Origin of the sequence: Brachybacterium sp. JB7 (genome assembly GCF_003335205.1) — a bacterium.
Lineage (GTDB): Bacteria > Actinomycetota > Actinomycetes > Actinomycetales > Dermabacteraceae > Brachybacterium > Brachybacterium alimentarium.
Window position 1 is genome coordinate 1 of the sequence record NZ_QPGN01000014.1, and the last position, 57671, is coordinate 57671.

Here is a 57671-nt window from a genome sequence, read left to right on the forward strand (position 1 = left end):
CGTGGTCACGGTCGCGATGGGCATGGCGGCGTCGATGGGGCAGTTCCTGCTGTCCTCGGGCACCAAGGGCAAGCGCTTCGCGACCCCGCACACGCGCGTGCTCATGCACCAGCCGCTGGGCGGCCTCGGCGGCACCGCGACCGACATCAAGATCCAGGCCGATCTCATCCTCTCGATGAAGAAGCAGCTGGCCGAGCTGATCGCCGAGCAGACCGACAAGAGCGTCGAGCAGATCACCGAGGACTCCGACCGCGACCGCTGGTTCACGGCGACCGAGGCCCTCGAGTACGGCTTCATCGACAAGATCGTGACCGGGGCGAGCGACGTCACGGGCGGCGGCGGAACCGACGACTGACCGTCCCTCCCGGCACCCTCAGACACCTCTCACGCAAGGAGACCCCGTGACTTTCGATCCCCGCACCATCGGCGCCATGCCGACCGCCCAGGCCGGCGGGATGCCCACCTCGCGCTACGTGCTGCCGCAGTACGAGGAGCGCACGGCGTACGGCATGAAGCGCCAGGACCCGTACACCAAGCTGTTCGAGGACCGCATCATCTTCCTGGGCGTCCAGGTCGACGACGCCTCGGCGGACGATGTCATGGCCCAGCTGCTCGTCCTGGAATCCCAGGACCCTGACCGCGACATCACCCTCTACATCAACAGCCCCGGCGGCTCGTTCACGGCCCTCACGGCCATCTACGACACGATGCAGTACGTCAAGCCGGACATCACCACGGTGTGCCTCGGCCAGGCGGCGTCCGCCGCCGCGGTGCTGCTGGCCGCGGGCGCCCCGGGCAAGCGCCTCGCGCTGCCCAACGCGCGCATCCTCATCCACCAGCCCGCCATGGGCGGCGAGGGCGGCGGCGGCCAGGCCTCGGACCTCGAGATCCAGGCCAACGAGATCATGCGCATGCGCGAATGGCTCGAGGAGACGCTCGCCGACCACACCGGCCGCACCAAGGAGCAGGTCAGCAAGGACATCGAGCGCGACAAGATCCTCACCGCGAAGTCGGCCCTCGATTACGGGCTGATCGACCAGGTGCTGGAATCCCGCAAGGAGCCCCGCGCGCAGCTCTCCCGCTGACCGGGAAGACGTCGTCGGCCCCGTGGGTGCGCACCGCATTCCGCGGGGCCGACGACGTCGCCTCCAGGGCGGCCCGCCCGGCCGTCCGACGCAGCAGGATCCGAGGCCCAGCCTCCCGCGTCCCCGGCGCACGCCGGGGTACCGTGGTGCGGTCCGCAGATCCGGTTTCGGATCCCGGGCATGGACGGATGACATGGTGAGGGCCTGACGAAAGGACACGGAGCATGGCGCGCACGAGCGACGGGGCCGACGTGTTCAAATGCTCGTTCTGCGGGAAGTCGCAGAAGCAGGTCGAACGGCTGATCTCCGGTCCCGGGGTGTTCATCTGCGAAGAGTGCATCGAACTGTGCAACGAGATCATCGCCGAGGAGATCCAGGCCGCACAGCCCGCCTCCGAGGAGCAGGCCGCGCTGCCCACCCCGCAGGAGATCTTCGCGTTCCTCGAGGACTACGTCGTCGGCCAGGAGCCCGCCAAGCGCGCGCTGGCCGTCGCCGTCTACAACCATTACAAGCGGGTGCGCGCCCAGGAGGCGGACTCCGCCGGCCCCACGGCGAAGAGCGCCGCCGCCGCGCTCGCGGAAGAGGCTGATTCGGGCAGCTCTGGCACCTCGGGCAGTGCGGGCGGCTCCGGCAACTCTGGCGGCGCGAGCGCGTCGGACAGCTCCGCCATCGAGATCGCCAAGTCCAACGTGATGCTGGTGGGTCCCACCGGTTGCGGCAAGACCTATCTGGCCCAGACCCTCGCCCGCATGCTCGACGTGCCCTTCGCGATGGCCGATGCCACAGCGCTCACCGAGGCCGGCTACGTCGGCGAGGACGTCGAGAACATCCTGCTGAAGCTCCTTCAGGCCGCGGACTACGACGTCCAGAAGGCCGAGCGCGGCATCATCTACATCGACGAGATCGACAAGATCGGCCGCAAGTCCGAGAACCCGTCGATCACCCGCGACGTCTCGGGGGAGGGCGTGCAGCAGGCGCTGCTGAAGATCCTCGAAGGCACGGTCGCCGCGGTGCCGCCGCAGGGCGGGCGCAAGCACCCCCATCAGGAGTTCATCCAGATCGACACGACGAACGTGCTGTTCATCGTGGCCGGGGCGTTCGCGGGCATCGAGGACATCATCGGTTCCCGGATCGGCAAGCGCGGCATCGGCTTCGGTGCCGACCTGCACACCCCGCTCGAGCAGGAGGCCCTGTACGCGAAGCTGGTCCCGGAGGACCTGCTCAAGTTCGGTCTGATCCCCGAGTTCATCGGCCGTCTGCCGATCATCACGAGCGTGTCGAACCTGGACCGCGATGCCCTGATCCAGATCCTCACCGAGCCGCGCAACGCCCTGGTCCGCCAGTTCCAGAAGATGTTCGAGCTCGACGGCGTGGAACTCGATTTCGAGCGGAGCGCGCTGGAGGCGGTCGCCGACCGTGCGATCGAGCGCGGGACCGGTGCCCGCGGCCTGCGCGCCATCCTCGAGGACTCCCTCCAGGAGGTCATGTTCGACGTGCCCTCCCGGGAGGACATCGTCAAGGTGGTCATCACGCCGGGTGTGATCACCGACGGGCGGGCGCCGCTGATGGTCACCGGCAAGGACTCCGACCGCGAGGTCCAGGAGCCGCGACAGGAGCGGTCCGCCTGATGAGCCAGCCCCCGCGCAGCGCCACGGTCGGCGAGGATCCCGTCGATCGTGCGCGCGAGATCCTCGTCGAGGAACGTCGCAGCATCGACAACATCGACGCCGCCCTCGTGCACCTGCTCGCCGAGCGCTTCGCGCACACCCAGCGGGTGGGCGTCCTCAAGGCGACCTACGGACTGCCCCCGGCGGATCCATCCCGCGAGCAGGAGCAGATCGCCCGCCTGCGCACCCTCGCCCATGACGCGGGCCTGGATCCGGTCTTCGCCGAGGCGTTCATGCGCTTCATCGTCACCGAGGTGATCCGCCATCACGAGCGGATCCGCGACGAGGGCCCCTCCCATGCCTGACGCCCCCGCCGACTGGTAATGTGAGTCGCGTGACAAGCTTCCAGTTCCTCGAATGGCCGGTGATCCGGCAGCTTCGCGGCGCCGATCGACTCGGCCGGGGAGCTGCGGTCACCTCGAAGGCCACGCGGAGCACTGCGCCCCGCACCAGCGAGGCGGACACCGTGGTGCAGAGCGTGTGCCCGTACTGCGCCGTGGGCTGCGGTCAGAAGGTCTTCGCCAAGGACAACCGGGTCATCCAGATCGAGGGCGACCCTGATTCGCCGATCTCACGCGGTCGGCTGTGCCCCAAGGGCGCCGCGAGCGAGCAGCTGGTCAACTCCACGCGCCGCATCACGACCGTCCGCTACCGCCCCCCGTACGCCACGGACTGGCAGGATCTCGACCTCGACACCGCCATGGACATGATCGCGGACCGCTTCCTCGAGGCGCGCCGCAACCACTGGGAGGACGAGGACGAGAAGGGGCACCCGCTGAGGCGGGCGATGGGCATCGCGTCGCTGGGCGGCGCGACCATCGACAACGAGGAGAACTACCTCGCGAAGAAGCTGTTCACCGCGGCCGGTGCCATCCAGATGGAGAACCAGGCCCGCATTTGACACTCCGCCACGGTCCCCGGTCTGGGGACCTCGTTCGGACGCGGTGGGGCCACGCAGTACCTGCAGGACATGGCCAACGCCGATTGCATCGTCATCCAGGGCTCCAACATGGCCGAGGCCCATCCGGTGGGCTACCAGTGGGTGATGGAGGCGCGCTCGCGCGGTGCTCGGGTGATCCATGTCGATCCGCGGTTCTCGCGCACCAGCGCCAACGCTGACAAGCACCTGCCGATCCGAGCGGGAACGGACATCGTGCTGCTCGGCGCGCTCATCAACCACGTGATCGCGAATGACCTCTGGTTCACGGACTACGTCAAGGCGTTCACCAACGCCTCCTCGATCATCGAGGGCGACTTCGCCGACTCCGAGGACCTCGACGGGCTCTTCTCCGGTTTCGACCCCGCGACGGGCACCTACGACAACGCCTCGTGGCAGTACGCCGATGCCTCTGCCGACGGAGCTGACGGAGCCGACGGAGGGCACGGTGCCTCGACGGCTACCGGCGTGCCCCACGGCGAATCCCACGGAGAGTCCCACGGGTCCGGTGGCCCGCAGCTCGAGCACGGGGAGCCGGCCCGCGACGAGACGCTGCAGGACCCCCGGTGCGTCTTCCAGATCCTGAAGCGCCACTACGCCCGCTACACCGCCGAGATGGTCGAGGAGGCGTGCGGCATCTCCCGCGCGGACTTCGAGTACCTGGCGCGCTCGATGACGGACAACTCCGGACCGGAGCGCACCACCTGCTTCGCCTATGCCGTGGGCTGGACGCAGCACGTCGGCGGTGCGCAGTTCATCCGCGCCGCCGGAGTGCTGCAGCTGCTGCTGGGCAACATGGGCCGCCCCGGCGGCGGCATCATGGCCCTGCGCGGCCACGCCACGATCCAGGGCTCCACGGACATCCCCACCCTGTTCAACCTCCTGCCCGGATACCTGCCCATGCCCAAGGCCGGCGCCCATGATTCGTTCGAGGACTACGTCGACTCGATCGGCTCGAAGTCCCAGAAGGGCTTCTGGGCGGAGTCCGAGGCGTACGCGGTGAACCTGCTGAAGGCTTGGTGGGGCGATGCCGCGACGGCGGAGAACGACTGGGCGTTCGACTACCTGCCGCGCCTGACCGGCGCCCACGGCACGTACCAGACCACGATGCGGATGCTCGAGGACGGGCTCGACGGATTCTTCCTGCTGGGTCAGAACCCGGCGGTGGGCTCCGCCAACGGCCGCATGCAGCGCCTGGGCATGTCGCACCTGAAGTGGATGGTGGTGCGCGACTTCTCCATGATCGAATCTGCCACCTGGTGGAAGGAGGGGCCGGAGATCGAGTCGGGCGAGCTGAAGACCGAGGACATCGCCACCGAGATGTTCTTCCTGCCCGCCGCGAACCACACCGAGAAGGCCGGATCGTTCACCCAGACCCAGCGCCTGGTGCAGTGGCGCCAGCAGGCCGTCACCCCGCCGGGGGACTGCCGCAGCGAGCTGGCGTTCATGTTCGAGCTCGGCCAGCGCCTCCGCGAGCGCCTGCGGGATTCGACCGACCCCCGAGACCGGCCGCTGCTCGACCTCACCTGGGACTACCCGACCGATGAGCACGGTGAGCCCGATCCGGAGTCCGTGCTCAAGGAGATCAACGGCTATCACGTCGGCGGCGAGCAGGACGGCGTGCCCCTGTCGTCCTACACCCAGATGACGGCCGACGGCACCACCGCGGGGGGCTGCTGGATCTATACCGGCGTCTATGCGGACGGGGTCAACCAGGCTGCCCGGCGCAAGCCCGGCAGCGAGCAGGACAGCACCGCGGCCGAGTGGGCGTGGGCCTGGCCCGCGAACCGTCGGATCCTCTACAACCGCGCGTCCGCCGACGCCGACGGCAAGCCCTGGAGCGAGCGCAAGAAGTATGTGTGGTGGGACGAGGACACCCAGCGGTGGACCGGCAAGGACATCCCGGACTTCCCGGCGGACAAGCACCCGCACGACCTCGGGGACGCGGACAAGGGCGGCGCTGCCGCCCTCGCCGGAAACGACGCATTCGTCATGCAGGCCGACGGCCGCGGCTGGCTGTTCGCGCCCTCGGGCATGGTCGACGGTCCTCTCCCCACGCACTACGAGACGGTCGAGTCGGCGATCCCGAACCCGCTGTACGGCCAGCAGGCGAACCCCACCCAGATGACCATCACGGATCGCGACAACATGAACGCCCCGGGCATCACCGGTACGGCGGCCGAGGGCGAGGTCTACCCGTACGTGTTCACCACCTACCGCCTCACCGAGCACCACACCGCCGGCGGGATGAGCCGCTTCCTGCCGTACCTGGCCGAGCTGCAGCCCGAGCTGTTCTGCGAGGTCTCTCCGGAGCTCGCCGAGGAGGTCGGGCTGGAGCAGAACGGCTGGGCGACGGTGGTCACCCCGCGGTCCGCGATCGAGGCCCGGGTGCTGGTCACCCGACGCATGAGGCCGCTCCAGGCGGCCGGCCGCACGGTGCACCAGATCGGGATCCCGTACCACTGGGCGCAGGGCACCGAGGCGGTGGTCTCCGGTGACGCGGTCAACGACCTGATCGGGATGAACCTCGATGCCAACACGCAGATCCAGAACTCCAAGGTGATCGCGTGCGCCCTGCGCCCCGGCCGTCGTCCGCGCGGGCCCGCCCTGCGTGATCTGGTGGCAGACTTCCAGGATCGGGCCGGGATCAGTCCGACGACGGCGGAGAGCACGCTGGACATCGGTCCGACCACGGCTGAGCCGTCCGCTGAGCTCGCGGTCGACGACCCCCGAGGGGCCGACACCGCCTCTGGAGAGGAGCACTGATGGGATCGCTGATCGAATCCGCAGGACGCCCGGGCGCCGATTCCGGCTGGGAGCACGAGCATCCGCGCAAGGGGTTCTTCACCGACACCTCCATCTGCATCGGCTGCAAGGCCTGCGAGGTGGCCTGCAAGGAATGGAACCAGAACCCGACCGACGGGGACCTCGAGCTGCTCGGCTCCTCCTTCGACAACACCGGGGAGCTGGGTGCGAACACGTGGCGCCACGTGGCCTTCGTGGAGCAGGACTCCGAGCGCATCGAAGAGGCCAAGGAGTCGGGCCGACGCCTCGTCAGCCTGGGCATGCCCACGGTGGGCCCCCGCTCCAGCGGACCGCGCCCCGGTGCCCCCTCCACCCCGGGCGGCCGTCCTGGCGATGACCTGACCGATGAGGACACCACCCCGCCGGACACCCCCGAGTTCCGCTGGCTGATGTCCTCGGACGTCTGCAAGCACTGCACCAACGCCGGCTGCCTGGACGTGTGCCCGACCGGCGCGCTGCACCGCACCGAGTTCGGCACCGTCGTGGTGCAGCAGGACGTCTGCAACGGCTGCGGGACCTGCGTGGGCGGCTGCCCGTTCGGCGTGATCGAGCGTCGGGACGACGGCACCATCTCCCCGCGCTCCTCCCGCGACGAGGGGGAGCAGAAGGATCCCGACCACGGGACCGCCAACAAGTGCACGCTCTGCTACGACCGGCTCGTCGTCGGCGAGACCCCCGCGTGCGCGCAGACCTGCCCGACCACCTCGATCAAGTTCGGCGACCGCGAGGACATGGTCGACAGCGCCGAGGAGCGTGTGCAGCAGCTGCACTCCCAGGGCATGACCGAGGCGCGCCTGTACGGCGCTAACCCGCACGACGGCGTGGGCGGGATCGGCTCGGTGTTCCTGCTGCTGGACGAGCCGGAGGTCTACGGCCTGCCGCCGGACCCCCAGGTGCCCACGAAGGAGCTCCCTCAGATGTACCGGACCGCCGGCGTCGCCGCTCTCGGGATGGTCGCCGCGACCGCCCTCGCCTTCCTCGGAGGGCGTCGGTGACGCACGCAGCCCATTCCGAGTACGACTCCTACCGGCCCCCGGAGCCGCCCCGGCGCAGGCGTCGACGCGGCGGGGGTCTCGGCAGCCGCTCCGGACGGCCGGGCCGCCCCGGCCAGGCCGGTGGTGGCGACGGCTCGCGCGAGATGCCGATGGTCGAGGACGTCGAGTTCAGCTCCTACTACGGCCGTCCCGTCGTCAAGGCTCCGCCGTGGGAGTGGCCGATCGGCCTGTACCTCTTCGTCGGCGGGCTGGCGGGCGGTTCCGCGCTGCTCGGCGCCGGCGGATCCCTGACCGGCCGTGCCGGGCTGCGCCGCACGGCACGCCTCACCGCCGTCGGCGCCGTCGGGGTGGGCCTGCCGGCACTGGTCATGGACCTCGGGCGCCCGGAGCGGTTCTTGAACATGCTGCGCGTGTTCAAGCCGACCTCGCCGATGAGCATGGGCACCTGGCTGCTCTCGGCCTTCGGCACCGCTGCCGGTGTCGCCGCCGCAGGTGAGATGGACCGGATGACGGGGGAGCGGCTGCCGCTGGGCCGGCTCCGACCTCTGCTGCGCGTCGCGGAGGGCGCGGGCGGTGCAGGCGCCGCCGTGCTCGGCGCGCCGCTGGCGGCGTACACGGCCGTCCTGTTGGGCGATACTGCGGTGCCGACCTGGGCTGCCTCGCGCAAGGGTCTGGCCTATGTGTTCGTGTCCTCGGCCGGGATGGCCGCAGGCGGCGCAGCCATGATCACGACCCCGACGGCGGAGGCCGGACCTGCCCGAACCCTGGCCGTGCTCGGCGTCGCGGGGGACCTGATCGGGATGCGCTTCACGAAGGAGCAGATGCATCCGCTGGAAGCCGAACCGCTCGAGTCCGGCAGCGCAGGGTGGAAGCTCCGCCTCTCCGAGGGCCTCGCGATCGCGGGCGGTCTCGGCACGCTCCTGGGAGGACGCCACCGGGGGATCGCGGCCCTCAGCGGCCTCGCGCTCGCCTCGGCCTCGGCGCTGACCCGCTTCGGGGTGCTCGAGGCCGGGCTGGAATCGGTCAAGGATCCGCGCCGCGTCATCGAACCGCAGCGCGAGCGCCTCGAGAAGCGCCGTGCCGCCGGCATCACCGACGACTCGATCACCACCGGCCCCCGCCCGGCAGCTCCGGAGCAGGCCGGATCGGACTCCGAGTCGCAGGTGCCGGGGTCGGCAGCACCGATGGAGTAGTACCCGAAGGAGTGGGTCTCGAAGGGGTGGGCACCGATGGGGTGGGCTCCGAGGAATCTCGCGTCGGAGCTCCGGGACCGCTGGCCGCGCCGGTCAGCGCGCGGGGACGGCTCAGCGCACGTCGATCCCCGCACCCTCCACGGTCTCGCCGATGATCGGGTACCCCGGGACCTCGCCGACCACGAGCAGCCCGCCGGACGTCTGGGCATCCGCGAGCAGCAGCAGATCGTCCTCCGTGATGCCCGCTCCGGGGCGCACGCTCTCGCGCACCCAGTCGAGATTGCGACGGGTCCCGCCGGAGACGTAGCCGTCGCGCAGGGCGTCGGCCGCACCGTCGATCAGCGGCACGGAGGCGCGGTCGAGCACGACGCCCACGCCGGAGGCGCGTGCCATCTTGTGCAGGTGCCCGAGCAGACCGAAGCCGGTCACGTCCGTCGCGGCGCGGGCCCCGGTGGCCAGAGCCGCTTTCGAGGCCTCCCGGTTCAGGGAAGTCATGCTCGCGATCGCGGCCTGGGAGACGTCGCCGGTCGCCTTCATCCGGTTGTTCAGCAGGCCCACGCCGATCGGCTTGGTCAGCGTGATCGGCAGCCCGGCCCGGGCGGCGTCGTTGCGCAGCAGACGGTCCGGATCCGCGGTGCCGGTGACAGCCATGCCGTACTTGGGCTCGGGATCATCGACCGAGTGCCCGCCGATCACCGGTACGCCAGCCTCTTTCGCGACCTGCAGACCGCCCGCGAGGACCTCGCGGAGCAGGTCGAAGGACAGCACGCCGCGCGGCCAGCCCACCAGGTTGATCGCCACCACGGGGTCCCCGCCCATGGCGTAGATGTCCGACAGGGCGTTCGCGGCGGCGATGCGGCCCCAGTCGAAGGGGTCATCGACCACCGGCGTGAAGAAATCAGCGGTGGAGAGCACAGCGGTCCCGCCGTCGATGCGCACGGCCGCGGCGTCGTCGCCGTCGTCCAGCCCCACGATCACCGAGTCGTACTGCTGGCCGGACAGGGCCGCGACGACCTCCTCGAGCTCGCCGGGCGGGATCTTCGAGGCGCAGCCACCGCCGTGCGCCATCGTCGTCAGGCGGATCGTCGGAGTCGTGGCGGAGGGCGTGCTGACAGGAGAGATCGGGGAGTCGCTCATGCTCGGAGCCTACCCATCCGCATGCCGTTCTCGACCTGATCCCAGCGGGCTCTCGGCCGGATCTCGGCCGTCCCTCGACGGGTTCTCGGCCGGATTCCGGCGGACAGGCCGGCATTCTCCCGGCACTCTCCCCAGCGCTGGTCCGAGTACCGTCCCCAGCACTCTCCTCAGCACTGTCCTCAGCGCCGTCCTCAGTGCGGAGCACCTGGTGGGGCGGTGATACCTTGACCCGTGGAGGCGTACGTGTCCTGGTGGGCGCCCCGGTCTTCAAAACCGGTGAGACCGAGCATCTCGGTCTGGCGGGTTCGATTCCCGTCCGCCTCCGCCACCCGCCTGATGCCGCCGCGGGAGCGGCGAACCGCCGCCGTCGGCCCGAACGAGGAGGTTCCCGTGCCCGAGTCCGTGGAGCGCCCGGAGGCGGTCGAGGACCCCCGCCGTCGCATCCCGCGCACCGACCTCCTGCTCGCGCATCCGCAGGTCGCCCGTGCGAGCGCGACGATGAGCGACCGGGTGGTGCGGGACATCGTGCGCGCCGCGCAGGCCCGTGCACGAGCCGGTGAGATCGCCCCGGAGCAGGTGCTGGATGATGTGCGTGCCGCGATCGGGGACCGCCCGTCCTCCTCCCTGCGCCCGGTGCTCAACGCCACCGGGGTCATCGTGCACACCAACCTCGGTCGGGCACCGCTGTCGGCCGCGGCGCGGGAGGCCGTCCTGGACGCCGCCGGATACACCGACGTCGAGTTCGACCTCGCCACGGGTGCTCGGGCTCGCCGCGGCGCCGGCGCCCGGGCCGCCCTGCTCGCCGCCTGCCCGGAGGCGGAGGACGCGCTCGTGGTGAACAACGGTGCCGCAGCCCTCGTGCTCGCCACCACCGCGCTGGCGGGGACGGCGGACGTCGTGATCAGCCGCGGCGAGCTGATCGAGATCGGGGCGGGCTTCCGTCTCCCGGACCTGATCGCCTCGGCCGGTGCCCGGATCCACGAGGTCGGCACCACCAACCGCACCCATCTGGCCGATTACACGGAAGCGCTCGGAGAGCGGACCGGCTGCGTGCTGCGCATCCACACCAGCAACTACCGCATCATCGGCTTCACCAGCGAGGTCGGGATCGCTGAGCTCGCCGAGCCGTGCCGCGCGGCCGGAGTGCCGCTGCTCGCGGACCTCGGCAGCGGACTGCTCGCGCCCGACGTGCACCTGCCGGAGGAGCCCGATGCGGCCTCCGCACTCCGGGACGGCGCGGATCTGGTGATCGCCAGCGGGGACAAGCTGCTCGGCGGTCCCCAGGCCGGCATCCTGCTGGGCAGGGCCGACGTGATCGCCCGCCTGGCCCGCCACCCCCTGGCGCGGGCCGTGCGCGCGGACAAGCTCGCCCTGGCCGCTCTCGAGGCCACCCTGACCGGAACCGCCCCGCCGGTGATCGACTCCCTGCATGCGGACCCGGACCAGCTGCACGAGCGGACCGCTCGGCTCGCCGAGCGGCTCGGGGGCCGGCTCATCCCGCATGACGGCCGCGTGGGCGGGGGAGGAGGCGCCGAGGTGCCGTTGCCCGGCTGGGCCGTCGCCCTCGAGGCCGAGCTCGCTGCTCCCTTGCGCACCGGGGACCTCGCCGTCGTGGCCACCGTGCGCGACGGCGACTGCCTGCTGGACCTGCGCACCGTCCCGCCCGAGCAGGACGATCGCCTCGTCGCGGCCGTGGACTCGGCGCGCGCGGTTCTCGCGGCGCCGGGGGAGCCGGACCGCCGATGAGGCAGGTGATCGCCACCGCCGGTCACGTCGACCACGGGAAGTCCACCCTGATCAGAGCGCTGACCGGGAGCGATCCCGACCGGTTCGCGGAGGAGAAGCAGCGCGGGCTGACCATCGATCTCGGCTTCGCCTGGACCGCGCTGCCCTCGGGACGCGAGGTGTCCTTCGTCGACGTCCCGGGCCATGAGCGGTTCCTGGGCAACATGCTCGCCGGGCTGGGCCCTGCCCCGATCGTGTGCTTCGTGATCGCGGCCGACGAGGGCTGGAGCGCGCAGTCCTCCGACCACCGCGACGCGATCGCGGCCCTCGGCATCGACCAGGGGATCCTCGTGATCACCCGCCTGGACCTGGCTCCCGACGGGGTCGGGGAGGTCCTCGCCGAGGCCCGTCGCGAGCTCGCCGGGACCGGCCTCGAGGATGCTCCCGCCGTCGGGGTCGCCAGCACCACCGGGGAGGGTCTGGATGCGCTCCGGGACACGCTGGACGCTCTGGTCGCCACCGCACGCGAACCGTCCGCGCAGGAACGGGTGAGGCTGTGGGTGGACCGGTCCTTCACGATCGGAGGCGCGGGCACCGTGGTGACCGGGACCCTCGCCGCCGGGACCCTCACCCGGGGCCACCGTCTGGAGCTGTGCGGCGAGCAGCGCGGCGGCGAGGTCACCGTGCGCGGGCTGCAGACCCGGGGCGACGCGGTGGAGTCGATCGGCCCCGTGAACAGGGTCGCCGTGAACCTGCGCGGGATCGGCACCGACGAGATCGGCCGCGGGGACGCACTGCTCACACCCGGTTCCTGGGCCACGTCCTCCCTGCTCGACGTGCGCCGGGTGGGCGGCGCGGGGCTCGCCGACGCGCCCGCGGAGCTCACGGTGCACATCGGCACCGCAGCCGTCCCCGCCCGGGTGCGGCCTCTCGGGGAGGGTCACGCCCGCCTCACCCTGTCCCGTGCGCTGCCACTGCGGGTGGGCGATCGGATGGTGCTGCGTGGCAGCGGGAGCGCATCGGTCCGCAGCGGTGTGCAGGTGCTGGACCTGGGCCCTCCGCGCCTGGAACGTCGCGGCGACGGGACACGGCGCATCCGCACCCTCGAGGCGATGCCGGCCACCGGCGACGTCGGCATCGAGGTCTCCCGCCGGGGAGCGCTGCGACGCGAGCATCTCGCGCGCACCGGGATCCACGTGCCCTCGCAGCTGCCGACGAGCGTGCGCGCCGCCGGGGACTGGCTCGTCGACGCCGCGGCGCTGGAGGATTGGGCTGCTGGGCTGCGAGCACAGGTGGAGGCCGACCGTCGAGCCGACGCCCTCTCGCCCGGCGTGCCGAGGAAGGCCGCGATCGACGCGCTCGACCTGCCCGATCCGGTGCTGCTGGACGCCGTGGTGGGCGCCGCCGACCTGCGGTTCTGGGACGGCCGCGTGCAGGACGCGCAGGAGACCTCCGGCCTCGGCGCTGCGGAGACCGGCATCGCCGAGCTGGAACGGCGTCTGGGGGACGGGCCCTTCCGGGCTCCGGAGGCCGACGACCTGGTGCAGCTGCGGCTGGGCGCTCGCGAGCTCGCCGCGGCGGCCCGTCAGGGACGCGTGCTGCGCCTGGACGGGGAGGTGATCCTCCTGCCGAGCGCGCCCGCCCTCGCCATGCGGGAACTCGCTCGCCTGCCCCCGCCGTTCACGGCCTCCCAGGCCCGGCAGGCCCTCGGCACCACGCGCCGGGTCATGATCCCGCTGCTCGAGCATCTCGATGCGCGCGGGTGGACCCGGCGCGTGGACGCCGGGCACCGGGAGATCGTGCGCTGACACCGACGAGCCGTCGGCCCCTGCGCCTCAGCCCTTCGCGCGCGGGGTCTTCACGGGCGGCTCGCCCAGCTCGACGTCCTCGGTGAGGATCTCGTCGGTCTCCGCAGCAACGAGCTCGAGCGACTCGATCCGCCCGAGCGCCGTGAGATCGGCCGAGGCCGCTTCGAGATGCGCGAGCACGGGCGCCGAGGCGACGACCTTGACCCGCAGGATCGGGGTCTTCTGCGAGACCTTCGCGTCGGACTTGATGCGGCGCACGGAGATCGCGGCCTGGGCGACGGAGTCCGCCAACGAGGCGTCCTGCCCGGCGGCCGCGTCGAACAGCGGCTCGGCGACCGGCCAGGGCTGCGTGTGCACGCTGCCCTCGCGCCACCACGACCACACCTCTTCGGTCGCGAACACGATCACCGGGGCGAACAGGCGCAGCAGCACCTCCAGCGAGATGGACAGCGCTGCGCGGGCCGAGGCCGCGCCGGCCTCGCCCGAGGGCGAGTTGCCGTGGGCGCGCTCCTTGACCAGCTCGATGTAGTCATCGCAGAACGCCCAGAAGAAGGGCTCGGTGACCTCGAGCGCACGGGCGTAGTCCATGTCGTCGAAGGCGACCGTGGCCTGCTCGACGACCTTCCCGAGCTGGGCCAGGAGGGCGCGGTCTAAGGGCTCGGTGACCGCGGCCGGATCCGCGGCCAGACGACCGGCGGGATCGGCGGGCGCCTGACCGAAGCCGAAGGCGAACTTCGAGGCGTTGAGGATCTTGATCGCGAGGCGTCGGCCGATCTTCATCTGGCCCTCGTCGAAGGCGGTGTCCACGCCCTGGCGGGCACGGCCCGCCCAGTAGCGCACGCCGTCGGAGCCGTGCTGCTCGAGCAGCCCGATCGGGGTGACCACGTTGCCCTTGGACTTGGACATCTTCTTGCGGTCCGGGTCCAGGATCCAGCCGTTGATCGAGGCGTGCTTCCACGGCAGGGAGTCCTGCTGGAGGTGGGAGCGCACGATGGTGGAGAACAGCCAGGTGCGGATGATGTCGTGGCCCTGCGGCCGCACATCCATCGGGTACACGGTGTCGAAGAGGCCCGGGTCCGAGTTCCAGCCGCCCGCGAGCTGCGGGGTCAGCGAGGAGGTGGCCCAGGTGTCGAGGATGTCGGGGTCGGCGACGAAGCCGCCCGGCCGGTTCCGCTGCTCCTCGGTGAATCCGGCGGGCACGTCGATCGTGGGATCGATCGGGAGCTCCTCCAGGCCCGGGGTGAGCACAGTGCCGTAGTCCGTCTCGCCGCCCTCGCCCACCGCGTACCAGACCGGGAAGGGCACGCCGAAGAAGCGCTGGCGGGAGATCAGCCAGTCGCCGGCCAGGCCCTCGACCCAGTTGCGGTAGCGGGACTCCATGTACGCGGGGTGCCAGGTCAGCTCGCGTCCGCGCTCGATGAGCGCATCGCGCAGACCGCCCTCGGACTGGTCGCGGCCGCCGTTGGTGAGGTACCACTGGCGGGAGGTGACGAACTCGAGCGGCTTGTCGCCGTTCTCGTAGAACTTCACCGGGTGGCTGATCTTCTCGATCTCGCCGGTGAGGTCGCCGGATTCGGTGGCCATCTCCACCACGCGCTTCTGCGCGCTGAACACGGTCAGCCCGGCCAGCTCCGCATAGCGCTCCTGGCCCTCCGGGGTGGAGATCCACGGTGCCTCGGGCAGGAAGCGGCCGTCACGGCCCACCACGGAGCGCGTGGGCAGTTCGAGCTCGCGCCACCAGGTGACGTCGTTCGCATCGCCGAAGGTGCAGATCATGGCGATGCCCGCGCCCTTGTCGGGCTGGGCGAGGGAATGCGCGAGCACCGGCACCTCGACGTCGAACAGGGGCGAGGTGACGGTGGTGCCGAACAGGGCCTGGTACCGCTCGTCGTCCGGGTGGGCGACGAGCGCGACGCACGCCGGCAGCAGCTCGGGACGGGTGGTGGCGATGACGACCTTCTCGCCGGTCCCGTCGGTGCGGGTGAAGCCGAGGCGATGGTAGGCGCCCTCGCGGTCGCGGTCCTCCTGCTCGGCCTGGGCCACCGCAGTGCGGTAGGTGACGTCCCACATGGTGGGGGCCTCGGCCTGGTACGCCTGGCCGGCCTCGAGGTTCTCGAGGAAGGCGCGCTGGCTGGTGGCCCGGGAGTGAGCGTTGATGGTCTGGTAGCTGTGATTCCAGTCCACGGACAGCCCGAGCGTGCGGAAGACGTCCTCGAAGGACTTCTCGTCGATCTCGGTGAGTCGCTCGCACAGCTCGATGAAGTTGCGTCGTGAGACCGGCAGCTGGTTCGCGGCCTTCGAGGACTTGTTGTCGCCGCCCTCCTGCGGGGGCGTGAAGTCGGCGTCGTAGGGGAGCGAGGGATCGCAGCGCACCCCGAAGTAGTTCTGCACCCGGCGCTCGGTGGGCAGGCCATTGTCGTCCCAGCCCAGCGGGTAGAAGACGTTCTTCCCGCGCATGCGCTGGTAGCGGGCGATCATGTCGGCCTGGGAGTAGCCGAACACGTGACCCACGTGCAGGGAGCCGGAGGCCGTCGGCGGCGGGGTGTCGATGCTGAAGACCTGCTCGCGCGTGGTGTCGGACTCGAAGGCGTAGAGCTTCCGCTCGCTCCATACACCGTCCCACTTCTCCTCCAGACCCTCGAGGGAGGGACGGTCGGGGATCGTGGAGTCAGGGCGCGGCGCGATATCGGTCATGGAGCTCATTCTTCCAGGTCTTCGTCTCAGTGCAACGCAGACGTCAGCAGTGTGAGCGCCCTCGCGTGCCGCCGCGGGATCGACGTACCGTGACGGCATGCCTGTCGAACGCATCGCCGTGGTCTCGGATGTGCACGGGAACCTCACCGCCTACGAGGCCGTCCTCGCCGATATCGCGGCTCGCGGTATCCGTCGCGTGATCAACCTGGGCGATGTCGTGGGCAAGGGGCCGCGCGGCTCGGCCTGCACGGCGCTGACCCGCGAGCGCTGCGAGAGCACCGTGCGCGGGAACTGGGAGGCCTTCCTCGCCGGGGACGGAGAGCTGTCCGGCGACGGGCTGCGATGGTGGCGGGCCGAGCTCACGGCGCAGGACCGTGCGTGGCTCCATGCCCTCCCCGGCAGCCTCGACCTGCGGCTCTCGGGCCGACGGGTGCGCCTGGTCCACGCCTCGCCGATCGACGAGTTCACCCGAGTGCACCGCGAGCCCGACGACGAGACGTTCGCGATGATGTTCGAGCCGACACCCTTCACCGGTGAAGCAGGGCGGGCCGACGTCGTCGCCTACGGCGACATCCATGACGCCTTCCTCTCGGCGCAGCCCGGCGCCACGCTCGTGAACGTCGGCAGCGTGGGCAACCCGCTCGACGAGCCGACGCCCTCCTACGTGATCCTGGAAGGGGGCCCCGCGGGGGACGTCCAGGACCCCTTCGGGATCCAGTTCGTCCGGGTGAGCTACGACGCCGAGGCGGAGATCGAGGCAGCGGCCGCCTCCGGGATGCCGGCTCGGGAGATCCAGGCCTACGCGATCGAGCTGCGCACCGGGGTCTACCGCGGCCTCCACGCCCAGGTCGGACTGCGGTGACGGGGCTCGCGCTGCCGCACCGACGCACCAACGCATCTCCGCACCGACGGCCGATGACCGATGACCGACGGCCGACGACTGATGACCGACCACCGATGACCGACGGCCGACCACCGACGGCCGACCACCGATGGCCGGTGGCTGCGGGAGCCGGGTCAGGGCACGCGGTGGGTCCACTCCTCGGTGCTGAACTTGGTCGCCACCAGCTCGCGGGCCTTCGTGAGCTCGTCCTCGGTGTAGCCGGAGTCCACGGTGTCGTAGCGGGAGCGGAAGTAGTCCAGGAACCCCTCGATGATCTGGTCGCGGGGCAGACCGGTCTGTGAACGGATCGGGTCCACGCGCTTGTTCGCGCTGCGAGTGCCCTTGTCGGAGAGCTTCTCTCGACCGATCCGCAGCACCTCGCCCATCTTGTCGGCGTCGATGTCGTAGCTCATCGTGACGTGGTGCAGCAGCACACCGCCGGCGAAGCGGCGCTGGGCGGCGCCTCCGATCTTGCCCTGCTCGGAGGCGATGTCGTTGAGCGGCACGTAGCGGGCCTTCACGCCGATCTCCGCGAGAGCGCCCATCACCCAGTCATCGAGATAGGCGTACGCCTGCTCGAAGCTGAGGCCCTCGACCAGGGAAGTGGGGACCACCAGCGAATAGGTGATGCAGTTGCCGTGCTCCATGAACATCGCGCCACCTCCGGTGATCCGACGCACCACCCCGATGTCGTGCTTCGCCGCCCCCTCGGCATCGATCTCGTTGCGCACCGACTGGTAGGAGCCGATCACCACCAGCGGAGTGTCCCAGTCCCAGATCCGGAAGTGCGGGCGTCGGCGGCCGGCGATCACCTCGAGCGGCAGCACCTCGTCCAGGGCGACATGCATGACCGGCGGCAGCACCTGCGGACCGATCACATCGAAGGTGAGGTCGTCCCAGCTGGAGGCATGACCCAACGCCCGGCGGGTGGCGATCGCGACGGCCTCGGCGTCGAAGCCGATCAGCTGCACGGGATAGGGGAGGGACTCGATCCGTGTGGTGAGCGCGGAGGCGAGCTCCGCGGCGGTGGCCTCTGTCGCCATACCGTTCAGGGCGGCATTGAGCTCCTCGAGAGCGTCATCGGGTTCGAGGAAGAAGTCACCGAACACGTGGGCGGTCGCGATCCGATCGTCCTGGACCGTGACGTCGACCGCGACCAGCTTCCCTCCGCGCACCTTGTACTCGCCGTGCATGACGGTGTTCTCGTTCGGATGCTGGTTCGTGTTCTCGTTCGTCTCCGCCATGGGACCATCTTCCCCCACGACGAGGTGCGTGAGCGATCCGGGAGTGCACGAGCGATCTGGGAGTGCACGAACACTCTGGGCGTGCACGAACGATCTGGGAGTGCACGAACGCTCTGGGAGTGCGTGAACGATCTGGGAGTGCGCGAACGCTCAAGGGCGCTCACCTCATACGATGGTCAGCGACCGCAGCGCGCGGTGGACCTCCCACACGAAGTCCGCTGTCGACTGGCTCTTGCGTGGTGCGACCGCGTAGGTCTCCTCGGAACGGTCCGTGGAGGCTTCGCGGGTGACGCGCGGGATGAGGTTGCTCCAGTCGCGGTCACCGCCCACCCAGATCCGGTACAGCGTGCCGCTGTCGTCCCCGCGGCGCTGCAGGCGCAGGCTCAGAGTGGTCGAGGACAAGGCGGGCTGGCGCCGGGCCGCGGCCAGATCGAAGCCGCAATCCCGCAGCAGCAGGGGGTTGAAGATCGCCCACAGCAGCAGGCGCGCCCCCTCGACCTCGGGGGAGGCCGCCGTGCCGATCAGCTCGCCCAGATCGGGCAGGCCGGAGTTCTCACTGCGCCAGGCGCTGCGGCGATCGAGAACGGCGAGACGCTCGCGGGCGGCGTCGAGCTCCTCCTCGCTCTCGAGCAGACCGATCCCCAGTGGGATCGGTGTCGACCCGGTGCGCACCAGGTGCACGGGGGAGCCGTGCTCGACCTCGCTGAACTCGAGGCCCGTGCGAGTCCGGCTGACCCCGGCCTGGAGATGGGCCTCGGTCTGGCCACGACGGGTGGAGAAGCGGGGGCTCGCGCCGAGCACGGTACGGCTGGCCTGGTGGAGCACGTCGAGGTGGGCGCGGAACTCGCGGGCGGTGCGGGTCTTGGTGAGCAGACGTTTGGGCTCGACGGGGAACTGCACGAGCGGTCGGCCTGCGTTCTCGCCCACCTCGCCGATCGTCGCCCACAGGTGCGCATGTCCCGGATCCGCCTTGGGCATCCGTCGGCCCAGCCGTCTCCAGCTGGTGACCACGACCCCCTCGGGCACCTGCCCATCGAGGTCTGAGTAATCGCTGCGGCGCGAGACCGCGAGGAGGAGGTGGTGCGGGGAGGTGCCGAGGGCGCCGCGCATGGCCCGCAGCTCCTTGGTGCTGAACGGCCCGCCCACTCGCAGGGCGACAGCGAGGCTGGCGCTGTCATCGGATTCGGAGCTGGTGGGCAGCATCTCCGCGAGCAGATCGGGGGAGACCCGGCGCAGCCGCGGCGAGGCCACGATGCTGCCGGTGGTGTGGTCGGTGCGGGCGATGGTGTGCAGGAAGGCATCACGGCTGCGCGGGGACATCAGGACGAATTCGAGCATGTTGCGCAGGATCACCTCGACCCGGGTGTGCTGCTCGGCGGAGGCCTCGAGGTCCGGGGAGCTCATCGATCGGTCCACGGCGTAGGTCAGCATCTGGCCGACGGTGGCGTACGAGCGGGCCATGATCCTCCGTTCCGACCGGTGGGCAAGACACGGTTCCGGGTGCGCGATAGTCGGCCATTATCACTCGCCCAGGTCGGTCATCACCGCAGGTAGGGACTGGCGGGCGTGTCGCACTGCGAGATGCGAGGGGCTATGCCCGTCCCGGGCGTGCCCCGTGCGTGTAGATCTGCCGCACCAGGTCCTCGATCGCGGGCTCGGTGAGGGAGAGGTCCCGCACGTCCGCCTCGGAGCTGATCGCGGACAGCAGCGTCGGGACGGTCAGCTCGGCACCCGCGAAGCGGATCCGGTGACGGATCCCGTCGGCCTCGCTCACCGAGGTGGTCGAGGCGCCGGGCAGGGTCAGCATGTCGACCGGTTCGGCCAGGTCCACGATCAGCTCGCGGGGCGCGCCGAGATGCTGCCGGAACGTCTCCAGGGCGCCGTCGTACGCGACCGTCCCGGAGTTGACCACGACGATCCGCTCGCACAGTCGTTCCACGTCGTTCATGTCGTGCGTCGTGAGGAAGAGCGTCGTCCCCCGCTCGGCGCGATCCTCGCGCAGGAAGCGGCGCAGCCCTTCCTTGGAGACCATGTCGAGCCCGATCGTCGGCTCATCGAGCACGACCAGGCGCGGGGAGTGCAGCAGTGCGGCCGCGACCTCGCCGCGCATGCGCTGGCCGAGCGAGAGCTGGCGCACCGGCCGCCCCAGGAACGGCCCGAGGTCCAGGCCGTCGACGAGGCGTGCCAGCCGCTCGTCGCGCCGGCGATCGGTGAGGCGGTGCATCGAGCCGAGGATCCTGTAGCTGTCGCGCAGTGGGAGGTCCCACCAGAGCTGTGAGCGCTGGCCGAAGACCACCCCGATCTCCCGAGCCAGGTGGCGCCGTTCGGGGACGGGGTCCCTGCCCAGCACACGCAGGCTGCCGGAGCTGGGCCGGAGGATCCCGGTCATCATCTTGATCGTCGTCGACTTCCCGGCACCGTTCGCGCCGACGAAGCCCACCGCCTCACCGGGGGCGATCGCCAACGAGATCTCGTCGACTGCTCGCACTGTCTGCCGGCGTCGACGACGGGCCCCGGGGACGGGAGCGCGCACGACGTAGTCGCGACGCAGGCCGCGGAGCTCGATCACGGGGCCGTCGGCAGGTGCGGGGCCTTCGGTCGGCGCGCGGCCGTCGGCTGATGCGGGGCCGTCGGCTGATGCGCGTCCGCCGGACGTTGCCTCGGCAGGGTTCTCGGGCGTCGTGCTGGGCATGGTCATCCACCTGCTCCTGTATATCTGCGGACCCCCGCGCGCCAGAGCAGGCCGGCCACGATCCAGACGAGGACCGCGGCGGGCAGACCCATCCAGCCGGCCCAGGACGGGACCAGCGCAGGCCCGGGCATCTCCAGCAGCGCGAGGGTGGGGGCGTAGGCGATCAGCGTCGCCGGTACGACGAAGGTGAAGAAGGCGCGCATCGGCAGGGCGAAGACGGCGCCGGGTGTGGTGGCGACGTAGTTGCTGCCGTAGGTGAAGGCATTGGCGAACTCGCGTCCGTCCACGAGCCAGAACTGCAGGGCGCCGGCCATCGTGAAGAGGGCTCCGAACAGCAGCGCGCCGGCGAGGGGAGCGAGCACGGCGAGCGCGAGGGCCGACGGCGTCGGGGAGAAGCCGGCGATCGCGAGGGCGGTCCCGTACATCGCGAGTCCCACCACGATGCGTCCGATCCGGCGCAGCGACAGGTCCAGGCTCGAGATCTGCAGGAGCAGCGGCACCGGGCGGATCATCAGGGTCTCGAGCTTCCCGGATCTGATGTATGAGGACAGGTTGTCGATCTCCCCGAAGAGGAGGTCTCCGATGCCGAAGGCCAGGGCTCCGAGACCGTAGACCACGGCGACCTGGGCGAGGGTCATCCCGCCCAGCGTGCCGACCTGCGAGAGGATCACCCACAGCTCGAGGAACTCGGTGGCCACGATGAGCACCTGCCCCGCGACGTCGGTGACGAAGCTGGTGCGGAACGTGGCCTGGGACCGGATCCGCGACCCGTAGAGGGTCGCCACCATCCTGGCGCTGGACACCTGACGATCCGCCGGATCGGGGCGTCGGGAACGCTCAGCCACCCTGCACCTCCACGCTCCGCACGCCGGCCCGCAGCATCAGGTGAGCCATGAGGGCGAGGACGATCAGCCAGCCCGCCTGGGTCGCCACCAGCGGGAGCGCCTCGAGCGGAGGGACTCTGCCGGAGAGGGTGTCGATCGGGGTCTGGATCATGGAGGGGAACGGCGTGGCGCGGGCGATCGTCAGCAGCCAGTCGGGGAACCACAGGATCGGGATGAGGAAGCCCGAGAGCAGGTTCATCACGGCGTTGTAGACGATGGTGAGACCGCGGGTCTCCAGCAGCCAGAACGCCGCGAGGTTCACCATCATGTCCGCCAGGAACGCCACGGTGATCGCCAGCAGCAGGGAGAAAGCGCCGAGGAGGTAGGACAGCGGGCTCTCGGGCAGGGCGAGACCGGTGACGAGTGCTCCGACGACCAGGGGAGGGATGCCCCGTCCCAGCAGCAGGAATCCGGAGCGACCCAGCTTCTGTGCGTAGTAGAGGCCGAGGAATGACGTGGGACGCAGCAGGTCGATCGCCACATCGCCCTGGTGGACACGCTGGGAGACCTCGCGGGTGCCGAAGGCCTCGATCGGGGCCAGCAGCGCCTGACCGAGCCAGACATAGGTCGCGGCCTGCGCGATCGTGTACCCGTTGAGCTCGCCGCCGGCACTGGTGATCGCCGCGAACATGATCGAGGCCCGGATGAACCCGAAGACGGTGTTGGTGAAGACCCCTGCAGCGGTCGCCATCCGGTAGGTCGAGTACTGGCGGAATGATGCCGAGGCGATCGACCAGTACGTAGGCACTCGCGCGAGCTTAGTGGGCTGAGAAGTGCTTCACAAGGTCTGCGATCGCCGGGATCGAGCGGTTCGGCAAGGGCTGCTGTCTGTCAGAAGGGCGGGTCCCCGAGGTCCTCGGGCGGGGGAGGAGCGTCGTCGAGTGCGGGATCTTCCGGTCCGCCCTCGCGGAGGAACTGGTCGATGAATCCCGATCGGTCCAGGGCATCCAGCTCGAGGAACCATTGATAGCGGTCCCAGGAATCAGCCAGGGCCGTGGAGATGAACGGCGTGAGCAGGTCCCGTCGTGGCGCGGTCGTGATCCGGGCGCGCACCGGCGTGCCGATGGTCCAGCTGGTCGAGCCGTCATCGTTCCGCTCGGGGTCTATCAGTCGACGGGTCTTGTCATCGTGATGGCCCCAGTGGAGTCGATGAAGATTCCTGATGCTGGTCGGTCCGCCTCGCGCGGGATGGGCGTGGTCGAACTCCTCGATGTGGTCGTTCTCGGCGTCACTGCTGGTTCTTCGCGTGCAGGTCGGCACGGCGCAGACGGGATCCCGAAGCCTCAGGTGCTCGACCATCGCGACGGTGGGCCGGTATTGATCAGCAGGTAGGGGGAGGAACTCGCCCCGCGTCGGATCGGTCAGCACCCGAAACCAGACGCTCTCCTGCGCAGCGAGCTTCCGAGCCATGTCGGCCGGCAGGGGGACCACGCCGTCATAGGTGGCAGGGGCATCGGAGAGTCCCATCAGGGTGAGCACCGGCACGACCACGTTGATGCGGTGCGCCGGTGCCGGGACATGCACGCCGCCGGTGTCCAGGACGGACCGGGTGATCACGGCGTATCGCAGTTCCGCCAGTGTCATCGCGGACAGTTCACGGGCGACGTCGCCATCGAGGTCGAACGGGATCGGAGTGCCATCCTCGAGCGCGTGGCGCTGCTGCGCCTGGACGGCTCTTGCCGCAGCGTCCAGACGCTGGGCGAGGGCGTGGATCTCGGGGATCGGTCCGGTGATGCGGAGGCAGGCCGTGCCGTCATCGACGGGAGAGCATTCCAGCGCCACGTCGCGCGTCTCCTCGGGGCGGGTGCGTGCCCCGTCGGCGTCGTACCAGGAGCGCAGCAGACGCAATTCGTCGTAGAACCGCTCCGCGGGAATGGACGACAAGTCCCATTCGGAAATGATTTCGTCGAATTCAGAACGTTGGTCGATCGTCAGCTCTCGCGCATTGCGGATAATCCGGTCGAACCATTCCGTCGGAATGTCGCCCTGGGAGAGGCGGGCGAAAGTGGCCGGAAGCCCGTCGACGGCGAGATGGGCATCCTGCAGCAGGCGCGTGGCTCGGGGCGTGGTGGTGCGCAGGGCGATCGCGACGGCGAGATCCGATTCGGCTCGGTCGTCTGCCAGGCCGTCATCGTCACGATCGACCCAGAAGGCCGAGGCCTGGGCGAGCAGGGCGGCTCGGTCCCGTGATGCGGCACGCTGCATCTCCAACAGACGCTCTGCAGATGCGGCCGCGACTGGCCTGGACGTGAGCTTGCCACGCTTGACCAGTGATTCTCTGGTCAGTCGAGTGCGGGCGTTGACCGGGCGGCGAGGAGCGCGGCGAGTCGTCGTGCGCCGTGCGGTGCCACGCGGATCGCGGCCCGTGCTGAAGGTCGGTGCGGGGGCGGAGGTGTCGATCGGGCCGACGGGTGATGCGGCAGATGAGGGCGTGCGGGATGCTGAGTCGTCGACGGGGGCGGACCGTGATGCGGCAGGGCGCTCTGCAGAAATTATCCTCACCTCCTTATCGATCAGCCTCACGGATGTTCGACGCGACTCAGAGCATTCTGATGAGTACCAAATAAGCATCTGAGCGGCGCCCTCTGATGTCTCTCGATTCTATAGCGTGGGCCTCGCGGGAACAAGACTTTGGGCTGATTCGGGGAAAGGTGTGGATAACCCGTATGTGTGGAGGAAAGGTCGCGACATGTGTGCCAGCCTCGATCTTTCATGGGGTCGGTAGGTCCGCTCGGTCGGCGTCGTTGCCGATCTTTGCGGACTCATTCTGGCATGAGGGTGTGACGGTCCGCCGCGTGTCGGTCGCGGTGGTCGGGCGTCCAGGGCCGTGGGTCCTTCAGAGAGTGCGGTCAGTGACAGGGCCGTGGGCTATCCAGCGGGGGCGGGCAACTGGGCGAGGCGGGCGTGGCCGGCCTGGACGATCCGAGCCCAGATCGACCGCTCCGAGAAGTGCAGGACCTGCTGTCGAGCATGGCGCGCGATAGTCGCGGGGATCTGGAACAAGCGGTGCCGGGCGCGTTTAGGCTCCCACCTCCTTGCGGGCTGGCCGGCATAGCCGAGCATCCCCATCCAAGCAGTAATCTCGCTGGCCAGGGCCACGATCTGGCACCAGATCCGGTTCTGCGCGAACGACGTCAGGGGCAGGTTCCGCAGGCCCATGTCCTTCGCCACGCGGATCCGGTCCTCGCAGCGAGCACGGCGACGGTGACGGAACTCGAGGTCCGCGAGCTGACCCTGCGTGGTGTTGGTCGCGAACGCCGTCAGGCGGTAGCCATCGACGTCATCGAACCGCAGTTGCGCACCGGGATGAGGGCGCTCGCGACGGACGATGACACGCATCCCGTCCGGCCAGTCCTCATCGAGGCCGAGCAGCCCCGTCAGCTCCGCGACGTCCGCTCCCTCCCGCACCTCGCCATCAGAGTTATAGGCGGGTTCCCAGACGTGCTTCGGGATCAGGCCGAACAGCTCCGGCGTATTCGCGGGCAGGGTGAACCCGACCGAGTACGAGACCCGCCGCTTCACCAACTCCTGCAGCGTCTTCTTCGTGCCGCCGGCCCCGTCGATCCGGACCAGCACCTTCCGCCCCGGCCGGGATCCCATCCCGACTTGGGCCAGCGCATCGGCGATCACGCTCTTATGGTCCGCTGCGGTGTTCGAGCCGGCGTTCCCGGGGCGCAGGAGACAGGCCAACATCTCTCCGGACCCGCCGGTGCCGTGGTCGACGAACGCGAGCAACGGATGGAATCCGAAGCCCTTCTTAAACGTCGGCCGCGCGAACTCCTTCTCGCTGTGAGAGGTCACCAGCGAAGCGTCCAGGTCGATGACCAGCGGGCTCTTCGCCGTGACCCCCGCGCTGGGAGCATACTCGCCGGCCAGGGCCCAGGCTCGACTGCGTGCTTTCCGGCGGGCGGCACTGATCGCATTCTCGACCGCCCGGGCGTCAGCCGCGAGGGTCGTCAGCAGGCGAGAGATCGTCGGATCCGAGGCCACGGACCCATACACATCAGGCTCCGCTCGGAGCGTGGCGACGTCAGCCAGGCAATCCCCACCGACCGCCAACATGAGCGCGAGATCGGTGAGGATCTTCCCCGGATCATGCCGCGAGAACGGCTTCCGCCACGGCGCCAGCGCCCTCGAAAGCTCGACGGCCAGGCCCGTCGCGCGGACGGTCTCGGTCAGCAACACACCACCGGCCTGACCGACCGCAGACACCGGCGCGACATCAACATGAGGACGTGGATACAACCCGGTAGCATTCACCCTGAAGGTGCTCCCTGAACTGGCGTGAAATGGACCTTAGACAAGCCCTATTCTTCCAGGTCAGGAGCACCTTCACCCATCACGACCCACCCCTCGGACACCTCAACGATGAAAGCCCGAGGCCAGGGTGGGTCGTGGCGGTCGGGTCAGCAGGCCGGGCCGACGGTGCGGGCGGCCTGATCGGGCGGCTCGCCCGGCCCGGTTCGAGGCGCTGCGGCGCGGCGCGGCCTCCGATCCGTCTACGCTGTGGCGGTCCCCGCCCCCGTACAGGAACCGGACCCCCATGAACAGCGCTGCCCGATCTCTGGACGGTGAGCGCGCGACCAGCGCTGCTCCCGTCCCTCGCCGTCCCCGTTTCGGGCTCCTGCCGCGAATCCTCGTGGCCATCGTGCTCGGGATCCTGCTCGGGCTCGTGATGCCCGAGGCCGTCGCCCGGGTCTTCACGACCTTCAACGGGCTGTTCTCCGGATTCCTCGGGTTCCTCATCCCGCTGATCATCGTGGGGCTGGTGACGCCAGCGATCGGCGAGCTCGGCAGCGGTGCGGGGAAGATGCTGGCTGCGACCGCTGGGATCGCGTACCTGTCGACCATCCTGTGCGGCATGTTCGCGCTCGGCCTGTCGCTGCTCCTGCTGCCGAAGATGCTGAGCGGAGAGAGCATCGGCTCGCTCGAGAACCCGGAGGATTCTGCGATCGCGGCGTACTTCGAGATCGAGGTCCCGCCGGTGTTCGACGTGATGACGGCGCTGATCCTGTCCTTCTGCCTGGGGATCGGCCTGACCCTGGTGAAGCGAGGTGCGCTGCAGGAGTCCTTCGAGCAGCTGCGCACCATCATCGTGCGGATCATCGAGGCGATCATCATCCCGCTGCTGCCGATCTACATCTTCGGCATGTTCCTCGGGCTGACCATGAACGGTCAGATCTGGACTGTGATCGGCACCTTCCTCGCCGTGATCCTGCTGGTGTTCGCCATGACCGTGGTGGTGCTCCTGGCGCAGTACGGCGTGGCCGGCTGGGCGATGGGCCGCAATCCGCTCAAGATGCTCTGGACCATGCTCCCGGCGTACATGACGGCGCTGGGCACCAGTTCGTCGGCGGCGACGATCCCAGTGACCACGGAGTGCGCGAAGCGCAACGGGATCCCCGATGCGATCGCCGACTTCGTGGTGCCGCTGTGCGCCACGATCCACTTGGCCGGGTCGACGCTGAAGATCACCACCTTCGCCGTGGCGATCATGATCGTCACCGGTATGCCGCTGAACGTGGGCGCCCTGGTGGGCTTCGTGTTCATGCTGGGTGTGGTGATGATCGCGGCGCCGGGCGTGCCGGGTGGCGCGATCATGGCGGCAGCAGGCGTGCTGGCCTCGATCCTCGGGTTCGGCGAAGCCGCCGTCGGTCTCATGATCGCGGCGTACATCGCGATCGATTCCTTCGGCACCGCCACCAATGTCACCGGCGACGGAGCGATCGCCGCGGTGATGACGAAACTGTCGAAGGGGCGCGTCTCCGGCGACCTCGAGGTGGCGGGTGAGTCGCAGTTGCAGGGCGTCTGAGCTCTCCCGCAGTGCCGACGATCTATGCGACACTGAACATATGAACACTTCTTCAGATGTGCGTGAGGCGATCGCATCCGGCCCGCTCGACACCCACGCACGGGTCGAACCGGCCACGGCGATCAGCGCCGCCTCCCGCCTCGCCGAGCATCTCGAGGAGGTGCGCGGCAGGCTCCCGGGGCCGTCCGCGATGGCCGACGTGGCTGATGTCTTCTCCCTGCTCGGCGACCCGTCGCGGTTGGGACTGCTGATCGCGCTGCTCGAGGAGGAGCTGTGCGTGAGCGACCTCGCACAGGTCACCCAGCACTCCGAGTCCTCGGTCTCCCATGCGCTCAAGCTGCTGCGCGCGCACCGCATCGTCGCTGTGCGCCGCGCCGGCAGGAGGGCGTTCTACCGGCTCGACGATCCGCATGTGCGGCTGCTGCTGGAGCTCGCGATCTCCCACGCCGCCCACAGCGACATGCAGCACCCGGAACGGGAGCCGGAGGAGTCGAGGGAGCTGGGAGAGCAGGAGGCGTCATGACGCACGGTCATGGCTCGGTCCCGGCCGCCGGGCACGCCGGCGCTGCCCATCGCTGGCGCCTCGCCGTCGCCGTCGCGCTCATCGGTGTCTTCTTCGTCGTCGAGCTGATCGCCGGGCTGCTGTCCGGATCCCTCGCGCTCATCTCGGACGCCGGCCACATGGCGGCCGACGTCGTGACCCTGGCAGCGGCGCTCAGCGCGACGGTCCTCGCCGCCCGACCCGATCGCAGCGGCCGTCGCACCTTCGGCAACTATCGCCTGGAGGTGTTCGCCTCGCTGCTCGCGGTGCTGATCATGCTCGGCGTCGCGCTCTTCGTCGTGATCGGCGGGATCGGGCGCATCGGCAGCGCGGTCGAGATCGACACCGGGCCCATGCTCGTCGTGGGTGTGCTCGGCCTGATCGTGAACCTCATCGTGCTGCGGATGCTCCAGGGCGGGGCGGGAGAGAGCCTCAACGTCAAGGGCGCCTACCTCGAGGTCCTGGCGGACACCGTCGGCTCCGTCGGCGTGGTGGTGGCGGCGCTGCTGATCAGGTGGACGGGAGCGACCTGGATCGACACGGCGGTGGCGCTCGCCGTGGGTGCGTTCATCGCGGTGCGCGCCGTGATCCTGGCGAAGGAGGTGCTGGGCGTGCTCGGTCAGTCCGCTCCCCGCGACATCGATCCGAGTCGGGTGCAGTCCGAGCTCGAGGAGATCGACGGGGTCGCCGACGTGCACGACCTGCACCTGTGGACCCTCACCTCGGGGATGGAGGTCGCCACCGTGCATCTCGTCGTCGCCCCCGGTGTGGATCCCCACCCCGTGCTCGATGCCGCCCAGGAGCTGCTCGAATCCCGGCATGGCATCGCCCATGCCACGGTGCAGACGGAGCCGACCGATCACCACGGCTGCCTCGAGATCGGGTGGTGAGCGCCGGGTGGTGAACTCTGCCGTCCCGGGCCCGGCCCGCCCGCGTACCCTGAGGTCATGACCTCTTCTGCAGCAGATTCCGCCTCCTCGTCCGCGTCGTCGTCCGCTCCGGGCGCACCGTCCGCGGATGCGCTGACCGCTGTCGTCACGGGAGCCTCCTCGGGCATCGGCCGCGCCACCGCCGCCCGCCTGGTCGCCGACGGATGGCGGGTGCTGGCGGTCGCCCGCCGCGAGGAGAAGCTCGAGCAGCTCGCCGCCGACACCGGCTGCGAGGTGCTCGCGGTGGACGTCACCTCGGACGAGTCCGTCCAGGGGCTCGTGGCCCGCACCGAGGAGCTGTTCGGCGGCTCCCTGAACGCGGTCGTCCACGTCGCGGGAGGGGCCCTCGGCGTCGAGCACGCGGCCGACGCGGACCTCGAGAAGTGGCAGCGCATGTACGACATCAACGTGCTCGGTGCGGTCCGGGTCACCCGCGCGCTGCTGCCCGCGATCCGGGAGAGCCGGCGCGGGGACCTGCTGTTCGTCACCTCCGTCGCCGCGCAGGAGGCCTACCCGGGCGGTTCCGGGTACAACGCGGCCAAGGCCGGGGAACACATGCTGGCCAATGCCCTGCGGCTCGAGCTGAACGGCGAGCCGATCCGGGTCATCGAGATCGCCCCTGGCATGGTGCGCACCGAGGAGTTCTCGCTCGTGCGGCTCGGGGACCAGGATGCGGCGGATAAGGTCTACGACGGTGTCGAGCGACCGCTGACCGCGGAGGACTGCGCCGACGTCATCTCGTACGCGTTGGGCGCTCCGCACCACGTGAACCTCGATCTGGTCACCGTCCGACCGCTGGCACAGGCTGCCGCGCACCGCGTCGCCCGTCACCAAGGGGTCTGATGACGGCCGGGGGCATGGGGCCCGCAGGCGGCATGGGCGGAGGGATGCGCGGTGGCGGACCGCGGGGCCCGCAGCAGAAGCTCGAGCCTGGTCAGCGACCGGACACACGTCGCGTGCTCTCCCTGTTCGCCCCCTACCGCGGCACTCTGCTCGTGGTGCTCGCCCTCATCGCCCTCGGCGCCGCGGCCGGGGTCGTCTCCCCGTTCCTGATCCGGGAGATCGTCGACGTCGCCCTGCCGGAGCAGCGGGCGGACGTGCTCGGCTGGTCCGTCGGCGGACTGGTCGCGGTGACCGTGGTCTCCAGCGCCCTCGGCGTCAGCCAGGCGATGCTGTCGACCCGGGTGGGCCAGGCGGTCATGCACGATCTGCGCGTCTCCGTCTACGCGCACCTGCAGCGCATCGGGCTGGGATTCTTCACGCGCACCCGCACCGGCGAGATCCAGTCCCGCATCTTCTCCGACATCGGATCCATGCAGGCCGTGGTCACCTCGGTGATGACCCAGATCGTCTCCTCCGCGGCCGGCGTGCTGATGGCACTGGTGGCGATGGTCGCCCTCGACTGGCGCCTCACGCTGTTCTCCCTCGTCGCCCTGCCGCTCGCGGTGTGGATGAACCGACGGGTGGGCCGACGCCGACGCGAGATCGTGCGCACTCGCCAGGAGAAGGCCGCAGACCTCTCCGCGGGCATCCAGGAGTCGCTGTCGGTCTCGGGGATCCTCCTGGGTCTGACCATGGGGCGCTCGCAGGCCCTCACCGAGGCCTTCACCGACGACTCCCGGGGTCTCGCCGATCTCGAGGTGCGCTCGGAGATGGCCGGTCGCTGGCAGATGGCTGTCTTCACCACGCTGATGGCCCTGTTCCCGGCGCTGACGTACCTGCTGGGCGGCCACCTCCTGTACGCCGACCCCAGCGGCAGCGGCGTCACCATCGGCACCCTGGTCGCCTTCATCGCCCTGCAGTCCGGGCTGTTCCCCCAGATCAACGGTCTGCTGCGGGTCGCCACCCAGGTCAACAGCTCGCTCGCCCTGTTCACCCGGGTCTTCGAATACCTCGACATCCCGGTGAGCATCCAGGATGCGCCCGACGCGGTCGCCCTCGACGCCGACGAGGTGCGCGGTGAGATCCGCTTCGAGGGCGTCACCTTCGCCTATCCCGGCGCCGATGCCCCTGCGCTGGACGACGTGGATCTGGTAGCGCCGGCGGGGAAGCACACAGCGCTGGTGGGGGCCACCGGCTCGGGCAAGACCAGCACCGGCTATCTCATGGCGCGGCTGTACGACCCCTACTCCGGACGGATCACCCTGGACGGCCACGATCTGCGGAAGATCACCCGCAGCTCCCTGGCGGACAGCCTCGGAGTCGTCACCCAGGAGACCTACCTGCTGCACGCCACGATCGCCGAGAACCTGCGGTTCGCCCGTCCCGACGCCAGCGACGAGGAGGTGGAGCGGGCCTGCCGGATCGCGCAGATCCATGACCACGTCGTCGGCCTCCCCGAGGGCTACGCCACGGTGGTGGGGGAGCGCGGCTACCGCTTCTCCGGCGGTGAGAAGCAGCGACTCGCGCTGGCCCGCACGATCCTCCGCGACCCGCCCGTGCTCCTGCTGGATGAGGCGACCTCAGCGCTCGACGTCGCGACCGAGCGGGCGATGTCCGGTGCGCTGGACGCCGTCGCGCGGGGACGGACCACGATCTCGATCGCGCACCGCCTCTCGACCGTGCGCCGCGCCGACCAGATCCTGGTCATGTCGCACGGGCAGATCGTCGAGCGCGGGACCTACGACGAGCTGGTCACCCGCGGGGGAGTGTTCGCGCAGCTCGCAGCGCAGGACTCGGACCAGGAGGACGACGCGCCGGTGCCGCCGGTGCTGGAGCCTGGGACCTGACGTCGCCGGGCCTGTCGACGATCGCATCGGCAGCGCCGACGACCGCGCCGGGCCGGTCGACGATCGCACCGGCGGCGTTGACGATCGCGCCGGGCCGGTCGATGACCATGCCGGCGCTGTCGACGATGATGTCGGGCGCGTCTACGACGAAAGGCGGGGGGAGAGCACGGGGATGTCCGCCTCCCGCGGGATGTGCGCGGCTCGCCGCCGGGAGAGGATTCTCGGAGTGTTCGAGCAGACGCCTGCGAGCAGAGACCCGGCTGGAGCAGGGAATCGAGCGGGACTCGGCACGGCCTCCCGTTCGGCGGCCGGTGCCCACCACGGAGGAAGGACAGCAGGATGACGACGACGCAGCTGCACAGCCCGTCGCGCGCACGGCGCCGGGGCAAGCCGGCGGTCGGCCGCCCGTCGCTCTTCGTCCTGCTGCTGGGCTTCGCTGCGCTCGGCGTGATGGGCCTGCTCATCGCCGGTCCCAGCCTCGGGGTGCCGGTGTCGATCGGTGCGGCGGCCGGGCTGATGGGTCTGGTCGCCTTCGCCTGGGTGGTCGCGGGCCCGCGGCTCTGAGCTGCCGGACCGACCGGGCCGGCTGACCAGGCGGAGAGGGGACTCTTCGCGGGTGAGGGCGCAGCTACCGACGACGTGGGCTCGTCGGTACGGGGACGGACGTCACGATCTCCCGAGCTGATGCCGATCGACCAGATGTCGATCGACCAGATGTCGATCGATCAGATGTCGATCTCGATCTCGCCCTCGCCGCGCGACACGCACGTGATCATCTGGTCCTCGTGCTCGTCGTCCATGAGGAACTCGTCCATGTGCTCGACCTCGCCCGAGACCAGCGGGACCACGCAGGTCCCGCACACGCCTCCTTCGCAGGAGTAGTCCATGTCGATGCCGGCGTCGAGCAGAGCCTGCAGGAGGGATTGGCCCTCCTCGACCTCGACCGTCATCCCGGACTTGAGGCACTTGGCGGTGAACGGCTCTCCGAACAGCGACATCTCGCTCCTTCTGCGTCGATCGCCCCGTGGGGCACAACCGTGGGACGTCCAGTTTCCCACGGGGGCGGCACGAGCCGGGAGTGAGGCCTGCCTCACTTCGGAGCGGCAGGTCGCGGGACGGCGCGGATCCACCAGGTCTCGGAGGACGGGTCAGTCCGCGTCCGTCGACCCCTCGGGGCCGATGGCCGGGCCGATCTCGAGCGGGAGGCTCCACATGCTGTCCTCGTCCGTCCGGGTGCCGGGCGGCGAGGGATCGAGGGCGAGCGCGGCCGGCCCGAAGGTCAGTACCAGCAGGGCGGAGGCGCCGAGCGCTGCGGCGCCGGCGGTGGCCCGACGGCCCAGGCGCGATGCGGGCTGGGGCACGATCTCGCGGCGGGACGTCGTCTCGAATGCCTCCGAGGCGCGGTCGGACGTGGAGGGCTCTGTCGGCGGGCGGTGTGCACCGCGGCGTTCGTCGTCCATGTCAGCTCCTTCTCCGGGGCCTGCCGGCTCTCTGCCGATGCCCCCATCTCAGATCCTCGACCTGTGCTCACCCTGTGCGTGCGGACCGGGTTCTCTGTGACATGGCCGCCCGGACCCCGCAACGCGTGGTCGAGCGTGCCTGCGGGGCTAGTGTCGACACGACATCCGTCATCGCCGTTCACCGATCCCTCACCAGGAGCCCGCCAGTGTCCGACTCCGCGAAGTCCGCTCTCGCCGCACTGCCCGCGCTCGCGCACCCCGACGGCAGCCCCGTCCGGGTGCTCGTGGTCGAGGACGAGCCGACCATCGCCGATCTGCTGCGGTTCCCGCTGCAGATGGTGGGCTGGGAGGTGACGCTGAGCGGCGACGGGCTGGCCGCGGTGCGACTGGCACGGGAACGGATGCCCGACGTCCTCGTCCTCGATCGGATGCTGCCGGGGATCGACGGGGTCGAGGTGCTGCGTCGGATCCGTGCGATGCAGCCCGACATCCCTGCCCTGCTGCTGACCGCCATGGACGCCCCCTCCGATCGCATCGATGGTCTCGCTGCCGGCGCCGACGACTACGTGACCAAGCCGTTCACGATCGAGGAGGTGCTGCTGCGCCTGCATCGCCTGGTCCAGCGCTCCGGCGCGGTGGCGCAGGGCAGCAACGAGCTCGTGGGCGGGGATCTGGTGATGAACCTCGACACCCACGAGGTCTCCCGCAGCGGGGAGGCCGTCGCGCTGACCGCCACCCAGTTCCAGCTGCTGCACTACCTCATGGAGAACCCGCAGAAGGTGCTGTCCAAGACGCAGATCCTCGAGGCGGTGTGGAACTACGACTTCGGCGGCCAGGCCAACATCGTCGAGCTGTACATCTCCTACCTGCGCAAGCGGATCGATCTCGGCCGCGAGCCGATGATCCATACCGTGCGCGGTGCCGGTTATGTGCTCAAGCCGGCTTTCTGAGGGGCATACGGTGAGCACCGTCCCGTCGTCGACGGAGGGCTCCGCCCCCGACGCTCTCCCCGGCCGTCGGCGAGCCGGGCTGCGGACCACGCTGGTGGCCCTACTGGTCGTGACGGTCGCCGTGGTGTGCCTGGCGCTGGGCCTGCTGACCCACGCGAGCCTCAGCAACCAGCTCGACGCGGAGCTCGATGCCCAGCTGCAGCGCGCCGCCGATCGTGCCGTCGGCCGCGAGCAGCTGCAGGACGCTGGTCCCACCGAAGCACCGGACCCGCACGGGCCGCCGTCCGGCGAGGGCCCGGACAGCGGAGAGTTCGAGCTCACCGCCCGTGGCGAGCGCAAGGGCGGGAGCGGCGGCACGCTCGACTCGGCCGTCTGGCGCGATCAGGACGGTGAGGTGCGCGAGCTCCCCGCCGCGGACCTCCGTGAGCTCGAGGGGGTGATGGCGGAGGCCGAGCGCGCTGGGGCGGCGCCGGTGTCCCTCTCCCTCGGCACGTACCGGGTGGTCGTGCGCCCGGTCGACCAGGGCGCCGTCGTCGTCACCGGGCTGCCGACCGATTCCCTGCGCTCGACGCTGCTGCGCCTGGACCTCACCCTGCTGGCCGCCGGGGCCGTCGCGCTCGCCGTGACCGGCATCGGCGGGTCACTCATCATCCGTCGCACCCTGCGCCCGCTCGAAGGCGTCGCCGATCTCGCCTCCGATGTGGCCCGCACACCGCTGGGCAGCGGGACCGTGAGCATCGACGGTCGCGTGCCCGTCGAGCACTCGACCCCGGGGACCGAGGTGGGGGACGTCGGCCGGGCTCTGAACCTCCTGCTGGACAACGTGGAGGAGGCGATCGAGGTGCGCCAGCGCAGCGAGGACGGGATGCGCCGTTTCATCGCGGACGCCTCCCACGAGCTGCGCACGCCGCTGACCGCGATCCGCGGCTACACCGAGATGCTGCGGCTGACCGAGGACCTCGGCGAGCGCGGCCAGCAGTCCGTGGACCGGCTCGAGGTGCAGTCCGCCCGGATGACCTCGCTCGTGGAGGACCTGCTGCTCCTGACCCGGCTCGACGACCGAGCTCCGCAGGTCCAGGACGAGGTGGACCTCGGCGAGATCGCCCTGGAGGCCGTGATGGACGCCCGCGCCGCCGCCCAGGACCACCCGGTGGACGTGCGCGTGCCCGACGAGCCCGTCGTGGTGCTCGGGGATCCCCGTCAGCTCAGCCAGGTCGTCGCGAACCTGCTGTCCAACGCGCGCAAGCACACCCCGGAGGGCACCGAGATCGAGGTGAAGCTGCGCTCGCAGGAGGGACGGGCGGAGCTGACGGTCCTCGATGCAGGACCCGGCATCGACCCTGCGCTGGTCCCCGAGGTGTTCTCGCGGTTCACCCGTGCCGACCGCGCCCGCTCCGGTGCCGAGGGCACGACGGGCCTGGGGCTGTCCATCGTCCGGGCGATCGCCGAGGCGCACCACGGCACCATCGACCTCAGCTCCTCGCCCGGTCGCACCGTGTTCACCGTGTCTCTTCCGCTCGCGGGCGGATGACCACGCAGCAGCCGCCGCGTACACTGGCCCGCATCGGCATCGACCCGGCCATCACCGGAGAGCCGCGGGAAGAACAGCCCGTCGCCCGCTCGCGGGCGCAGGTCCAGTAGAACCCGCCGGGACCAGCCCGTCATCGCTGAGGAACAAGGGGGCGCCCCTGCATCGGTCCGCCGGTGCGGACCAGGCGTCAACCGAGGTGGTACCGCGCCACCGGCCCTGCGCCGGAGAGCGTCCTCGGACATCGTGATGTCCCAGCCGTCGTCCCCTGTTCTTCCTCGGAGGTCCGTCCCATGGTCTACCCGGTCAGCGGAGACCCGCTCGTCCCCTCGCCGAACCTGCCCGCGCTCGAGAACGCCATCCAGGAGTTCTGGCGGACCGACGACACCTTCCGCGCCTCGATCGCCCAGCGCGAGGGCGCCGAGGAGTTCGTCTTCTACGACGGCCCTCCCTTCGCCAACGGTCTGCCCCACTACGGCCACCTGCTGACCGGTTTCGTCAAGGACGTCATCCCGCGTTTCCGCACGATGTGCGGCGACAAGGTCGATCGCCGCTTCGGCTGGGACACCCACGGCCTGCCCGCCGAGCTCGAGGCGATGCGAGAGCTCGGCATGACCGAGAAGTCCGAGATCGAGGAGATGGGCCTGCAGGCCTTCAACAACGCCGCGCGCAACTCGGTGCTGAAGTACACGAAGGAGTGGGAGGACTACGTCACCCGCCAGGCCCGCTGGGTCGACTTCGAGAACGACTACAAGACCCTCGACGTCACGTTCATGGAGTCCGTGCTGTGGGCGTTCAAGACCCTCCACGACAAGGGCCGCGCCTACGAGGGCTATTACGTGCTGCCCTACTGCTGGAAGGACCAGACACCGCTGAGCGCGCACGAGCTGCGCATGGACGACGACGTCTATCAGGAGCGCCAGGACCAGACCGTCACGGTCACCTTCCCGTTCGTGGGCGAGAAGGCTCGTGAGCTGGACCTCGAGGGTGTCAAGGCCCTCGCCTGGACCACGACACCGTGGACCCTGCCGACGAACTTCTCGCTCGCTGTGGGCCCCGAGCTCGAGTACTCGGTGGTCGCCGCCGGTCCGCTCGGCGCGGCCGACGGCACCGCCGCCGGGGAGGGCCGCTTCCTGATGGCCACGTCGCTCGTCGGCTCCTACGCCAAGGAGCTCGGCTACGAGAGCGCTGAGGACGCCGTGGCCGCGCTCGACGGGCGCAGGATCACCGGCGAGCTGCTCGAGCACGTCCAGTACGAGCCACTGTGGACCATCTACTCCGAGGACCGCGAGAAGTGGGGAACGCAGAACGCCTGGATCGTCACGGTCGCGGACTACGTCTCCACCGACGACGGCACCGGCGTCGTCCATCAGGCCACCGCCTACGGTGAGATCGACCAGCAGGTCAACGCCGAGTACGGCATCCCCGTGATCGTCTCGGTGGACGAAGGCGCCCAGTTCCTGGACTACTTCGCCGGCACGGGACTCGACGAGATCGCCGGGGTCCAGGTGTTCGAGGCGAACCGTCCGATCATCCGCAATCTCCAGCGCGCCGGCCGCCTGCTGCGCGAGGCCAGCTATGTGCACTCCTACCCGCACTGCTGGCGCTGCCGGAACCCGCTGATCTACAAGGCCGTCAGCTCCTGGTACGTGAAGGTCGCCGATCAGCGCCAGCGCATGCTCGAGCTGAACGAGCAGATCGACTGGGTCCCCGGCAACGTGAAGGACGGGCAGTTCGGGCGCTGGCTCGAGGGTGCCCGCGACTGGGCGATCTCCCGCAACCGCTACTGGGGCTCCCCGATCCCGGTGTGGAAGAGCGACGATCCGAACCATCCCCGCGTCGACGTGTACGGCTCTCTGGCCGAGCTCGAGGAGGCCTTCGGCACCCTCCCGCGCGATGAGCACGGCGAGGTCAACCTCCACCGCCCGTACATCGACGAGCTCACCCGGCCGAACCCGGACGATCCCACCGGGAGCTCGACCATGCGCCGCGTCGAGGAGGTCTTCGACGTCTGGTTCGACTCCGGCTCGATGCCCTACGCGCAGGTGCACTACCCCTTCGAGAACACCGACTGGTTCGAGAGCCACAACCCGGCGGACTTCATCGTGGAGTACATCGGTCAGACCCGCGGCTGGTTCTACGTCATGCACGTGCTCTCCACCGCGCTGTTCGATCGCCCGGCGTTCAAGTCGGTGATCTGCCACGGCATCGTGCTCGGCGAGGACGGGCAGAAGATGTCCAAGTCGCTGCGCAACTACCCCGACGTGCGCGAGATGTACGACAAGTACGGGGCGGACGCACTGCGCTGGTTCCTCATGAGCTCGCCCATCCTGCGCGGCGGCAACCTCATCGTCGACGAGCCGAAGATCCGCGACGCCACACGCCATGTGGTGCTGCCGCTGTGGAACGTCTGGTACTTCCTGGGGCTGTACGCCAACGCGGCGGGGGAGAAGGACGCACAGGGGCGGCCGACGGGCTACCGGGGTCGGACCCGCTACGAGTCCACCGACGTCATGGACACCTACCTCCTGGCACGCACCGGCGACCTGGTGCGGGACGTCAAGGACTCCATGACCGCGCTCGCGATCGCGGACGCGGCCGAGCTGATCCAGGACTACCTGGACATGCTCACCAACTGGTACGTGCGCCGCTCGCGGGACCGCTTCTGGGAGGGGGACGAGCAGGCCATCGACGTGCTCTCCACCTGCCTGGAGACGCTCTGCCAGGTGGCCGCACCGCTGCTGCCCATGGTCACCGAGGAGATCTGGAAGCAGCTGACCGGCGGCCGCTCGGTGCACCTCACCGACTGGCCCGATGCCGATCTCTTCCCCCGCGACGAGGAGCTGGTGGCCCGGATGGATGCCGTGCGCCAGATCGCCGGCGTCGGCAACTCCCTGCGCAAGAAGGAGCAGCTGCGTGCACGCCTGCCGCTCGCGGAGCTCACCGTGGTCCATCACGATCCGACCGGGCTCGAGGCCTTCTCGGCGCTCATCGCCGACGAGCTCAACGTCAAGTCCGTGCGTCTGCTGGACGTGGCGAGCCAGGAGGCCCAGGGCATGGGCGTCGAGCAGCGTCTGAGCGTGAACGCCCGTGCTGCGGGCCCGCGTCTGGGCAAGCAGGTCCAGACGGTCATCAAGGGCGCGAAGAGCGGCGACTGGTCGCTCGACGAGGCGGGCGTGGTCACCTCCGGCGGCATCGAGCTGGCAGCGGGCGAGTACTCGCTGGACCTCGTGGCGGGGGAGACGTCCGCGATGGAGGGTCGCGCCGTCGGCGTGCTGCGCGGTGGTGACTTCGTCGCGCTCGACACCCGGGTGAGTCCCGAGCTCGAGGCCGAGGGCACTGCACGCGATGTGGTGCGGGCGATCCAGTCCGCGCGTCGTGGAGCCGGGTTCGATGTCTCCGATCGCATCCGTCTCACCGTGGACGGCGACGAGCAGGTCGTCGCCGCCGTCTCGACCCACCGCGAGCTGGTCGCCGCCGAGGTGCTGGCCGTGGAGCTCGAGGTCCCGGCCGCCCCCGGCGCGGGAGCGCACAGCGCGAGCGAGAAGGTCTCCGGGGGCACCGTGACGGTGTCTGTCGCGAAGGTCTGAGCCGACCGGCCCGGCAGATCCGGGAGGAGCCGCAGGAGGGCGGGGTGTCGCAGCAGCGGTGCCCCGCCCCGCTGCGCTGCGGTCGGTGGCGCCCTGGCGGGACCTCGCCGAAGGCGCCGATCCTGGCGAGTTCACGCCGCTCCCCGCCCGACGCTCACGACCTCCGAGCGGGAGACGTAGGTGCCCTCGCCCAGGTAGGTGCCCGTCAGATCATCCTCCAGTGCGGAGAGTGTGGGATCGCCGGCGGTGGCGCGAGCCACCGAGCCCGCGTAGCCGCCTGTGGGGTCGTGACCCGGCCCCACCGAGTTGTGCTCGGATTCGAGCACCGCGATGAGATCGACATCCGCTCCTGGCGAGGGGGCGAGCGTCACCTCGTGCCGGGTGGGCGCGCTCAGGTGCGTGCCTCCGGGCTGCGCCCCGTCCAGGTCCGCTGCGGCGATCAGATCGCCGCTGAATCCTCCGGTGCCGACGGCGGCCTCATGGTTGACGTTCACCGACTGTGTGGAGGCCTGAGCCGGGATCACGGTCTGGACCGGTGAGCCGACCGAGAACGTGTGGGTGACGTTGTAGGTCCCGGTCGCCCCGGTCGGGCTGTTGAAGCTCGGATCCGCGGCGAGATGGTTCGCGATGATCCCGCCCTGGCTGTGGCCGACGATCAGGACGTTCGCCCCGGCGGGGACGTCCGCAGCGATGAGTGCGGCACGCACATCGTCCATCGCGGCCGGGTGCTGACCGGCCACCAGGCGCAGATTCGATCCCCAGTCCCGGGAGTTCCCCTGGCCCCCGTAGGCCGCGGGGACATCGGTGAACAGCGCCCCCTCGGTGGGCGGGACCTGCACGATGTACGACGGCTCCGCGCCACCCGCCGCCCGGACTTCCTGGATCCCGATCCGGCCGGACTCCAGCGACCGCCCGCGCAGCGCATCGTTGTCGGTGATGAGGTCCCGAAGATCCTGAGGGGAGCGGGTGGTGCTCACGTCGGTCTCCACCCCGAGCACGTGACCTCCTGGGCGGTCGTCCAGGAGCACGGTGTCCTCGCCGGTGGACGCTTCGTACACGCCCACGCCGGCCGACCCCGCCGTCACGGCGGCGGCTGCGCCGAGCTCGGCGTAGGTCGGGACGCGATCGCCGGTGGCCCAGTCCTGGAGGATCGCGCCGAAGTGGTCGGCATCGCGCTGGAACTGCGCGATCCCGTCGGTCCGCACGCCGAGGTGGGCGAGACCGGACTCGAGCCGGTCGATCCCGTTGTCCAGGCCCCGACCGACCCTGTCGGACGCTGCCCGGGCGACGTCGGAGAAGGCGTGCTCGATCGGCTGCTCCCACCAGTTAGGCGCCCACGGGAGATCGTCTCGGAGATAGCCGCTCGCGGAGTTCTCCACCGGGGCGTCGGGAATCGTGCTGGGCCCTCCCGCAGGCCCGAGCTCGGACCCGTCCTGCTCCGAGACGATGTCCTGCTCGTCGGCCTCACCCAGGACCCGCTCCCCGGCCGCGAGCAGGTCCTCGCACAGGGACGCGAGAGATGCTGCGGCGAGCTCGCTCCAGAGTGCGCGGAAGGAGTCTGCGTCGGGTCCGGCCCACTGCGCCCCGTGGACCGTGACGCCGAGCAGGCCGCGCAGATCCTCGACCTCGCCCGAGGCGCTGCGGAGGCGCTCGCCGTGAGCGCGCGCCGCGTCGGTGTCCATCCCCCGGAAGCCGGTCATCGTCGACCCGCCCCCTGCGAGCAGACCCTCGCGAGGCTCCGGGGCGACGGCCGGTCGGAGCACGCGGCGGATCGACGGGCGGCGTGCTCCGAACCGGCTCCGAGCGGTGACATCGCAGCCCTCCTGGCGGCGTCGAGCCGGATGCACCGGCGCAGATGATGCTCGAAGGCTAGGGACGGGGGCGCGCACGACAAAGGGGCCGCCTGCACGTGTGGACGACCGCCCCGTGGGGAGGAAGGACACCCTCCTGCGGACCGCTGGTCCCCAGGCGCGGCTCGTACACTGATCAATGGTCCATCCGCCCCACGAACCCCAGGAGCCCCTGTGCCGAGTTCTCCTCGTCCGGGCACGTCCCGTCCGGCCATGTCGCCCGAGCTGCGAGAGGTCTATTCCGCACTGCTCGAGCGGGCGCCGGAGAACCGGATCGAACCGGACCTCTCGCGCGTCACCCGGGTCATGGAGCTCATGGGGGACCCTCAGCAGGCGTACCGGTCGATCCGGATCGCCGGCACCAACGGCAAGACCACCACCGCGCGCATTCTCGAGCGGATCCTGCGCGAGGCGGGCCTGCGCACCGGGCGCACCACCAGCCCGCACCTGCACTCCCCGGTCGAACGGATCGCGATCGACGGCGTCCCCATCGACGAGGAGGGCTTCCTCCAGGCCTATCAGGACGTCGAGCCCTTCGCGGCGATCGTCGACGCCGAGCAGGAGGCCGCCGGGGGAGTGCGGCTGACCTACTTCGAGTACCTCACCGCGATGGCCTTCCAGGCCTTCGCCTCCGCGCCGGTCGACGTCGCCGTGGTCGAGACCGGGCTCGGCGGCACCTGGGACGCGACCGGGGTCGTCGACCCCGACGTCACCGTCATCACCCCCATCTCCATGGACCACATGGACTACCTGGGGGACACGATCGCGGAGATCGCCGGCGAGAAGGCGGGCATCCTCACCGCGGAGGCCACCGCGATCCTCGCCTCCCAGCCCTTCGAGGACGCCGCCGACGTGCTGCGCGATCGGATCATGGAGCTCGGCGCGGAGGCCGCCGTCGAGGACCAGCAGATCGGCGTGCTCGCCCGCACGCCGGGCGTGGGCGGTCAGATGCTCACCCTGCAGGGTATCGCCGGCCGCTACGAGGAGGTGTTCCTCTCCCTGCTCGGCGAGCATCAGGCGAGCAACGCCCTGCTCGCGGTCGCCGCCGCCGAAGCGCTGCTCGGCAACGGGACCGCGCCGCTGGACGGCGAGCTGCTCTCCGCAGCGCTGTCGACCGTCACCTCGCCGGGGCGCGCCGAGGTGGTGCGCCAATCTCCGACGATCCTGCTCGACGCCGCCCACAACCCCGCCGGTGCCCAGAAGCTCGTCGAGACGGTGCGCGAGAACTTCCGCTTCACCCGCACCATCGGCCTGGTCGGGATCCTCCAGGAGAAGGACGCCGAGGAGATCCTCACGGTCCTCGAGCCGCTCCTGGACGAGGTCGTGATCTCCCAGTCGTCCTCGCCCCGTGCGATCCCCGCTGATGTCCTGGCCGATCTGGCGCGGGAGATCTTCGACGACGAGGATCGCGTGCTGGAGCACGGCAGCCTGCCCGATGCGATCCAGGCCGCCGTGAACCTCTCCGAGGTCGGCGGCGATCAGTTCGGCGGGATCGTGGTGGCGGGTTCGGTGACCCTCGCGGCCGAGGTGCGCGACCTGCTCGGCGTCCCGGAGGAGGACTGACCATGTCTTCGTCCATGGACCTGACACCCTCTACGCGTGCCCACGGCGCGCAGCGCATGATCTCGGCGACCACCCTCGTGGTGGAGGCCTTCGTGGTCTTCTTCGCCGTGCTCGTCGCGCATCAGCTGGCCCCGGGGGAACGCGTGACGACCTGGATCTGGGGCCTGCTCACCGTGCTCGCCCTGGTGGCGTGCTCGGGGATGCTCAAGCGCGGTGCCTGGCCCTACTGGCTGGGCATGGCCCTGCAGATCCCGACGATCCTGCTGGGCCTCCAGGTCACCGCCATGTGGCTGGTGGGAGCGGCCTTCGCCGCGCTCTTCGTCTACGGCGCGTTCAAGGGGCATCAGCTGGACCGGGAGAAGGATGCGATCGACACCCGGGTGCTGGCAGCTCGGGGAGAGGGACCTCAGGGCGAGGGCTGAGGCCCGACGCGTCCGGTCCGTTTCCGCCGCTGGTCCTGGGTACCCTGGTGCCATGACCGCACAGCGAACCCTTGTCCTGCTCAAGCCCGATGCCGTCCAGCGCGGACTGCGTGGGGAGATCATCCGTCGGCTCGAGACGAAGGGCTACGACATCGTCGCCCTGGCCCAGCGCACCGCTACGGCGGAGGAGCTGGCCGCGCACTACGCCGAGCACGAGGGCAAGCCCTTCTACCCCGGACTGGTCGAGTACATGGGCGCCGGCCCCCTGGTCGCGATCGTCGCCGAGGGCGAGAGCGTGATCCCCGGCTTCCGTTCCCTCGCGGGTGCCACCAACCCGACCGAGGCCGCCCCCGGCACCATCCGCGGCGACCTGGCCCGCGAGTGGGACCTCCCCGTGATCCAGAACCTCGTGCACGGCTCCGACTCCGAGGAGTCCGCAGCCCGCGAGATCAGCATCTGGTTCCCCGAACTGGGCTGATCACACCCCGTACGGCCAGTACGACCACGTGAGACGCGCCGCACCGTCAGATTGTGCACATCGGACGGTGCGGCGTGCACAATATGGTCATGGAACTTCCCGTCGTCACCATCGTCTTCCTGGGCCTCGCCGTCCTGGTCGCGATCGGGATCCTCGCTGCGGTCGCGGCTCCGCACCTGCGTGAGCGGGATCGGACCGGGCAGGACGACGGTGCGCAGCGCGATCCGAGGCACACTTCTCGCACTCGCCGCTGACCGTTCGTGTCCCACACGGAGGATTGTCCTCCGGGGCGCAGGGGCCGACGGTCCTCCACAGCGCGTGCGCCTCCGCAGCGCCGGCTCCTCCAGATCGCCTCCTGACAGGCGGGCACCTCCCATGAGCGGCCTACACTGGCCGTTGGCCGCGCCGCATCGTCGGCTTCCCCGACCCCGGAGGTGACCCGTGGATCCCAATGACATCCTTGCCCTGATCGCTGGTGGCGGCGGCAGCATCCTCGTCATCGGTGCGGGGGCCTGGGCCTTCGTCCGCAGTCGCGGAAAGCGGAAGGACTCCGGAGACACGACCGGACGCCGAGGTGAGAGCACCAGCAGCACGTCCGCTTCCACCGGCTCGACGGCGCAGAGCACGACCGCCGTCAAGGAGCGACCGGCCGCCCCCAGCTGGGCCGACACCCTCTCCGCCCCCACGGCGAAGCCCGAGCGAACCGAGCAGGCCCCCACGACAGAGCCCGAACGGTCCGAGCAGGCGCCCACGACGGAGCCCGAGCAGGGCGCCGAGGATGCCGCCGAGACCACCGTGGCCGACGAGACCGCCACGGAACCCGGCACCGCGGATCCCGTCGGGCCCGCCGCGCCGGCCGATGACGCGAGGACCGCTCAGCCGGCAGCTCCTGCCCCGCCCGCCGACTCCACCGCCTCCGCCGACGCCGAGGCGACCGTCGAGCCCGCGGTGCCTGCTGAGGCCGAAGAATCGGTCGACGTCACCGACGAGGCGACCCTCGCCGGCGCGCCCGTCCTGGACACCCCCGAAGCTCCTGCGGACCGCATGGTGCGCCTGCGGGACCGTCTCGCCCGTTCCGGGGCGATCGGTCGCGGCATCCTCGGCCTGCTCACCCGCGGCAGCGTGGACGAAGACACCTGGGACGAGATCGAGGAGACCCTGCTCCTGGCGGACCTCGGCCCCGACGCCACCGACGAGCTGTTGGACAGCCTGCGCCGACGCATCCAGGTGCTCGGCACGGACGATCCCGCCGCCGTGCGCGAGGTGCTGCGCGAGGAGCTCATCGCTCTGATCGACCCCGAGCTGGACCGCCGCCTCGCCGCCAGCCGCCGCGACGCCGCCGACGGCACCGAGCTGCCCTCCGTGCTGCTCATGGTCGGCGTCAACGGCACCGGCAAGACCACCACCGTGGGCAAACTCGCACGCGTGCTCGTCGCCGCCGACCGCAGCGTCGTCCTCGGTGCCGCCGACACCTTCCGCGCCGCCGCCGCCGACCAGCTCGAGACCTGGGGGTCCCGCGTGGGTGTCGAGACGGTGCGCGCGGACCGCGACGGCGCGGATCCCGCCGCAGTGGCCTTCGAAGCCGTGAAGGAGGGCATCGCGCAGGGGAGCGACGTGGTCATCATCGACACCGCCGGCCGTCTGCAGAACAAGAAGGGTCTGATGGACGAGCTCGGCAAGGTGCGCCGGGTGGCGGAGAAGGGCCTGCATGGCGACACTGTGGCCGAGGTGCTCCTGGTCATCGACGCCACGACCGGCCAGAACGGCCTGCAGCAGGCCCGGGTGTTCTCCGAGGCCGTGCAGATCACCGGCATCGTGCTCACCAAGCTCGACGGCACCGCGAAGGGCGGCATCGTCGTGAAGGTCCAGCGCGAGCTGGGCGTGCCGGTCAAGATGGTGGGTCTCGGCGAGGGCATGGACGACCTCACCCCGTTCGACCCCCACGGCTTCGTGGATGCGCTCCTGGGCGACTGAGGCCGCGCTGCGCGGCGCGGTCGTCGGGCCGTCGCGTGATCGCCCCCGTCCCCATGTCGGGGACGGGGGCGCGCTGCGTCCGGGGCAGATGCGGCCGGAGGGGGTCGTCGCCCGAGGGCGGTCGTCGTCCTCGAGGGGCTCTCGCCTCGAGGACGTCCGTCGACCGGGACGGCGGGTCACGGAATGATCACGGCACCTCTCCGCCCTAGGCGCACGGGCAGGATCCCCGCACGATGTGAGCGCGACCCACCGGGCCGCGCGGACCTCGGATCACTGAGGCGATCCGGGGCCGGCCCCACTCCTGTTCGGAGACACCATGGAGCCCTTCACCCTCGACACTGGGGCGACCGCCTGGATCCTCGTGAGCGCCGCACTCGTGCTGCTCATGACCCCCGGACTCTCGCTCTTCTACGGCGGGATGGTGCGCGCCCGCACCGTCCTGAACATGATGCTGATGTCCTTCACGGCCATGGCCGTGGTCGCCATCGCCTGGACGATCGGCGGATACTCGATCGCCTTCGGAACGGACGTCGGCGGCGTGCTCGGGAACCCTCTGGAACACATCGGGCTGGCAGGCACCGATGAGCAGTCCCTCCTCGCCGAGTCCGGCGTGCCCTTCCTCGTCGCCGCCGGATTCCAGATGACCTTCGCGATCATCTCCACCGCCCTGATCTCCGGGGCCATCGCCGACCGCGTCAAGCTCGGCACCTGGATGGTCTTCGCCGCGGTGTGGGTGCTCGTGGTCTACGCGCCGCTCGCGCACATGGTCTGGGGCGGAGGACTGCTCGGCGCCGACGGACCCTTCGCGGCGCTGGCCGAGCCGGTGGACTTCGCCGGCGGCACCGTGGTGCACCTCAACGCCGGCGTCGCCGGGCTCGTCCTGGCGCTCGTGGTGGGCGCTCGCAAGGGCTTCGGCACGGACCCGATGAAGCCGCACAACCTGCCGCTGGTCATGCTCGGTGCGGCTCTGCTGTGGTTCGGCTGGTTCGGGTTCAATGCCGGGTCGGCCGGCACGGCGGATGCCACCGCGGGGCTCGCCTGGGTGAACACCACCGTCGCGACGGCCGCCGCGATGCTCGGCTGGGCGCTCGTGGAGCGACTGCGAGATCGGCATGTCACCAGCCTCGGCGCCGCCTCCGGCGTGGTCGCCGGCCTGGTCGCGATCACCCCCGCCGCCGCGGCGCTGACCCCGATCACCTCGATCGTGCTGGGTCTGATCGCCGGAGCGTGCTGCGCCCTCGCCGTGGGCCTGAAGCACCGGTTCGGGTTCGACGACTCCCTCGACGTCGTCGGAGTCCACCTCGTCGGCGGGCTCGTCGGCACCATCCTCATCGGCGTGCTGGCCGCGGACGGCGGCCTGCTGTTCGGGGGCGGCGTGAGCCTGCTGGTGGTGCAGGTGCTCGTGGCTGTGTCCGCGATCATCGTCTCCGGGGTGCTCACGACGGTGATCGCCCTGGCCCTGAAGTACACGATGGGGTGGAGGGTGAGCGAGTCCGACGAACGTGCCGGCATCGATATCGCCCATCACGCCGAGTCCGGATACGATCTCGCCGGTGCCCTCGCCTCTCGGCGGGAACGTCCGACACCCCTCGGCGCCGGTTCCTTCCCGGTCTCCCCGGCCGGCGGATCGACGTCGGAGCCCCGGAATCCGGCGCCGGGCGCAGAAGAGCCCGCCGCCCCGACCGATCCCACGGCCGAGGACGTCCGCACCGTCACCACAGGAGAGCCCCGATGAAGCTCGTCACCGCGATCATCCAGCCGCACGCCCTGCGGGCCGTCACCGATGCGCTGCGAGAGTACGGGGTCAGCGGACTGACCATCACCGAGGTCGCCGGGTACGGGCGCCAGGGCGGCCACACCGAGGTGTACCGCGGCGCGGAGTACACCATCGACACCATCCCGAAGATCAAGGTCGAGGTGCTCGCGGAGGATGCCGACGAATCCGCGATCATCGACCTGGTCATCGCCGCCTCGCGCAGCGGGCGGATCGGTGACGGCAAGGTCTGGACCACCGAGGTCCACGACGTCGTCCGTGTCCGCACCGGCGAACGGGACGCGGATGCCCTCTGAGGGCCTCTCCGCACGACGGATCACGCAGGTGCTCCAGGAGGGCTTCGCGGACTCTTCCGCCGGCCCCCGCCGCAGGCTCGAGCAGGCCGCCCTCGTGGACGGCTGGCTGACCGAGCTCTGGGCAGGGGCCGGCGGGCCGGCCTCCGGGGCCGCGCTCGGCGCCATCGGATCGCTGGGACGCCGGGACCTGGGGCCGGCCAGCGACCTCGACCTGGTCCTGCTGATCGACCCCGACCGTCTCGACCAGGCGGAGACCAACCGGCTCGCGAACGCCCTGTGGTACCCGATCTGGGATTCGGGGACGTCGCTGGACCATGCCGTGAGGAGCCCCGAGGAATGCGACCAGGTTGCCCGCGACGACCTGCGAGCGGCGATCTCCCTGCTTGACCTGCGCGTCATCGCGGGCGACTCCGACCTCGTCGAGGACACCGCGCACCGGGTGCGCATGCGCTGGCGCCGGGAGGCCCGCAGGCGGGTCTCGGACCTGGTCGACCTGGCCATGGACCGGGGTCACCGCTACGGGTCGCTCGCCCACTCCTCCGAGCCGAACCTCAAGTCCGACCGCGGCGGGCTGCGGGATGTGACGGTCATCCGTGCCCTTGCCGAGAGCTGGCTGGCCGACCACGATCACGAGGTGGTCGATGCGGCCGCCCGGACGCTCGGCGATGCTCGCGACGCCCTGCAGGCCGTCACCGGCACAGCCGGCACCCGACTGGGCCGGGCCGATCAGGACTCGGTCGCGGCGCTGACCGGTCACGCCACCGCCGACGACCATCACGCCGTGCTCGCCGAGGCCGCACGCGCCGTGTCCTGGGAGCTGCACCGCACGGTCCGCGCCGCCGAGGCCGCTCTCGCCCCCGGCGGGAGCGCCACTCGAGGCACCGGCAGCGACCGCCGGCCGGCGCTGACCCGCCTGCCCCACGGCGTCCTGGTCCAGGCCGGAGAGGTTTCGGTGGACCCGTCCACGCGGGACCTGCTGCGCGACCTGGCGGCCGTCCGCCACGCCGCGACCACGGGACTCCCGCTCGCGGACGCCACGCTCGCCCGGATGGCCGACGCGGACACCGCACCGCTGGTCCCCGCTCAGCGGGACGTGCTCGTGGACTCCCTGGCGGGGGAGCACTTCGCGCAGGTCTACGAGGCGCTCGACGTGAAGGGAATCTTCGCCCGCTGGGTCCCAGGATGGGCCGAGGTGCGCAACCGCCCCCAGCGCTCCGCCGTGCACCGCTTCACCGTGGACCGCCACCTGGTGGAGACCGTCCTGGAGTCGCAGAGGTTCCTGGCACGGGTGGGCAGGCCCGACCTGCTGCTGGTCGCCGCCCTGCTCCACGACCTCGGCAAGCGCTCGGGTGCGCGCGATCACGCCGCCGAGGGGGCACCGCTCGCCGAGACCGCGGCCCGTCATCTGGGCTTCGACAAAGCGGATTCACGCGCGATCGCCCTGCTGGTGCGGGAGCACCTGACGCTCATCCGCCTGGCGACCGGACGCGACCTCGCCGATCCCGCCACCCTGCGCGATCTGCTCGACGCGATCGACCACGACCCCGAGGTGCTCGAGCTGCTGAGAGCGCTCACCGAGGCTGACGCGGTGGCGGCCGGACCCGCGGCCTGGTCCACCTGGCGGGCGGATCTCGTCGACCACCTCACCGATCTGGCCCGGGATGCCCTCAGCGGCACCGCCCCCGCTCCGCGCATCGTGCTCTCGCCGCAGCGCTCCGTGCAGGATGCGGTCCGGACCGCCGTGCAGCGCACCGGGAGCGCGCAGGTCGTCTATCCCGCGCACACCGAGGACGAACCGATCTCGCAGATCTGCGTCGGCGCCCCCGACGGCGACGGCGTCTTCGCCGCCATGGCGCGTGTGCTGGTGCGTCTGCGACTGGACGTGCACAGTGCCGTGGTGGGCACCCAGGACGGGGTCGCCGTGAACACCTGGTGGGTCGCCGCGGCCCCGGCGGATCTGCCGCACCCCTCGGTGCTGCGCAGCGCGCTGGACCGCGAGCTCGCCGTCCGCGACCGTCCCGACGCCCGCGTGCTCGAGCTGCCCCCGGCCCCGCCGCCCCGCACCACCGAGGACACCCCGGTGGTGACGCTGCTGCCCGGCGCCTCCCGCGAGGCGACCGTGGTCCAGGTCAACGCCCGCAACCGTCCCAGTCTGCTGGCCGACGTCGCCGAGGTGATCACCGTGCACCGCCTGCAGGTGCGCAGCGCGCATGTGCTGACCCTGGGCCGCCGCGCGGTGGACGTCCTCTACCTCACCGATCAGCACGGGCGCGGCCTGGACCCGCCGACCGTCGGCCGGATCGTGACCGCGCTGATGGACGCCGCAGCCACCTGAGCCGGGCCGCCCTACGTGCCCTTCGCCTCGGCGACGGCGCCCCGGTGTGCTCGGATCAGGGAGCGGCCACTACACTGAGGCGGTCCGTCCGACCAAGGGGAAGCGCTTCGTGTTCAACAACCTCTCCGATCGCATCACAGCGTCGCTGAAGGGTCTGCGCGGCCAAGGCCGCCTGACCGAAGCGGACGTCGACAAGACGATCCGCGAGATCCGTCGTGCCCTGCTCGACGCCGACGTCGCCGTCTCCGTGGTGCGCGAGTTCACCGGGAGGGTGCGCGAGCGCGCACTGGGCGAAGAGGTCTCCAAGGCGCTCAATCCCGCCCAGCAGGTCGTCAAGATCGTCAACGACGAGCTGGTGGAGGTGCTCGGCGGCGCGACCGGCGAGCTGCACTGGGCGAAGAACCCGCCCACCGTGATCATGCTGGCCGGCCTCCAGGGCGCTGGCAAGACGACACTCGCTGGCAAGCTCGCGAAGTGGATGAAGTCCGAGGGCCACACGCCGCTGCTCGTCGCCGCCGACCTCCAGCGGCCCAACGCGGTCAACCAGCTGCAGATCGTCGGGGACCGCGCCGGGGTGCCGGTGTTCGCGCCCGAGCCCGGCAACGGCGTGGGCGACCCCGTGCTGGTGGCGATGAACGGCGTCTCCACGGCGCAGTTCCAGCAGCACGACGTGGTCATCGTCGATACGGCCGGTCGCCTGGGCATCGACGAGGACATGATGCAGCAGGCGCGGGACATCCGCGACGCCGTCGACCCTCACGAGACCCTGTTCGTCGTCGACGCGATGATCGGCCAGGACGCCGCCCGTGTGGCCGAGGCCTTCCGCGACGGCGTGGGCTTCACCGGCGTGGTGCTGTCCAAGCTCGACGGCGATGCCCGGGGCGGTGCCGCCCTGTCGATCACCGGTGTCACCCAGCGCCCGATCCTCTTCGCCTCCACCGGTGAGAGCCTCGACGAGTTCGAACGCTTCCACCCGGATCGCATGGCCAACCGCATCCTCGACATGGGCGACGTGCTCTCCCTGATCGAGCAGGCCGAAAAGGCCTTCGATCAGAAGGAAGCCGAGAAGGCCGCGAAGAAGATCGCCTCGGGCGAAGACTTCACGCTCGACGACTTCCTCAGCCAGATGCAGCAGCTCAAGAACATGGGCAACATCAAGAAGATGCTCGGGATGCTGCCGAACATGGGCCAGCACCGCGACGCGCTGGAGAACTTCGACGAGTCCGAGATCGGGCGCATCGAGGCGATCATCCGCTCGATGACCCCCGAGGAGCGCAACAACCCCAAGGTCATCAACGGTTCGCGTCGCAGCCGCATCGCCCGCGGCTCCGGCACGACCGTCCAGCAGATCAATCAGCTGCTCGAGCGCTTCAAGCAGGCCCAGCAGATGATGCGCACGATGGGCAAGGGCATGGCCGGCGGCGGCATGCCCGCCATGCCCGGCGGGCCCGGGATGGGCATGGGCAAGAAGTCGCGGGGCCGGCAGGCCCCCCAGAAGGGCAAGAAGAAGACCTCGAAGTCGAAGAACCCGGCCAAGGCCGCGCGCGAGCAGGCGGAGCTGGATCGGAAGGCCGCAGCGGGCGAGTCGACCGGAGGCTCCGCGTTCGGCGGCGGAGCGACGCAGTCCGGCACGCCGGACCTGTCGGACTTCGATCCCCATCAGCTGCCGCCGGAGATGCAGAAGCTGTTCGGCGGGAAGTGAGGCCGGTGCGGGCGGCCGCGCCGGCGTGGGTACGCTCGGGCCATGAGCGCCACGACTGCTGACCCCCGCACCTCGCCCGTGCTGCACCTGAGGGGCCCGATCCTGCTGGGCCCCGAGCAGGAGCTCTCCGAGGCCTGGGTGGCGGAGGGCCGCATCCATCATCAGCGGCCCGAGCTGGCCGCCGGCACGGAGATCCAGGAGATCGACGGCGTCGTCGTCCCGGGACTGGCGGACCTCCACTGCCATCTCGGCATCGGCGACGGCGGCGAAGGCACCACCCTGGAGACCGCCCGGCAGCAGGCCCTCACCGACCGCGACACGGGGGTGCTGCTGATCCGCGACGCGGGATCGATCATCGACAGCTCACCCCTCCAGCAGCAGCACGACCTTCCGCGGCTGATCCGGTGCGGCCGCCACCTCGCCCGCACCCGCCGTTACCTGATCGGCTACGCCGATGAGGTCGAGCCCGAGGACCTCCCCGCTGCGGTGACGCGGGAGGCCGGCCGCGGCGACGGCTGGGTGAAGCTGGTGGGGGACTGGATCGACCGGACCGCCGGCGACCTCACCCCCTGCTGGGGCGCGGAGGACTTCGCGGCCGCGGCCCGCGCCGCCCACGAGGCCGGGGCACGGATCACGACTCACACGTTCGACGAGGCCACGCTGCCGCTCGCGCTGGACGCCGGCTTCGACTGCCTCGAGCATGCGACGGGCCTGACGGACGAGACCATCGCCCGGGCGGCCGATGCCGGCATTCCCGTCGTGACCACGCTGGTCAACGTCGACGAGTTCGAGACCTACGCGCAGCAGGGCGAGAAGAAGTTCCCGGCGTACGCCGAGCACATGCGCCGACTGCGTGCGGGCCGCTACGAGCGCACCCGGGACGCGCACGACGCGGGGGTGCAGCTGCTGGTGGGAACCGACTCCGGGGGAGTGCTCGGGCACGGCATCATCCATGACGAGCTCGATGAGCTGTCGCGCGCGGGGCTGGACGGCGCGGCGGTCCTCGATGCCGCCACGTGGGCTCCCCGACGCTTCCTGGGCGTGCCGGCGCTCGAGGACGGCGCCCCGGCCGATCTGCTGGTGGTGCCCGGGGACCCGCGCTCCGACCATCGGCTGCTGCGCCATCGCACGCACGTCGTGCTGGGCGGACGGATCGTCGCGTGACGGCGTGACGGCGTGACGGCGAAACGGCATCACAGCGTGACGGCGATGCCCGGGCGAGGCGGGACCCGGCTGGGATGGGAGCTGGGGGAGCGGGTAGCGGGGGAGCCGGGGAGCTGGAGAACTGCTGGGCGACGGGGATTCATCGTCCCGGCACTCGGCGTGCGAGCGGTCTGCCGGAGCACATGTGCGCCGGTGCACATGCGCCCGGGTGGTGCATCGGCGCCGATCCCTGGCATACTCGTTCCCTGTATGCGCATGGGCCGGCCCTCTACCCGTCCGTGCGCGACACCCCGAGGACCGTCAGCGCCGGCATGACCCCACAGGCTGCGGCGGAACTCACCCGAACATCCCTGAAGGAGAGTCCACCCACGTGGCTGTCAAGATCCGTCTGAAGCGCATGGGCAAGATCCGTGCACCGTTCTACCGCATCGTCGTCGCCGACTCGCGCAAGAAGCGCGACGGCGCCGTGATCGAGGAGATCGGCCTGTACCACCCGACAGAGGACCCGTCGGTCATCCAGGTCGAGTCCGAGCGCGCCCAGTACTGGCTCGGTGTCGGCGCGCAGCCGACCGAGCAGGTCGCCGCTCTGCTCAAGGTCACCGGTGACTGGCAGAAGGCCAAGGGCGAGACCACCGCCGCCGGCTCCCTGAAGTCCGCCGAGACGAAGAAGACCGCCGAGGAGCTCATCGCGGAGGCCGACAAGGCCGCCGCCGAGTCCCGCGACGGCGCGAAGAAGGCCAAGGAGTCCAAGGCCGCCGAGGTCGAGGCGGGCTCCGAGGAGGTCCCCGCCGAGGGCGAGGCTCCTGAGGACGCCGAGGCCGCAGCGACCGACGAGGCCTGAGATGAGCTCTCGCGCCGAAGCACTCGATCATCTCGTCCGCGGCATCGTGGACGATCCCGAGGCCGTGAGCGTGACCGAGAAGGACACGCGCCGCGGCCCGTTGCTCGAGGTCCGGGTCGGCGCCGCCGATCTCGGTCGCGTCATCGGCCGATCCGGTCGCACCGCCCGTGCACTGCGTACGGTCACCGCGGCCCTCTCGGATGATGACGTGCGCGTCGACATCGTCGACGTCGACCGGCGCTGAGTTGCCTCGTACGATCCCTCGGAGCGGCATCGCCGGCATGACTGCGACAGCAGACATGCCCGTGCGGTGCCGCTCCTGGCATGCCCGGAGGTCATCGAGCACGGCGGGACCACCACGTGTGCTCGGCAGTGCCCCCGCCCTCGGAGCGGCGCCGGCGCCCGGTGCCCGCGCCCTCGGGGAGACGGCCGGGGACGCCATCGGACACTCCTCGCCCGCCGCCGGCGAAATCGCGAGCGGCGACGCCGCTGACGACACTGAAGGACTGGTATGAGCACTCTCGACGTCATCGTCGCCACCATCGGCAGGGCCCACGGGCTGCGCGGCGAGGTCGCGCTGATCCTGCGCACCGACCAGCCCGAGGAGCGGTTCCAGCGCGGCGCGTCGTTCGCGGTCGATGCCCCCACCGGCCGACGCACCCTGACCGTGCACGGCACCCGGCTCCAGCAGGATCGCTGGTACGTCTCCTTCGAGGAGGTCACCGACCGCAGCGACGCCGAATCGCTGCGGGGCGTCGAGCTCACGATGGCGGTGGACGCCGAGGAAGAGGCCGACGAGGACCCCGACGCCTGGTACCTCAGCCAGCTCAAGGGGCTCCCCGTGCGCCACATCGACGGTCGGGACCTCGGCATCGTGCAGGGGATCGACCACTATCCGGCTCAGGATCTGCTCGTGGTGCGCACCTCGGACCGTCGCCGCGTCCAGCTGCCGCTGGTGGAGCAGCTCGTGCCCGAGATCGATCTCGAGGCCGGCATCGTCACCGCGAACCCGCCCGCCGGGCTGTTCGACGCGCTGCCCGAGGACGAGCAGGGCCCGGAGCCCGAGACGTCCGCGCCGTCCTCGCGATCGAAGGGCTGAGCGCGCGATGCGCATCGACGTCCTCACGATCTTCCCGGAGTACCTCACTCCGCTCGAGCTCTCGCTGATCGGCAAGGCCCGCCGCGAGGGCCTGATCGACCTGCAGGTGCACGACCTGCGCAGCTGGACCCACGACCGCCATCGCACGGTGGACGACACCCCGCTGGGCGGCGGGGCCGGCATGGTCATGAAGCCCGAGCCGTGGGCCGGCGCGTTCGCGGCAGTGCGCGCCGCCGGTCAGGATGCGCTCGGCGCGGACGTCGAACCGCTGATCGTCTTCCCGAACCCGGCGGGCGAGCCCTTCGCGCAGGCCACCGCACAGGAATGGTCCCAGTGCGAATGGATCATCTTCGCCTGCGGGCGCTACGAGGGCATCGATGAGCGGGTATACGAGCATCTCGCGGAGGTCGGCTACGAGGTCGCTCTCGCGTCGCTGGGCGACTACGTGCTCAACGGCGGCGAGGTCGCCGTGCTGGCGATCACCGAGGCCGTGGTGCGCTTGGTCCCCGGCGTGGTCGGCAATGCCGAGTCCCTGGTCGAGGAGTCCCACTCCGACGGTCTGCTCGAGTACCCGCTGTACACGCGCCCGGCGAGCTGGACCGATCCTGCCGGAGTGGTCCGCGAGGCGCCGCCGGTCCTGCTCTCGGGTGATCACGGCAGGATCGCCGCCTGGCGCCATGCGCAGTCCGTGCAGCGCACGGGCGAACGCCGTCCCGATCTGCTCGAGGGGCCCGACGCGGCGCGGTGATGCCGCCCCGCGACGCAGCCGCGTGACGGAGCCGACAGATCGGTGAGCTGTGACCAGCGCTGACATGTCGATGAGGGCTTGCCACGGCCGGTCCCCACTGGAAGAATGACCCCTTGTGCACACCGCGCGCTCCTCTGCCTCAGGGGAGGGGCGCACCAAGCGGTCGGGCAGGTCCGTGGCGACGGGAGTCGCCGCCAGAGGCCCAGCACACCGGCACGAGGAGCTCGCTCCTCGCCGGATCGACAGTTCATGAGGGGCATCCCGATTCTCGGGAAGCCCCACGAACGAAGCTGTCCGACCTGAGGCGGAGGGCTGGAGAACCATCATGCAGAAGCTCGATGAGCTCGACAAGGCGTCCCTGCGCGAGGACGTCCCCGATTTCCGCGCCGGCGACAACGTCAAGGTGCACGTGAAGGTCATCGAGGGCAACCGCTCTCGTATCCAGATCTTCCAGGGCTACGTCATCGGCCGCCAGGGCCACGGCATCGGCGAGACGTTCCGCATCCGCAAGATCTCGTTCGGCGTCGGCGTGGAGCGTGTGTTCCCGGTGCACGCCCCGACCGTCGACAAAATCGAGGTCGTCACCCGCGGTGACGTGCGTCGCGCGAAGCTCTACTACCTGCGCAACCTCACGGGCAAGAAGGCCCGCATCAAGGAGAAGCGCAACCACTCCTGATCCAGGAATGATCCGCGATTCCGCGTCTGGACGGCGGCGGCCCCACTCCGTGGTGGCCGCCGCCGTCTGCGTCGTGCTGCTGCTGGTGGCCGCGGTCGCACTGCGGCACTTCGTGGCCCAGCCGTTCCGCGTCCCGTCGGCCTCGATGGAACCGGTGCTCGCGCCCGGCGACGTGATCCTCGCCGATCGCTCCGAGCACGGCACGGCCCACCGTGGCGCGATCGTCGTCTTCGACGGCTCCGGCTATTTCGCACCGTCCGCGGCCGACGGCGACCGGTACTGGGTCAAGCGGGTCATCGGCGTGGGCGGCGATCACGTGCAGTGCTGCACGAGCGCGGGGGAGCTCACCGTGAACGGCGATCCGCTCGAGGAGCCGTATCTGCCCGAGGGCACGGTGCCCAGTGAGATCGACTTCGATCTGGTGGTGCCCGAGGGCCGCATGTTCGTCCTCGGCGACAACCGCGGCGACTCCACCGATTCCCGGCATCTGCTCGGCGCTCCGGGAGGCGGGATGATCCCCGTGGAGCGCGTGGTGGGGGAGGTCGACCGACGCGTGTGGCCACTGCCTCGCGCCGGTGCGCTCTGACACGCAGGTTCGCCAGATAGTATCCAAGCGATGAACGCGTCCGAGGAAACCCGCAGTGCTGTGCCCGATCCGGAGGGTGCCGCACCCGGCGAGGACCCCTCGACCAGGTCCCGCGGAGGCGCGGGCACTCGCCGCGGAGCACGGATGCCGCTCTGGCTAGACACGCTGGTGACCATGGCGGTCGCCCTGGTCATCGCCGTGCTCGTGAAGACCTTCCTGATCCAGCCCTTCTACATCCCCTCGGCATCGATGAACCCGACCCTGGTCGAGAACGACAAGATCCTGGTGTCGAAGCTGACGCCCGGAGTGTTCGATCTGCACCGTGGCGACGTGATCGTCTTCGAGGACCCCGACGACTGGATCGGCGGCGAGACGACCACGGAGTCCACGCCGCGGATGCGCCTGATGGCCGTGCTCAGCACCGTCGGCCTGGCACCCGACCCAGCCCAGGACCACCTGGTCAAGCGCCTGATCGGTCTCCCCGGTGATCACGTGGTGTGCCCAGAGCGGGGCGCGTCGCTCGAGGTGAACGGTGTGGAGCTCGACGAGCCCTACATCAATCAGGCCACCGCGGCCTGCCAGGTCGCCTTCGACGTCACCGTGCCCGAGGGCAATGTCTGGGTGATGGGCGATAACCGCTTCGCCTCCGCGGACTCCGCGTACCACGAGGACCAGGGCGAGAGCGCCTTCGTGCCCGAGGATGACATCACCGGCAAGGCCCAGGTCATCTTCTGGCCGATCGGCCGTTGGGACGGCCTCGGCGACGGACAGGACACCTTCGTCGACGTCCCCGATCACCCGTGAGCATCGTCGCCCCCACCCTCGACGCCGAGCTCTCCCTGGCCGCACGGTGCGGGCCCGGGCGCCGGGTCGTG

The 57671-nt window shown here is 70.5% G+C and carries 49 protein-coding genes and 1 tRNA gene (1 of these 50 running past the window's edge); 38 read left to right on the forward strand and 12 right to left on the reverse strand.

What is annotated here, in order from left to right; translation table 11 throughout:
* The 7 genes from CIK81_RS13930 to nrfD all read left to right on the forward strand — a co-directional run.
* Positions 1-355: ClpP family protease (locus CIK81_RS13930; protein ID WP_199586379.1), on the forward strand; the 355-nt coding region annotated here is incomplete at its 5' end.
* A gap of 76 nt (positions 356-431) precedes the next feature.
* Entirely contained in the window at positions 432-1085 is a 654-nt protein-coding gene (locus tag CIK81_RS13935; RefSeq protein ID WP_158542053.1) for an ATP-dependent Clp protease proteolytic subunit, read from the forward strand.
* Between the two features lie 224 nt (positions 1086-1309).
* Positions 1310-2713, forward strand: coding sequence for an ATP-dependent Clp protease ATP-binding subunit ClpX (clpX, locus tag CIK81_RS13940; protein ID WP_096163997.1), 1404 nt, complete (start codon positions 1310-1312; stop codon positions 2711-2713).
* The gene (locus tag CIK81_RS13945; protein ID WP_096163998.1) at positions 2713-3057 is read left to right on the forward strand and encodes a chorismate mutase; all 345 of its coding nucleotides are present in this window, start codon (positions 2713-2715) and stop codon (positions 3055-3057) included. The genes clpX and CIK81_RS13945 overlap by 1 nt, the downstream gene beginning before the upstream one ends.
* Before the next feature lie 29 nt (positions 3058-3086).
* Positions 3087-6455, forward strand: coding sequence for a formate dehydrogenase (gene fdh / locus CIK81_RS13955; protein WP_241964180.1), 3369 nt, complete (start codon positions 3087-3089; stop codon positions 6453-6455).
* Positions 6455-7489, forward strand: coding sequence for a 4Fe-4S dicluster domain-containing protein (locus CIK81_RS13960; RefSeq protein ID WP_114355822.1), 1035 nt, complete (start codon positions 6455-6457; stop codon positions 7487-7489). Before fdh ends, CIK81_RS13960 begins: the two co-directional genes overlap by 1 nt.
* Positions 7486-8682 (forward strand): NrfD/PsrC family molybdoenzyme membrane anchor subunit, encoded by a 1197-nt coding sequence (gene nrfD / locus CIK81_RS13965; protein ID WP_114305501.1) that lies wholly within the window; start codon positions 7486-7488, stop codon positions 8680-8682. Before CIK81_RS13960 ends, nrfD begins: the two co-directional genes overlap by 4 nt.
* 111 nt (positions 8683-8793) lie before the next feature.
* Here nrfD and selD read toward each other — a convergent pair whose 3' ends face one another.
* A complete protein-coding gene (gene selD, locus CIK81_RS13970) occupies positions 8794-9819 on the reverse strand; it encodes a selenide, water dikinase SelD (protein WP_114305500.1) in 1026 nt (341 codons plus the stop codon).
* Between the two features lie 233 nt (positions 9820-10052).
* Between selD and CIK81_RS13975 the strand changes: the two genes are divergently transcribed.
* The 3 genes from CIK81_RS13975 to selB all read left to right on the forward strand — a co-directional run bounded on the left by CIK81_RS13975 (position 10053) and on the right by selB (position 13352).
* Positions 10053-10147, forward strand: a tRNA-Sec gene (locus CIK81_RS13975).
* A gap of 62 nt (positions 10148-10209) precedes the next feature.
* Positions 10210-11565, forward strand: coding sequence for an L-seryl-tRNA(Sec) selenium transferase (gene selA, locus CIK81_RS13980; RefSeq protein ID WP_241964181.1), 1356 nt, complete (start codon positions 10210-10212; stop codon positions 11563-11565).
* Positions 11562-13352: a selenocysteine-specific translation elongation factor gene (gene selB, locus CIK81_RS13985; RefSeq protein WP_114306940.1), complete on the forward strand. Its 1791-nt coding sequence runs from the start codon at positions 11562-11564 to the stop codon at positions 13350-13352. Before selA ends, selB begins: the two co-directional genes overlap by 4 nt.
* Positions 13353-13379: 27 nt before the next feature.
* Here selB and valS read toward each other — a convergent pair whose 3' ends face one another.
* On the reverse strand, positions 13380-16046 hold the full coding sequence (valS, locus tag CIK81_RS13990) for a valine--tRNA ligase (protein WP_096164006.1): 2667 nt from the start codon (positions 16044-16046) through the stop codon (positions 13380-13382).
* 97 nt (positions 16047-16143) lie between these two features.
* On the opposite strand from valS, the gene CIK81_RS13995 reads away from it, so the two are divergent.
* Entirely contained in the window at positions 16144-16908 is a 765-nt protein-coding gene (locus CIK81_RS13995) for a metallophosphoesterase (RefSeq protein WP_114355823.1), read from the forward strand.
* Positions 16909-17063: 155 nt separating this feature from the next.
* Here the strand turns inward: CIK81_RS13995 and CIK81_RS14000 are convergent, their stop codons facing one another.
* The 7 genes from CIK81_RS14000 to CIK81_RS14030 all read right to left on the reverse strand — a co-directional run bounded on the left by CIK81_RS14000 (position 17064) and on the right by CIK81_RS14030 (position 26009).
* Positions 17064-18122, reverse strand: a complete 1059-nt coding sequence (locus tag CIK81_RS14000; RefSeq protein WP_158542054.1) for a biotin/lipoate A/B protein ligase family protein — start codon at positions 18120-18122, stop codon at positions 17064-17066.
* A 216-nt stretch (positions 18123-18338) separates the two neighbouring features.
* The gene (locus tag CIK81_RS14005) at positions 18339-19634 is read right to left on the reverse strand and encodes a hypothetical protein (RefSeq protein WP_096196770.1); all 1296 of its coding nucleotides are present in this window, start codon (positions 19632-19634) and stop codon (positions 18339-18341) included.
* 130 nt (positions 19635-19764) lie between these two features.
* A complete protein-coding gene (locus CIK81_RS14010) occupies positions 19765-20871 on the reverse strand; it encodes an ATP-binding cassette domain-containing protein (RefSeq protein ID WP_241964182.1) in 1107 nt (368 codons plus the stop codon).
* On the reverse strand, positions 20868-21710 hold the full coding sequence (locus CIK81_RS14015) for an ABC transporter permease (RefSeq protein WP_241964183.1): 843 nt from the start codon (positions 21708-21710) through the stop codon (positions 20868-20870). Before CIK81_RS14015 ends, CIK81_RS14010 begins: the two co-directional genes overlap by 4 nt.
* On the reverse strand, positions 21703-22497 hold the full coding sequence (locus CIK81_RS14020) for an ABC-2 family transporter protein (protein WP_114306937.1): 795 nt from the start codon (positions 22495-22497) through the stop codon (positions 21703-21705). The genes CIK81_RS14015 and CIK81_RS14020 overlap by 8 nt, the downstream gene beginning before the upstream one ends.
* Before the next feature lie 83 nt (positions 22498-22580).
* Positions 22581-23954 (reverse strand): DUF222 domain-containing protein, encoded by a 1374-nt coding sequence (locus CIK81_RS14025; protein WP_241964184.1) that lies wholly within the window; start codon positions 23952-23954, stop codon positions 22581-22583.
* A 663-nt stretch (positions 23955-24617) separates the two neighbouring features.
* A complete protein-coding gene (locus tag CIK81_RS14030) occupies positions 24618-26009 on the reverse strand; it encodes an IS1380 family transposase (RefSeq protein WP_114355359.1) in 1392 nt (463 codons plus the stop codon).
* 283 nt (positions 26010-26292) lie between these two features.
* Here CIK81_RS14030 and CIK81_RS14035 point away from each other — a divergent pair, with 283 nt between their 5' ends.
* The 6 genes from CIK81_RS14035 to CIK81_RS14060 all read left to right on the forward strand — a co-directional run bounded on the left by CIK81_RS14035 (position 26293) and on the right by CIK81_RS14060 (position 32324).
* The gene (locus CIK81_RS14035; protein WP_114306935.1) at positions 26293-27561 is read left to right on the forward strand and encodes a dicarboxylate/amino acid:cation symporter; all 1269 of its coding nucleotides are present in this window, start codon (positions 26293-26295) and stop codon (positions 27559-27561) included.
* Positions 27562-27601: 40 nt separating this feature from the next.
* Positions 27602-28084 (forward strand): metalloregulator ArsR/SmtB family transcription factor, encoded by a 483-nt coding sequence (locus tag CIK81_RS14040; protein WP_114306934.1) that lies wholly within the window; start codon positions 27602-27604, stop codon positions 28082-28084.
* Positions 28081-28992 carry a cation diffusion facilitator family transporter gene (locus CIK81_RS14045; protein ID WP_096164013.1) on the forward strand — a complete coding sequence of 304 codons (912 nt, stop codon included), beginning with the start codon at positions 28081-28083 and terminating at the stop codon, positions 28990-28992. Before CIK81_RS14040 ends, CIK81_RS14045 begins: the two co-directional genes overlap by 4 nt.
* 57 nt (positions 28993-29049) lie before the next feature.
* Positions 29050-29874: an SDR family oxidoreductase gene (locus CIK81_RS14050; RefSeq protein WP_096164014.1), complete on the forward strand. Its 825-nt coding sequence runs from the start codon at positions 29050-29052 to the stop codon at positions 29872-29874.
* Positions 29874-31760 (forward strand): ABC transporter ATP-binding protein, encoded by a 1887-nt coding sequence (locus tag CIK81_RS14055; RefSeq protein ID WP_114355824.1) that lies wholly within the window; start codon positions 29874-29876, stop codon positions 31758-31760. Before CIK81_RS14050 ends, CIK81_RS14055 begins: the two co-directional genes overlap by 1 nt.
* 339 nt (positions 31761-32099) lie before the next feature.
* Positions 32100-32324, forward strand: coding sequence for a hypothetical protein (locus CIK81_RS14060; protein ID WP_096164016.1), 225 nt, complete (start codon positions 32100-32102; stop codon positions 32322-32324).
* Between the two features lie 161 nt (positions 32325-32485).
* On the opposite strand, the gene CIK81_RS14065 is transcribed toward CIK81_RS14060, so the two are convergent.
* Both CIK81_RS14065 and CIK81_RS14070 read right to left on the reverse strand, forming a co-directional pair.
* Entirely contained in the window at positions 32486-32758 is a 273-nt protein-coding gene (locus tag CIK81_RS14065) for a 2Fe-2S iron-sulfur cluster binding domain-containing protein (protein WP_096164017.1), read from the reverse strand.
* Positions 32759-32908: 150 nt separating this feature from the next.
* Positions 32909-33220, reverse strand: coding sequence for a hypothetical protein (locus tag CIK81_RS14070; RefSeq protein WP_114355825.1), 312 nt, complete (start codon positions 33218-33220; stop codon positions 32909-32911).
* Positions 33221-33426: 206 nt separating this feature from the next.
* Here CIK81_RS14070 and CIK81_RS14075 point away from each other — a divergent pair, with 206 nt between their 5' ends.
* The 3 genes from CIK81_RS14075 (at position 33427) to ileS (ending at position 39288) form a co-directional block, all read left to right on the forward strand.
* Positions 33427-34170: a response regulator transcription factor gene (locus CIK81_RS14075; protein ID WP_241964185.1), complete on the forward strand. Its 744-nt coding sequence runs from the start codon at positions 33427-33429 to the stop codon at positions 34168-34170.
* Positions 34171-34180: 10 nt separating this feature from the next.
* Entirely contained in the window at positions 34181-35701 is a 1521-nt protein-coding gene (locus CIK81_RS14080) for a cell wall metabolism sensor histidine kinase WalK (protein WP_096164020.1), read from the forward strand.
* Between the two features lie 290 nt (positions 35702-35991).
* Positions 35992-39288 carry an isoleucine--tRNA ligase gene (gene ileS, locus CIK81_RS14085; RefSeq protein WP_096164021.1) on the forward strand — a complete coding sequence of 1099 codons (3297 nt, stop codon included), beginning with the start codon at positions 35992-35994 and terminating at the stop codon, positions 39286-39288.
* Between the two features lie 131 nt (positions 39289-39419).
* Here ileS and CIK81_RS14090 read toward each other — a convergent pair whose 3' ends face one another.
* On the reverse strand, positions 39420-41051 hold the full coding sequence (locus CIK81_RS14090; RefSeq protein WP_241964186.1) for a hypothetical protein: 1632 nt from the start codon (positions 41049-41051) through the stop codon (positions 39420-39422).
* Positions 41052-41351: 300 nt separating this feature from the next.
* On the opposite strand from CIK81_RS14090, the gene CIK81_RS14095 reads away from it, so the two are divergent.
* From CIK81_RS14095 to CIK81_RS14175, 18 genes are all read left to right on the forward strand, one after another.
* The gene (locus CIK81_RS14095) at positions 41352-42701 is read left to right on the forward strand and encodes a folylpolyglutamate synthase/dihydrofolate synthase family protein (protein WP_158542051.1); all 1350 of its coding nucleotides are present in this window, start codon (positions 41352-41354) and stop codon (positions 42699-42701) included.
* 2 nt (positions 42702-42703) lie between these two features.
* Positions 42704-43123 (forward strand): DUF4233 domain-containing protein, encoded by a 420-nt coding sequence (locus CIK81_RS14100; protein WP_241964187.1) that lies wholly within the window; start codon positions 42704-42706, stop codon positions 43121-43123.
* A gap of 52 nt (positions 43124-43175) precedes the next feature.
* Positions 43176-43601, forward strand: coding sequence for a nucleoside-diphosphate kinase (gene ndk / locus CIK81_RS14105; RefSeq protein ID WP_096164023.1), 426 nt, complete (start codon positions 43176-43178; stop codon positions 43599-43601).
* Positions 43602-43690: 89 nt separating this feature from the next.
* Entirely contained in the window at positions 43691-43855 is a 165-nt protein-coding gene (locus CIK81_RS18225; protein WP_158542052.1) for a hypothetical protein, read from the forward strand.
* 187 nt (positions 43856-44042) lie between these two features.
* Entirely contained in the window at positions 44043-45575 is a 1533-nt protein-coding gene (gene ftsY / locus CIK81_RS14110) for a signal recognition particle-docking protein FtsY (protein WP_114355827.1), read from the forward strand.
* Positions 45576-45891: 316 nt separating this feature from the next.
* Complete coding sequence (locus CIK81_RS14115) at positions 45892-47310, forward strand: ammonium transporter (RefSeq protein WP_114355828.1); 1419 nt, start codon at positions 45892-45894, stop codon at positions 47308-47310.
* Positions 47307-47645 carry a P-II family nitrogen regulator gene (locus CIK81_RS14120; protein ID WP_096164026.1) on the forward strand — a complete coding sequence of 113 codons (339 nt, stop codon included), beginning with the start codon at positions 47307-47309 and terminating at the stop codon, positions 47643-47645. Before CIK81_RS14115 ends, CIK81_RS14120 begins: the two co-directional genes overlap by 4 nt.
* A complete protein-coding gene (locus CIK81_RS14125; RefSeq protein WP_114305528.1) occupies positions 47635-49980 on the forward strand; it encodes an HD domain-containing protein in 2346 nt (781 codons plus the stop codon). The genes CIK81_RS14120 and CIK81_RS14125 overlap by 11 nt, the downstream gene beginning before the upstream one ends.
* Positions 49981-50089: 109 nt before the next feature.
* Complete coding sequence (gene ffh / locus CIK81_RS14130; RefSeq protein ID WP_096197416.1) at positions 50090-51682, forward strand: signal recognition particle protein; 1593 nt, start codon at positions 50090-50092, stop codon at positions 51680-51682.
* A gap of 42 nt (positions 51683-51724) precedes the next feature.
* Complete coding sequence (locus tag CIK81_RS14135; protein WP_114305487.1) at positions 51725-52846, forward strand: amidohydrolase family protein; 1122 nt, start codon at positions 51725-51727, stop codon at positions 52844-52846.
* 370 nt (positions 52847-53216) lie between these two features.
* Positions 53217-53687, forward strand: coding sequence for a 30S ribosomal protein S16 (rpsP, locus tag CIK81_RS14140; protein WP_096197326.1), 471 nt, complete (start codon positions 53217-53219; stop codon positions 53685-53687).
* 1 nt (position 53688) lies between these two features.
* The gene (locus CIK81_RS14145) at positions 53689-53931 is read left to right on the forward strand and encodes a KH domain-containing protein (RefSeq protein WP_096197327.1); all 243 of its coding nucleotides are present in this window, start codon (positions 53689-53691) and stop codon (positions 53929-53931) included.
* Positions 53932-54198: 267 nt separating this feature from the next.
* The gene (rimM, locus tag CIK81_RS14150) at positions 54199-54786 is read left to right on the forward strand and encodes a ribosome maturation factor RimM (protein WP_096197328.1); all 588 of its coding nucleotides are present in this window, start codon (positions 54199-54201) and stop codon (positions 54784-54786) included.
* Between the two features lie 7 nt (positions 54787-54793).
* Positions 54794-55534: a tRNA (guanosine(37)-N1)-methyltransferase TrmD gene (gene trmD / locus CIK81_RS14155; protein ID WP_096197329.1), complete on the forward strand. Its 741-nt coding sequence runs from the start codon at positions 54794-54796 to the stop codon at positions 55532-55534.
* Between the two features lie 325 nt (positions 55535-55859).
* Positions 55860-56210, forward strand: coding sequence for a 50S ribosomal protein L19 (rplS, locus tag CIK81_RS14160; RefSeq protein ID WP_096164033.1), 351 nt, complete (start codon positions 55860-55862; stop codon positions 56208-56210).
* A 7-nt stretch (positions 56211-56217) separates the two neighbouring features.
* Positions 56218-56796 (forward strand): signal peptidase I, encoded by a 579-nt coding sequence (lepB, locus tag CIK81_RS14165; RefSeq protein ID WP_114355829.1) that lies wholly within the window; start codon positions 56218-56220, stop codon positions 56794-56796.
* A 30-nt stretch (positions 56797-56826) separates the two neighbouring features.
* The gene (gene lepB, locus CIK81_RS14170; protein ID WP_114355830.1) at positions 56827-57600 is read left to right on the forward strand and encodes a signal peptidase I; all 774 of its coding nucleotides are present in this window, start codon (positions 56827-56829) and stop codon (positions 57598-57600) included.
* Positions 57597-57671, forward strand: the start of a protein-coding gene (locus CIK81_RS14175; RefSeq protein ID WP_096197331.1) for a ribonuclease HII. Its footprint extends 744 nt past the window's final position; 75 of the gene's 819 nt are visible here — the first part of the coding sequence; its start codon is at positions 57597-57599; its stop codon lies off the right edge, out of view. Before lepB (CIK81_RS14170) ends, CIK81_RS14175 begins: the two co-directional genes overlap by 4 nt.

Coding starts and splice junctions, on each gene's coding strand:
- CIK81_RS13945 (WP_096163998.1), top strand. CDS start 2,713: ATGAGCCAGCCCCCGCGCAGCGCCACGGTCGGCGAGGATCCCGTCGAT.
- CIK81_RS14045 (WP_096164013.1), top strand. CDS start 28,081: ATGACGCACGGTCATGGCTCGGTCCCGGCCGCCGGGCACGCCGGCGCT.
- CIK81_RS13995 (WP_114355823.1), top strand. CDS start 16,144: ATGCCTGTCGAACGCATCGCCGTGGTCTCGGATGTGCACGGGAACCTC.
- ndk (WP_096164023.1), top strand. CDS start 43,176: ATGACCGCACAGCGAACCCTTGTCCTGCTCAAGCCCGATGCCGTCCAG.
- CIK81_RS14145 (WP_096197327.1), top strand. CDS start 53,689: ATGAGCTCTCGCGCCGAAGCACTCGATCATCTCGTCCGCGGCATCGTG.
- CIK81_RS18225 (WP_158542052.1), top strand. CDS start 43,691: ATGGAACTTCCCGTCGTCACCATCGTCTTCCTGGGCCTCGCCGTCCTG.
- lepB (WP_114355830.1), top strand. CDS start 56,827: ATGAACGCGTCCGAGGAAACCCGCAGTGCTGTGCCCGATCCGGAGGGT.
- CIK81_RS14040 (WP_114306934.1), top strand. CDS start 27,602: ATGAACACTTCTTCAGATGTGCGTGAGGCGATCGCATCCGGCCCGCTC.
- CIK81_RS14135 (WP_114305487.1), top strand. CDS start 51,725: ATGAGCGCCACGACTGCTGACCCCCGCACCTCGCCCGTGCTGCACCTG.
- selD (WP_114305500.1), bottom strand. CDS start 9,819: ATGAGCGACTCCCCGATCTCTCCTGTCAGCACGCCCTCCGCCACGACT.
- ileS (WP_096164021.1), top strand. CDS start 35,992: ATGGTCTACCCGGTCAGCGGAGACCCGCTCGTCCCCTCGCCGAACCTG.
- CIK81_RS14005 (WP_096196770.1), bottom strand. CDS start 19,634: ATGGCCCGCTCGTACGCCACCGTCGGCCAGATGCTGACCTACGCCGTG.
- rplS (WP_096164033.1), top strand. CDS start 55,860: ATGCAGAAGCTCGATGAGCTCGACAAGGCGTCCCTGCGCGAGGACGTC.
- selB (WP_114306940.1), top strand. CDS start 11,562: ATGAGGCAGGTGATCGCCACCGCCGGTCACGTCGACCACGGGAAGTCC.
- CIK81_RS14120 (WP_096164026.1), top strand. CDS start 47,307: ATGAAGCTCGTCACCGCGATCATCCAGCCGCACGCCCTGCGGGCCGTC.
- CIK81_RS14065 (WP_096164017.1), bottom strand. CDS start 32,758: ATGTCGCTGTTCGGAGAGCCGTTCACCGCCAAGTGCCTCAAGTCCGGG.
- trmD (WP_096197329.1), top strand. CDS start 54,794: ATGCGCATCGACGTCCTCACGATCTTCCCGGAGTACCTCACTCCGCTC.
- CIK81_RS14050 (WP_096164014.1), top strand. CDS start 29,050: ATGACCTCTTCTGCAGCAGATTCCGCCTCCTCGTCCGCGTCGTCGTCC.
- lepB (WP_114355829.1), top strand. CDS start 56,218: ATGATCCGCGATTCCGCGTCTGGACGGCGGCGGCCCCACTCCGTGGTG.
- CIK81_RS14060 (WP_096164016.1), top strand. CDS start 32,100: ATGACGACGACGCAGCTGCACAGCCCGTCGCGCGCACGGCGCCGGGGC.
- CIK81_RS14000 (WP_158542054.1), bottom strand. CDS start 18,122: ATGCACGGCGAGTACAAGGTGCGCGGAGGGAAGCTGGTCGCGGTCGAC.
- CIK81_RS14070 (WP_114355825.1), bottom strand. CDS start 33,220: ATGGACGACGAACGCCGCGGTGCACACCGCCCGCCGACAGAGCCCTCC.
- CIK81_RS14115 (WP_114355828.1), top strand. CDS start 45,892: ATGGAGCCCTTCACCCTCGACACTGGGGCGACCGCCTGGATCCTCGTG.
- valS (WP_096164006.1), bottom strand. CDS start 16,046: ATGACCGATATCGCGCCGCGCCCTGACTCCACGATCCCCGACCGTCCC.
- CIK81_RS13960 (WP_114355822.1), top strand. CDS start 6,455: ATGGGATCGCTGATCGAATCCGCAGGACGCCCGGGCGCCGATTCCGGC.
- clpX (WP_096163997.1), top strand. CDS start 1,310: ATGGCGCGCACGAGCGACGGGGCCGACGTGTTCAAATGCTCGTTCTGC.
- CIK81_RS14095 (WP_158542051.1), top strand. CDS start 41,352: ATGTCGCCCGAGCTGCGAGAGGTCTATTCCGCACTGCTCGAGCGGGCG.
- CIK81_RS13935 (WP_158542053.1), top strand. CDS start 432: ATGCCGACCGCCCAGGCCGGCGGGATGCCCACCTCGCGCTACGTGCTG.
- CIK81_RS14055 (WP_114355824.1), top strand. CDS start 29,874: ATGACGGCCGGGGGCATGGGGCCCGCAGGCGGCATGGGCGGAGGGATG.
- CIK81_RS14125 (WP_114305528.1), top strand. CDS start 47,635: ATGCCCTCTGAGGGCCTCTCCGCACGACGGATCACGCAGGTGCTCCAG.
- CIK81_RS14010 (WP_241964182.1), bottom strand. CDS start 20,871: ATGACCATGCCCAGCACGACGCCCGAGAACCCTGCCGAGGCAACGTCC.
- CIK81_RS14025 (WP_241964184.1), bottom strand. CDS start 23,954: ATGCAGCGTGCCGCATCACGGGACCGAGCCGCCCTGCTCGCCCAGGCC.
- rimM (WP_096197328.1), top strand. CDS start 54,199: ATGAGCACTCTCGACGTCATCGTCGCCACCATCGGCAGGGCCCACGGG.
- CIK81_RS14100 (WP_241964187.1), top strand. CDS start 42,704: ATGTCTTCGTCCATGGACCTGACACCCTCTACGCGTGCCCACGGCGCG.
- CIK81_RS14035 (WP_114306935.1), top strand. CDS start 26,293: ATGAACAGCGCTGCCCGATCTCTGGACGGTGAGCGCGCGACCAGCGCT.